A 55565-nucleotide genomic window follows, 5' to 3' on the forward strand; every position below is an offset into this window, starting at 1 on the left:
AGGTCGCCCGCCAGGCGGACGTCGTCCTGGTAGTCGGGGCAAGCCTCAACACCTTCCAGACCCGCTACGGAACGCTGTTCCCGGCAGACACCAGGATCATCCGCCTCGACAACGAACCCGACGCCGGGCAGAACGCCGGCGCCGAATACGTTCGGGCGGACATCCTGCCGTTCGCTGAGGGACTGTTGGAAAGGGTGCCGGCGGCAGGATCACCAACCTGGCGGGATGGTGTCCCCGAAGTGTCGGGAACGGATTTCCGTTCGTCCAGCCCGGTGGAGGACCCTGTCGAGTTCGGGCCGGACGGCCGACTCAACCCGCGTGCCGTCGTCGCCGCCCTGGACCGGATCCTGCCGGCCGAACGTTCCGTGGTCATGGACGGCGGGCACTTCATCGGCTGGGCGCCGATGTACCTTTCCGTCCCGGACCCGCACGCCATGGTCCTGGTGGGGACCGCCTTCCAGTCCATCGGGCTCGGGTTCGGTTCCGCCGCGGGCGTCTCCGTTGCCCGGCCGGAACGCACCACCGTCCTGGTCAGCGGCGACGGCGGCGGCCTGATGGGGCTGTCCGATTTCGAGACGTTCCTTCGGGCCACCCGCAAGGGTGTCGTCGTCGTGCTCAATGACTCGGCACGGGGCGGAACTGCACCAGTACGCCGCAAAGGGGCTGCACGACCAGGCCATGCTTATCGACGAAGTGGACTTTGCCGCCGTCGGACGCGCCCTGGGTGCCGAGGCAATCAAGGCCCGCACCCTTGCCGACCTGGGGCAGCTCGAGAGCTGGCTGGCCACGCACGACAACGGCGTGTTCGTTCTGGACGTGGCGATTTCCCAGAAGGTGATTGCCGAGTTCATGGCGGAGTCGTTGGCCGCCAAGGGCTGAGCCGGCAACATAAGCTGGCCACATGCCGCCTACTGAACAGAACGGAAGCAACCGCACGCTGGAGCGTGCCGCCGCAATCCTTGACGCGGTTGGCCGGTCCGCCGTATCAGCCAGTGAGCTGTCCCGGCGGACCGGCCTGTCGCTGTCCACAGCGCACCGGCTGGCCCTGCAGATGGTGGATTACGGTTTCCTGCGCCGCACCGAGGGCGGCACGTTCCGGCTCGGGCAGCGCTTCGTCCGTTCGGCCTTGGAGAACGCCGCCCTGCCCGTGCTCCACGAGCTCCGCGACAACACCGGCGAAACCGCGCAGCTCTGGGTCCGGCGAGGGGACGAAAGGGTCTGCCTCCTCAGCGCTGACAGCCGGCACGAACTGCGCGCCACCCTGCCGCCGGGTTCGAGGCTCCCCCTGCCCGCCGGTTCCAGCGGACGGCTCCTCGCCGCCGACGACGAGGTGCTGACGGAGCTGGCTTCGGCGGGCTGGATCGAATCGGTTGGCTCCCGCACGCCAGGCCTCGGGTCCATCAGCGCCCCCGTGCAGACAGAGGAAGGAATCATCGCCGCCGTCTGCCTCGCCATGCCCTTGGCCCGGGTCACCGGCTCGCCCGGCCAGGACCACGGTGCCGTTGTTGTGCAGGCAGCACGACGGATCGAGGACGCGGTACGGGAAGGGGGCTAGGTACCGAGGCTTGACAGAGTTCTGACCTCAAGGTCTAATTTTTCGCAGAGCACCGAACATGATGCACGCGGACCATACGCGTGGACAGGCTTACATCAGAGCCCGTGGGGGCGGTGCACCAGCGGCCTACAGGCCACACATATTGGCATCCGGTAGACGCTGCTTACGCAGACATCCGGAAGCGCCCTGCCGCCGACTCGCGAGCGGCCCAAAACTCTGAACAGCTCGAAACTTTCAACAGCCCAAAGGACACGCATGCCCGACACCACCAAGACCATCGACATCCAGGTAAACGAGCGCCATATCCTCGACGAGAGGCTGGATGCCGCCGTCAAGTGCCTTCAGGAGGCGGCCATGCTCACCGGAACACACGGGATCATGGTCACCCGCACCAGGCCCGGGAGCTACACCGCCACGCTCTCCGACCAGGTCCCATTCGGCATGACCCGCGAAAATATCCTCTAAACTTTGGGGACCTTAACCCGTCCCCGGTATTCGGGAATACCTGGCGGCGCCCACTCGTTGAGACCTGCGAATGCGCGCCGTCCGGCGCACAGTCGAAGGAGTAAAAACCATGGCAACTGACTACGACGCCCCTCGCGTGGCCCAAGAGGACCAGCCGGCCAACGAGTCCCTGGAGGCCATCCAGTCCCGCCAGGGCGGATCCCAAACTGCCCTGCTTGATGTTGAAGAAGCCGACACCGCCGAAGGCATCGACCTTCCCGGTGCTGACCTGTCGCACGAAGAGCTGCTGATCCAGGTTGTTCCGGTGCAGGAAGATGAGTTCACCTGTATGTCCTGCTTCCTGGTCCACCACCGCAGCCAGCTCGCGCGGGAAAAAGACGGCAAGAAGTACTGCTCGGAGTGTGAAGGCTAGCACCAGAGGGCTAGCTCTGAAGGGCCAGCACTGAGAAGATAGCGCTGTGCTGGCCCGGCTCCGATCGTCCTGGACCGCCGTCGTTCCCTTCGTCGGCCTGATCGTGCTGGCCGTCACCTGGGGAGTTTCTCCCGGCCCGGTGCTGGCCACCGTCATTGCGGTGGTCTTGGTAGGCGCGGTCCTGGCGGCCGTGCATCACGCGGAGGTGGTGGCGCAGCGCGTCGGCGAGCCCTTCGGATCGCTTGTGCTGGCGGTCGCCGTGACAATCATCGAGGTGGCCCTCATCGTGACGCTGATCGCGTCCGGCGGAGAGGGAAGCCACTCGCTGGCCCGCGACACCGTATTCGCCGCGGTTATGATCACGGCCAACGGCATCGTCGGTATTGCCCTGCTGGTGGGTGCCCGCAGGTATGGCATCCCACGGTTCAACCCGGAGGGAGCCGGTGCCGCCCTGGCGGTGGTCACCACACTGGCAACCCTGACGCTGGTCCTGCCGACGTTCACGTCATCGCGGCCCGGACCTGAATTTTCGCCCCTGCAGCTGGGCTTCGCGGCCGTGGCCTCGCTTGCCCTTTACGGTGTATTCGTGCTGACCCAAACGGTCCGCCACCGCCACTTTTTCCTTCCTGTTATATCCCCCGACGACGGCGGGGACGACGTGCACGGCCCCACCCCCACCAACAGGGTCACCTACACGAGCCTGGCGTTGCTGTGTGCGGCGCTGGTCGCCGTCGTCGGACTGGCCAAAACGGTATCCCCGGTGATCGAAGCTGGTGTCAGCCGCGCCGAGATCCCGGAGTCCTTCGTGGGCGTGATCATCGCCCTCCTGGTCCTGCTGCCGGAGGGCCTCGCCGCCTCCCGGGCCGCCTCCCGGAACAGGATCCAGATCAGCCTCAACCTGGCATACGGCTCGGCCATAGCCAGCATCGGCCTGACGATTCCCGCCATCGCCATAGCCAGCATCTGGCTGCCGGGACCGCTGACGCTGGGGCTCGGCGGCACGCAGATAGTCCTGTTCCTGCTGACTGTCATCGTGGGAACACTCACTGTTGTGCCCGGCCGTGCCACCCGCCTGCAGGGGGCCATCCACCTGGTGCTGTTCGCCGCATTCCTGTTCCTCGCCATGTTTCCGTAACTGGATTCACGCAGGAGGTCCGGGCGGCGGTCAAACGCCTCCAACTGCCACTTCGCTATCATGGCTTCATGACTTCCCCTCCAGGGAGCGACGCTGACCTCCTGCTCGAGCGGCAGCTCTGCTTCGCCCTCGCTGTCGCCTCGCGCACCGTCATCGGCGCCTACCGGCCCGTGCTGCAGGAGCTCAACCTGACCCACCCGCAGTACCTGGTGATGCTGGCGCTGTGGGAGAAGAGCCCGCGTTCCGTCAAGGAAATCAGCGACGCCCTCCTCCTGGTCCCGGCCACCCTGTCTCCCCTGCTCAAGCGGCTCGAAGCCCTGGGATATGTCACCCGCCGCCGCGTTCCCGGGGATGAACGCTCCCTTGCAGTCGGTCTGACCCCCGAAGGGACCGCGCTCCGCGATAAGGCGATGGGCGTGCCCGGCACCATGCTGGCCAAGCTCGGCCTCACCCGCGCCCAGGCGGAGGACATCCACGTTGCCATGACGCAGCTCATCGAATCCGCCCAGATCGATCACACCCTGCAGGCTGAGCCCAACGTGGACGACGAAGCCACGGCCTAGGCGGAGCAGTCCCCCGTCAGCGCGAACGGACAGTTGCGGGCGCGCGTTCGACCCTGATCAAGCCCGATCAAGCAGGCCCATATTGTTGCCGTGCGGGACGTTTCCTAAGAATCTGGCTTGAGGCGCCAAACCTCAAGCGTCCCCTTTCGGGGGCATGATTGGCGCCTCAACTCCCCTGCGGGCCGCTTCCTACGGCGCGGGCTCCCGCGTGCCCAGTATCAGGAAGTCGGCCTTGGGGGACAGGTCGATCAAAGGAGAACCATGCAAAGACGCAGAACCATTGGGCGGGCAGTCTGCCTTGCCACCGCCGCAGCGTTCCTGGCCGGAGCGGCCGCTTCCGGCATCGCGCCGGCCGTCGCCAAAGCCGCCGTCGCCCCGGCAACGGTGCAGGACACAAACACATATTCAGCCATCCCGAACGGGCAGCCGTACCTGGACACGGACGGCAATCCCATCCATGCGCACGGCGGGTTCACGCTCAAGCACGAAGGTGTCTTCTACTGGGTCGGGGAGGACAAATCGCACAACCGTGCAACGTTCAAGGGCGTCAGCATGTACAAGTCCACGGACCTGGAAAACTGGGAGTACGTGGGCGCCGCCTTGAGTCCGGAAACACTGGACGCCAACGGAAACAAAGTACTGGCGCACTGCAAGGTGGAACGGCCCAAGCTGCTATACAACGAGGCCACAAAGAAGTTCGTGCTCTGGGGCCACTACGAGATGTTCGACGGCTACGCGGCCTCGGAAGTGGTCGTCGCCACCGCGGACAAGATCGAGGGACCGTACACCGTTACCGCAAAGGGCCACTTCCGCCCAGGAGCTGGGAATGCTGAGGGCGTAGGCGCCGTGGTCGGCGAAACACAGCCCAACGGCCAGCCAGCCAAGGCCGATTACCCGGCGACAGTGGGCTCCGGAGCGGCGGTAAAGAACCTGTCCGAACTCACGTTCGACACCACACTGAAGGCTACTTCAGTGGTCATGAAGGACGGCTACCCCACGGAGCGGCAGTCGCCGGTGGCAACTGCCGAGTACAACATCGGAGCCAGCCCGGCAGCGGATCTAAAGGCTCCCGTGATGGGGCCCGCCCAGTCCAGCGGCACAGGCGCCGTCGTCGTAAATCCCAACGGCCTGGACAACGCCTTCATCACCTCCGCACCGGACTCCACCGTCTACTACACCACGGACGGCTCCGAACCGGACCCGGCAGCTTCGGCCACCTACACCTCCGGCACGCCGATCCGCCTGGACGCAGCCAAGACGGTGAAGGCCGTCGCTGTCCGCGACAGCCAGACGAGTCCCGTGACCACGGCGAGTTACCGCCTTGCCGCGCCGGGCGAGGAGGTTCCGGTTCATCCGCCCGTGATCTCCGTTCCTGGCGGCAGCTACCCGGACGCCATCAGCCAGGTCAGGCTCTACGCCACTAGCAGCGGCACCGCCATCCACTACACGCAAGATGGCAAGGACCCAGATCCGCTCCTGCAGGGCGAAAATATGGGTTTCGGGTCCCGTGACTACACGCTCTACCAGGACCCGGTGACTGGAAAGGCCTACCTCGTCACCGCGCAGGACCACATCTATCTTCGGGTCTGGCAGCTGAGCGATGACTACACTGACGTCGTACCGTCGACGCAGTACCCGATGTTCGTGGGCCAGGCGCGGGAGGCGCCGGCGCTGATCCGCGAGGGCGGCTACACGTACATGATCACGTCCAAGCAGTCAGGCTGGTATCCGAACCAGGCCATGTACACGCGCACGACGGACATCTCGGACCCCAGCAAGTGGGAGGAACAGAAGCCGGTGGGAGACAACACCACCTTCCACAGCCAGCCGACCCAGATCATCGACGTCGGAAAAAACGGCAAGCACGAGTACGTCTACCTGGGCGACCGCTGGTATCCGCACGCCCTGGTCCAGTCAAACTACGTGTGGCTCCCGCTGGAGATCGAGAACGGCCAGATGAGCCTGTCCTACGTGCCGGAACTGGACATCAACGTCAGGGCGGGCAAGGTTAAGGAGCCAAATACGCGGCTTCTCTCCCTTGGCAAGCCGGTAACCGCCAGCGGGGTGACAGCCGAGCCCCAGACCGCCACGCAGCGGTACGGCCCGGAGACGGCCAACGACGGCGTCTCGTACGACCTCGATCCCTGGGACAGCACCTCCGAGTTCTACAAGAGCGACAAGGTGCCGTTCTCGTGGACTGTGGACCTCGAGAAGCCGTACGAGCTGCACCGGATTGACATCTCCGCCCGGACTGTGGGCGGATCAGACGCGGCACACCGTTACTCCGTCTCTGTCAGCAACGACGGCGTGACGTGGACGGAGGCCGCGGACAACCGGCAGAACAACCTGGTCGGTTTCAAGAGCCATCCTCTGTCCGGCACCTACCGGTACGTCAAGGTGGACGTCCATGACGTCTGGGACGTGGTGCACAACCAGCGGGCCACGTGGGAACGCGGCCTGCATGAAGTCTCCGTCTACGGGTTGCCCGCGGACGGCTGAGTCTGCGCGCCGTTGAAAGCGCGAACGGACATTCGAGTCCCTGGAAACAGGGGCTTGAGTGTCCGTTCGTGCTTGGTGGGGGCCGGTTCAGCCGGCGATGCGCCAGATGGTCGCTACCGCCACCGACGTCCCGTCAGCGAATTCGAAGCGGCCGGAGTCCTCGCCCCCGCTTCCCGGCACGTAGCGGACACCGCTCATTGCCTCCGTTGTCCCCGCACCGCCCAGGCCGACGACGGCCGCATAGTCGCCGTCGTCGGCCGGGCCGGCGGTGCCCACCCACGGAATGCTGAACCGCTGCCCGAGCGGGTGCGGCTCGTCGCGCGCCAGAGTCCCTGCGTCGTGGAGCGCGCCTCCCCAGCCCGGCAGGGCGCGCACCCAGCTGACTAGGGAGGTCCCGGCGTCGACCGGCCAGCCGCCAATCCGCAGCCGCGCCGTGCCACCCGCCGCCGCGCCGCGCACACGGACCAGCCGGAGCTCCACCGGTCCGCGTGTCACGGAAACCACGGTGATCTCCGGCCCGGGCGCTGCGTCACCGCCCATCCCGCTGCCGTGGTCGGGGCCGGTGTCGGCACCCACTGTGATCCAGTGCGAGGCACCCTTGGAGGCGCCGATGAGCACTCCCCCGGCGTCGCTCTGCGCCAGGGTACGGAAACCGGTGCGGTGCGTGCGCCGGCCTTCCGCATCAACCAGAACGACGGCGTTGTCCAGGGATTCGGATTCAAGGTCCGGGAAGGTGTGGGTCGAGTAACCAAGCCGGGCATACAGCGGGGAGTCCGTGACCGTGGCCCCCTCGTTGGCGTGGTCGGTGCCGTGGTTGCGGATCCGGACCACGCCGTCGGCCACGGTGCCGTCCATCTGCCAACCCGGCACCGGAATCAGCTTCCTGGTATCGCCAACTTCAACAGGCAGGGGTTCCTCTGCGGCCGTCCAGACCCGATGGTCGGCGGGCAGGGCAAGCCCCAGCATTCCCTTCGAGGCCCAGTAGGGGGAACCGCCGCCGGAGTAGGACTGCTTCATGCCGGCGAATTCGCCGTGCCAGCCGATGGACAGGAGGCCGTCGTCGGTGATCGCGCCGTGGCCGGCAAAATGGTCAAGCATCCCCGAGGCTGCGCGGCGGCTGACCCCGGGGTTGAGCCTGGTGTGGCCGGACAGTTCCCCGACCCAGAACGGAGCTGCGGCGGCGAACCGGTAAATCAGGCTGCGCCCCTGGATGAGGGGTGATCCGTTGGCGCCCACCAGGTACACGGCATCGTCCAGATAGTCTGCAAGGCGTGCACCGTCGAGCGCCCGGCGGGCACGCACCCTCGGGTCCTCCGGTGCCATCAGCGCCCACAACTGCGGGTACACGTGGAAGGCCCAGCCCACGTAGTGGTCGTATGCCCGCTCGGGGCCGTCCGCGAACCATCCGTGCCCCCGGTACAGGGAATCGTGGATGGCCAGACCGGCGTCGATGTCCTCGTTGGAATAACGACCTCCCACGCTGGCCAGGAACGTTTCCACCACGATCTGGAACCAGACCCAGTTGATGGGCGGGTACTCCTCGCCGATCACGGTTTCGAACCAGGCCACCAGCTGTTCCTGGACCCGCTGCGGAAGCTTGTCCCATAAGATCTCCCGCGTGAGGGCAAGGCCCACCGCGAGCGAGGCGGCTTCCACCTTGGCCTGCCCCAGCTCTCCGGGAGTAGGCCACCGGTCCTGCGAGGCGGGATTGGTGCCGGCATCCAGCCCCCGGGCGTACCAGTCGGCGAGCCAACCCGTATTCTCCGGGTCGCCCGCCATCCGGAAGGAGGCCATCAGAAAGGTGCGGGCGAAGGCCTCCAACGAATCGCTGCGCGGCCCGTAAGCACTGCCGGCGCCGGGAAGATGAATGTTGGCATGGTTATCCGTGGCGTAGCGGTGGGCGGAGCGCAGCAGGAAATCGGCATAGCTGCACCAGTGGGCGCGGGTGAGCCCGGTATAGGGCGAGAGCTGCATGTCCGGGGCAGGCAGCAGCAAGGTGCTGGGAGGCATCATCGGGTCCTAACGGGTTGGAGGGGTCTGGGTTGGCCGGGCAGCCGTGTTGCGGTACTCCGCCACCTGCATTCCGGCGTCCGGGACAAGCCAGGCAATGGCGCGCCGCAGCATTTCCAGATGCTCGGGTGCTTCGAAGGACGCGGCGTCGTGGCCGAGGGCGTCGTAAAAACTTCGCGCCCCGCCGCGCGTGCGGGACCAGAGGAGGGGGTGGAGGGTTCCCTCGTGCCGGTGCATGGCGTGGACCTTGACATCCGGGCTGGTTCGCAGCCAGCTGTAGCGTTCGTCCTGCACCTCAAAGTCCGGGATTCCGCCGGCGAGCGGCCCGGAACAGCCCTGCACGAGAATCTTGGCTGGCCCGTATTCCGGATGCATGGAGGTGCCGCGGACCCAGCGGCCGCCGAGCGCCTCCTCCCAGGCCTGGGAGTCCACGAAGCTCGTGGAGCTCACATGGCAGGCCAGAAGGGGCAGTCCCGCCTCGATCCAACGCTCCAGCCCGCGCATTGCCCCCACCGTTCCGGGGGACGGCCTGCCATCCCGGGGCAGGCCCACGTTGACCGCGAGCAGATCCGGCCACAGATCAGCAGGGTCCAGCCGGGCCAGGGCTGCATCGACGTCGTTGGCCACCTCGACTGCGATGCCGGCATCGGCCAGGAGCCCTGCCAGGGCGGCCGTCGTTTCCGGAAAAGGGTGCCATGGGTCCGCGTAGCGCCCGACCCCCGTGAGCAGCAGTGCCGTGGGTCGGCCGCCGGATCGGGTCACAGCGAGTCCTCCATGGCGTAGTCGGCCGCCGCGCGGGGACCGCCCACGGAGGATTCGCGCACGATGAGGTCCGGGTTCAGTTCGATCCGGTGCACGGGCCGGTTCCGCCCCTCGGAGAGCCGCGCCGAGACAAGCTGCACGGCGACGCGCCCCACGTACCGCTTGGGCGGGCGAACGGCGGAGATCGCGGGCTCGGCGAGGTACGCCACTTCGTCGTCGTACCCGACCACGGCCATGCTCCCGGGCACGTCGATGCCCCGGTCCACGCAGTGCTGCACAAAGGCAACGGCCTGCGTGTCGGAGTGGACCAGCATCGCGGTGGTCTGGGTCTCGTGGCACAACTGCAGAATCCGGTCAAAGTGCTCACCCCGGTCGGCGCCCAGAATGCCCGCCGAATCCTCGCTGACGGAGGCGTTGACAGGAATTTTCAGGGCCGACATGGCCTGCTCCCAGCCACGCACCACATGCGAACTGGTGGGGCTGGCCGAATCCGTCATGCAGCCGATCTTCCGGTGGCCCTCCTGCCACAGGTGGCGGACGGCCATGCCCGCGCCGAACGCGTGGTCGGTTGCCACCCATTCGAGGCGGTGGGCGGGTATTTCCGCCGGCGAGCGCCGCTCAGCGAGAACCACGGGAATGGGCAGCGAATTGAGCCACCGCAGCAGCTCCTGGCCGGCCGGCCCGGTCATGTTCGGGGCGACGATCAGGCCGTCGATGTTTTGTGTGTCCAGCAGGGCCTGGACCTGCCGGCGGTTGTCGGCGGCGTCGTAGGTGGAGCCCCGCACCGCGATCCGGACCTGCTGTTCGTCCGCCGCCTCGCGGGCGCCGCTGATGACCTGCGGCCAGTAGTAGTCCAGGGAAGGCACCACCATGCCAATGCAGTGCCGGTTGGCATGCTGGCGCGTCCCGGCGGCTGTGCGGTCGAGCGGACTGGGCAGCGTGGCGCCGCCGTGGACCCGGGAGAGGAGCCCTTCGTCGGCGAGAATGTTCACGTCGCGGCGGATCGTAAGTTCGCTGACGCCCAGCCTGGCGGCAACGTCGCGGACGGTGATGGCGCCGTGCGCACGCAGTTCCTCCATGAGCCGTTCGCGCCGCTGAAGGGAGAAGAGTGACTTGCCGCTGGCTTCGGGGGTCTGCTCCGGGCTCATGGTGTTGCCTCCACGGTAAGGGTGAATGCGCCTGCGGCGCGGGATCCGGCCGGCATGCTGAACCGCAGCCGGGTGAGGCTGGCGCCCCAGACGTTGGACAGCAGGGGATCGTCCAGGTTCCATTCGTTCACTTCAAGTGCGGCCGACGCCGGGTCCCAGGTCAGCTTTGCGTCCCGCCCATTCCGGTCGTCCGGGATCCCCGGCGAAACGGTCGCCGTGCCCGGCGGCCCCAGGTTCACGGTTCCGGCCAGAAGGTAGTGGATGACGACGTCGGGCGTTCCCGCCCCGGGCGGCTCGGCGAGGGACCACCGGTCCCCGATCACCGCGCGCGATCCCTGCCGGTCCAGCTCGGCCGAACGGATCCAGTCCGTGGCAGGACCGATGCCGTACGCCTCCCCGAGGCCCAGCACGAATCGGGGCTCCGCGGCGGTGGGGCGCCGCAGGACGCTGGCACTGAATTCCGCCCCGGTCCCCTGCTCCAGGCCGAAGGGAGCGGGAACACTGTGCCATGAGCTTTGCATGGCCCGGATCGAGTAGCGGTTGGGGCCGAACGTTTCGGCAGTGTAGGTGGGCTGGCCGGCGTCGACCAGGAGGGGAACGCCGTCGAGGGCGACGACGACGGAACCGACGTCGCGGTGATTGTGGTGTTCGCCGTTGTGGCCGCCCTTCGCGGCAAGGGTCAGCCCGGAGGCGGTGCCCGGCGCTTCCCTGGCCACCATGATCTGCACGGAATCGAGGTAGCTGAATCCGCCCAGGGGCGGTGCCGCGGCGGCGCTTTTGGCAGTTGCCGCGCTTTCCGCAACAGCGGGGCCGGTGGCGAGGCGGAACAGGGAGTGAAGCACCCGGCCCAGTCCCGAGGCCGCGTCCGGCTGCCCCGTTTCAAAGGCACGGGCGTGGCTGGCCGCATCTGCATCGCCCAGCCGGTCTGCCCAGCAGCCGAGCATGTCCCAGGGGAGGTTGCGGGGAGCCTTAGCCGGGCCATCGGCAACGTTGAGGAACCAGTGGTGCCCCAAGTGCATGCGGTGCGGGAAGGCTACGAGCCCGCGGATGACGGGGATGTCAGCGTTCAGCGCGCCGCCAGTGGCTTCCTCGAGGAGTGCCAGCGCCTCCAGTGCCCGCCCGGCACCGTTCCACCAGTAGGCGAAGCCCTCGTCTATGGCTCCGTCCGCGGGCACGGACGCCAGGAAGCGGTCCAGGCCCTCGATGCAGCGCGCCACTGTGGATGCCTGCAGTTCCGGCTCCTGGATCAGGATGATGGCCGCGGTCAGGATGTTGGAGTGGATCCAGGGATTCCAGTTGTGCACGTCCCCGTCGAGGCCCAGCCAGTGCCAGTCCATCCTGTCCTGGAACGGCCTCGCCACCCGTTCCAGCACTTCCTCCCTGATGCGTTTGCGCAGGCCGGGGGCCCGCCCATCCAGGGCATCGCCCAGCACCAGGTCCAGCCAGGCGAGCTGGGCAGCCACTTCACCGGCGCCCAGGTCCAGGAAGGGCATTCCGCGGTCCGGCACCACGTGCCCGTTGCGGTCCCTGACGTCGTCGTGCGCCGCCCAGCTCCAGGAGCTCTGCTCGCACAGGAGGTAGGCGCCGTCGATGACTTCATCCAGCCACGCAACACGATCCCGTTCGGCCGGTACCCGTTGGGCCAGGGCAGCCATGACGACGGCCCTGGTCAGGCGCTGCTGCCGGGCTGCCACCAGCCCCTCATAGTCCGTCCGGTTGCCGTCGCGGAAGTACCGCGCGTAGTGGGAGACAAGGGGCTGCGGCCAGGGCATGCGGCGCTCCGCTGACGCCTGCTCCGCAAGAGCCGCCACCGCTTCGTCCGGGATGGCCCGCCACGTCGCGTGTTCTGAGGACGGCCGGATGGTCAGGCGGTCCCTGGCGCCGTCGAGTGTCTGAAACAGTGAATCGACGGCGGCCGCGGCACCCCATGCCTGGGCGAGCGGTGGGACGGGCAGCGCCCCGGGCGTGGCACTTGGCAGAGGCACGCCCGACGCCCCTTCGCCGGCAACTGACACCTCGTGTTCCGGCCCTGCTGACATGGCTGCTCCTCCGTGGGCGTTTCAACCTGGAATGTTCGAATCTGAATGTTTCGGATCAAGCTTGTTCTAGCTGATTGAATTCCTATTTTCACGAGTATCTAATGAATACCGAACGTGATGCAAGCCATAAAGAACGGCCCCGAAGCCGGCCTTTGGCAACGAGAAAAGGAAGGGAGAACCCCTGATGACGCGCAAGCCCAAGGCACTGCTGGTCATGAACAGCGGAACCATGGCGGACCAGTTCGATGCCTCGCGGCTGGAGCGCCTTGCCCGCCTGGTGGACTTCGACGGACAGCTCTGGACCGACAGCCTGGACGCGCCGGAACTCGACGCGCAGCTGTCCGAAGTGGAAATACTGCTCACCAGCTGGGGTGTGCCCCGGCTGAATGCCGAAAGGCTCCGGCGCATGCCGCGGCTCGGTGCCGTGTTTCACTGCGCCGGGACGGTGCGCAGCTTTGTCACTGACGAACTGTGGGACCGTGGGATCCTGGTGACCAACGGCGCCGACGCCAACGCCATCCCGGTCGCCGAGTTCACCTTCGCGTCCATTGTGCTGGCGGGAAAGAAGGCGCAGTTCCTCGCCAACGATGCCCGCGTCGCCCGCGAGGACTGGGCCTACTCAACTTCCCGCGGCGAACTCGGCAACATTGGCCGCACTGTCGGGGTCATCGGCTTTTCCCGCATCGGCCGGCGCGTGGTGCAGCTGGTGCAGCAGCTGCAGGATGTCACCTGCCTGGTATCCGACCCCCATGCGGACCCGTTTGAAGTGGCGGCCGCGGGCGGCCAGCTGGTGAGCCTGGATGAGCTGCTGCCGGTGTCCGACGTCGTCACGGTCCACGCGCCGGCCCTGCCGGCGACACGGAACATGATCAGCACCCGGGAGCTGGCGGCCATGCAGGACCACGCCACGCTGATCAATACCGCACGGGGCTCGCTGGTGGACACCGCCGCACTGGAGGCAGCATGCGCCACCGGGCGCCTGCACGCCATCCTCGATGTCACCGAACCCGAGCCCCTGCCCGCCGGATCGGTACTGTATGACCTGCCCAATGTTGTCCTCACCCCGCACATCGCGGGATCGTTGGGAACAGAGACCCGCAGGATGTCGGACGCCGCACTGGACGATCTCGAACGCTACCTCACCGGCCAGGCCCTGGTGGCGGAGGTAGTACCCGAAGACCTCGGACTGAGCGCCTGACTTTATCCACCCGAAAATCCTCGCCGCGGCAGCGGCGGACTTATCCCCTAACTAGGAGAACCGCAATGAAGCGCACTACCCTCGCGGCGATCGCCCTCGCCGTTACCGCCGGACTGGGACTGACAGGCTGCGCAGGCGCCGCCGGCCCCGCGGAAACAGGCAACCAGAACGGCAAGACCAAGCTCACGGTGTCCGTCTGGAACTATGAGGGAACTCCCGAGTTCAAGGCACTGTTTGACGGCTACGAAGCAGCCAACCCGAACGTCGACATCGAACCTGTGGATATTCTGGCCGACGATTACCCGCAGAAGGTCACCACCATGCTCGCCGGTGGCGACACCACCGATGTCCTCACCATGAAGAACGTCATCGACTACGCCCGGTACGCCAACAACGGCCAGCTGCAGGAGATCAACAGCGTGGTGGACTCGGTGGGCAAGGACAACCTGGCCAGCCTGGACGCCTTCGACATGAACGGCAAGTACTTTGCCGCACCATACCGGCAGGACTTCTGGCTGCTGTACTACAACAAGGACCTGTTCAAGGCGGCGGGAATCGACGATCCCAAGGACCTGACATGGGAGAAGTACTCGGAGATCGCTAAAAAGCTCACCAGCACGGCCGACGGCAAGAAGGTATACGGCACCTACCACCACATCTGGCGTTCCGTAGTCCAGGCCATCGCAGCTGCGCAGAACGGCGGCGACCAGATCAGCGGCGAGTACGGTTTCTTCGAGGACCAGTACAACACCGCCCTGGACCTGCAGAAGAGCGGCGCGACGCTGGACTTCGGTACGGCGAAAAGCCAGAAAACCAGTTACCGCACCATGTTCGAAACGGGCCAGGCCGCCATGATGCCCATGGGCACCTGGTACATCGCCGGCATCCTGCAGGCCAAGAAGGACGGCAAGACCAACGTCAACTGGGGTCTGGCACCGCTGCCGCAGAAGGACTCTAGCGGCAAGGTCAGCACGTTCGGCTCCCCCACCGCGTTCGCTGTCAACAAGAACGCGGCACACTCCGAGGAAGCCAAGAAGTTCATCGAGTGGGCAGCCGGCGAGGAGGGCGCCAAGACCATCTCGAAGATCGGTGTTGTTCCCGCCCTGCAGAATGATGCAGTCACGGCCGAGTACTTCAAGCTGGACGGACTGCCCACAGACGCTCTCTCCAAGAAGGCCTTCACCCCGGATGAGACAGCCCTCGAAATGCCGGTGAGCGACAAGTCGGCAGCCACGGACAAGATCCTCAACCAGGAGCACGACCTCGTCATGGTCGGCGAGCGCTCCGTGACTGACGGCATCGCCGAAATGGGCAAGCGCGTCAAGGACGAAGTCCTGAAGTAATCATGACGACACAAACAATCACCCAGGCTCCTGTCCCGGAACGGACTGCACCGCACAGCCGGGGCAACAGGAAGCAGGCCAGGCGCAACGCGCTGATCGGCTGGACGTTCATCCTGCCGAACTTCCTGGGCTTCCTGGCCTTCACCCTCATCCCCGTCCTCGCCGCCTTCGCACTTTCCTTCATGGAATGGACGTCCTTCAGCGCCCCCAAGTGGGTGGGGCTGAAGAACTTCGAGCGAATGATTGCCAGTGACTCGTTCTGGGTAGCCCTGCGCAACACCGTGGTCTACGCACTCGGCCACGTGCCCCTCACCATGGCCCTCGCCCTCGTCCTGGCGATGCTGCTGAACCGCAAGCTCAAGGGCATCGGCTTCTTCCGCGTAGCCATCTTCTTCCCGTACATCACGTCCCTGGTGGCGGTCGCCGTCGTCTGGAACATGCTCTTCAGCCCGGACAGCGGCCCCGTCAACCAGTTCCTGCACGGGATCGGCATCGCAGAAGCGCCCGGGTGGACGTCCAGCTCCGATTGGGCCCTTCCCGCCGTCATCATCACCAGCGTCTGGCGGGACATGGGGTACTACATGGTCCTGTACCTGGCCGGTCTGCAGGCCATTCCCACCGAACTCTATGAAGCGGCCGAAGTGGACGGTGCCAGCGCCTGGCAGCGCTTCTGGAACGTCACGCTGCCGTCGCTGCGGCCCACCACCTTCTTCGTGGTGGTCATGCTGACGGTCTCCAGTTTCAAGGTGTTCGACCTCATCGTCGTCATGACCAACGGCGGTCCCGGCCGGTCCACCACGGTCCTGTCCCAGCTCATCTACCAGGAGGGCATCGGCGAAGGGAAGTTCGGCTACTCGTCGGCGATCTCGCTGGTCCTGTTCCTCATCGTCCTGACGGTCACCGTCCTGCAGTTCAAGATCCAACAGCGGAGGGAACGCTGATGACCAACATGGCAGAAGACCTCAAAGCCGAGGCACGATCCGTGGGCACCAACCTGGAGGCCGCGCCGGAGGGCCGCCGCTTGCCGAACCGCCCGAGTCGCTCGAACCGCTCCACGCGGGAACAGAAGGCCAGGACCACCAACGTGCTTATCTACGGCGTCCTCGTCGTGCTGGTGGCGGCGCTGATGGTGCCGTTCATCTGGATGCTCTCCTCCTCACTGAAAGAGAACAACCAGGTACTCACGGTTCCCATTCAGTGGATCCCCACGGAATTCGTCTGGAGCAACTACACGGACATCTGGTCCCGGATCCCCATGCTGGGCTACCTGCAGAATTCGCTGTACCTGTCCGTGATCATCACAGTCCTGCAGGTCCTCACCGGGTCCCTGGCCGCATACGGCTTTTCCAAGGTCCGGTTCCCCGGCCGCGATGTGCTGTTCCTGGGCTACATCGGCACCATCGCCGTGCCGTGGCAGGCCTACATGGTGCCGCAGTACATCATGATGCAGCAGCTCGGCCTGACCAACAGCTTCAACGCCCTCATCCTGCTCCAGGCATTCGGTGCCTTCGGCGTGTTCCTGATGCGCCAGTACTACATGACCATCCCCGATGAGCTCTGCGAGGCGGCCCGGATCGACGGACTCAGTGAGTACGGCATCTGGGCGCGGATAATCCTGCCGCTGTCCAAGCCGGCCCTGGCCAGCCTGGCACTGCTGACCTTCGTCAACACGTGGAACGACTACATGGGCCCGTTCATCTACCTCACCAGCAACCGCCTCTGGACGGTCCAGCTGGGCCTGCGCTCCTTCGTCGGCCAGTTCGACGCCGAGTACGCCATGATCATGACCGGCTCCGTCATCTCGGTGGTGCCCATCCTCATCATCTTCCTCCTCGGCCAGCGCTACTTCATCCAGGGCATCGCGACGAGCGGAATGAAGGGATGACTTCGGTGCGGGAGCCGCTGCGGCGCAGGTGGACCGGACCGGGATTCGAGACCTTCGGGACCGTCTTCGGCTTCGTCTACACGTTCCTGGCAGGCAACTTCCTGCTGGCGGCGGCCAACGCCCCGCTGCTGGTGGTGCTGGCGCTGGTCGAGGACCCGCTCGCCGCCTGGCCGTTCTTCCTGGCACTGTCCCTCACCATCGTCCCGTCCCTCGCCGGAGCATTCAGCGCTTTTCAGGCTCTTGGTGCCGACGGCACGGCAGTGAAGCCGGTATCGGCGTTCCTCCGTGGCTATAAGCGTTCCTTCCGCCGCACGGCGCCGCTTGGGCTGGGCGCGACGGCGGTGCTCATGTTCCTCTTTCTGGACCTGACCATCGTGCAATTCATGCCTGCGGCAGCCGTCCTGGTGCCGCTCATCGTCATCGCGGCCGCCGCGGCGGTGTGCATCACGGTGACCGTCACGGCCGGTCTGGTGCTCCTGCCGGGGGCGCGGCTCAAGAGCCTTGCGAAAGCCGCCGTCTACATCTGCGTACGGAGCTGGTACCTCAGCCTGGCACTACTTGCCCTGACCGCAATCATTCTCGGGGCAGTACTCGTCCAGCCCGTGCTGGGTGTGGCCCTGGCGCCTGCACCCCTTCTCTTCATTATTTGGAGCAACACGTCCTGGGCATACTCCGCGGCGCTGAGGCATGAGGACCCGAACAACCCCCTCTAGCGGAGTTTTTGTCCAGATAATGGCCCCTGACACCCCTGCAGCGTGCATTATCTGGACAAAAACTCGGCAGCAACGCCTAGCCGGCGTTCAGGGACTCCGGCTCGCTGACGCCGTCGGCCTCCGTCACCGACGATGACCCAGTGCGCGCCAGTACCAGCTTCAAGACCAGCAGCGTTCCGGTGGCCACCAGCGCGGCCAGGGCAAAGATGCCGAAACCCCAACCCTGGTTGCCGGCAGCGAACAGCTGTCCGCCCATCCACGGGCCGAAGACCGCCCCGAAGCGCCCGATTCCCGTGGTCCAGCCGATGGCTGTGGCGCGGCTCGCTGTGGGGTAGACGTGGGCGACGGCTGCGTACACCATGGTCTGCGCGCTGAACAGGAACACCCCGGCCGCGAACACCAGGACATACGTGGCAATCAGGGGCAGATGCGCCCCGAGGGAGTAGACGGCGGCCGCGGTCAGGGCGAACCAGATGATCGCCACGCGCACCGGGCCGAACCTGTCGGCGATCCGACCGGCAATGAACATGCCCGCGATGCCGCCGCCGTTGATCACCAGCAGGAAGGCCAGCGCGGAGCCGAGGTTGTAACCTTCCGACCGCATCAGCGCAGGCAGCCACGTGCTCACGCCGTAGACCAGCAGCAGTCCGGCGAAGGAGGTCAACCAGAACAGCGTGTTGATCCGCCAGCGGTCGCGGCTGAAGAGCTGGGCCAGGGCAGCCTTCCGGTCGGAGGCGGCAGCGGCCTCCCCGGCAGCAGGAATCGCGAGTCCATACCGTTGCGAGAGGCGCTCGGCTGCTGCGGTGCGGCCCTTGGCCATCAGGAAGGCCATCGATTCGGGCATGAAGCGCGCCACGAGCGGGACCGCGACGAACAGCGGAACCACGCCGATGAGGAACACCGTCCGCCAGCCGAAGTCCTCGAGCAGCCAGATCCCGAGCGTTGAAGCAGCGATACCGCCGGCGTGGTGTGCGGTCATGAGGACACCAATCAGCAGGTTCCGGCGACCTTCTGGCGCGTACTCGGCGACGAGCGCGATCGCCGTCGGCAGCAGCCCGCCCAGCCCCAGTCCGGCAACCAGACGGGCCGCGCCGAACAGGGTCACATCCGGAGCGACGGCGCAAAGACCTGAGGCGACGGAGAAGAGCGCGCAGCAGAGCAGGAGAACCCTCTTGCGGCCGATCCGGTCCGTAGCCATGCCGGCGGAGAGCGCCCCGAGCAGCATCCCGAAGGTGGCGACACTGCCGACGTCGCCCGCTTTCGCCGCAGACAGACCGAAAGCCTTGTCGGCGAGCATGTCCGGCAGCGCGGCGCCGTAAACGAAGAGGTCCAGGCCGTCGAAGAAAACGAGCAGCCAGCAGAGGGCGACGACTGCTGCCGCCACCCTGGCCGATGACCGGGTCCGGTCAGTGAGAACTTCAGGAAGCATCATTGCTGCCCTTTCAAAAAAGTAGGGGAAAGCCTTGTGGCCGTCCCCACTGTAGGCGGTGACAACAATCACGTCAACTAAATTGTTAGCAATCGCAGCCAGCGGGCGCGCAGGCAAGAAAAAGGCCGCATCCGGCCGCGCGTGCGGTCGAAAGCGGCCTCAATGAGGGCAGCAGGGACTGGATGGTCAGGGGTTGGAGGACCGGATGACGTCGGCAACGCTCTCGAGATGCACCCGCATGGCCTCCGCAGCGGCGTCGGGATCATGCGCGCAGACGGCATCAATAATCGCGAGATGCTGCGGCAGGGACACCGCCGGGCGGCCGGGCTGGCGCGCGAGCCGGAACTGGAAGCGCACAGCCTGGCCGCGGAGCCGTTGGATCGTCGCAGCAGCCGTCTGCTGGGCGCTGATCTCGATAAGTCGCGCATGGAGCGTTTGGTTGCCCTCGGAGTAGGACTCCCTGTCGCCGCGCTCCACCGCGTCCTTCATGCTCTCCGCCAGCTGCTGAAGCTCGGCGGCCTGGTCGGCAGTGATCCGCTCGGCCGCCTTCCGGGCGCAGAGCGCCTCCAGCGCGGCACGCACCTCGGTGATTTCCACTGCCTCGTCAACAGATACCGCCCGCACCCTGGCACCGCGGTTCTGAACGCGCTCCACCAGGCCCTCGACACTCAGCTCCGATAGCGCCACCCGGACGTTCCCCCTGCTGGCCCCGTACTCGGCAGCAAGATCAGCCTCCACCAACCGCTGGTTTGGTACTAGCTCGCCATTCACGATGGCAGTGCGCAGCAGATCAGCCAGCTCGGCGGCCGTCATAGTCCGGCCCGGCGCTCCGTCAAGGGTCTCCACGTGTCGCCACCTCCCGGCGGCACTGACCGGCCGCAGCATTGTTAGCAATTTCTCTCTAGGTTAGTTCATTCCGGCAGCCAACGATTGTGTTCACTAAATTGTTGACAATCCCCTCGAGGAGCTGGTTCACTCGAAGCAACGGCGTCGTTCGGCGGACGCCCCTCCCCGACCTGACGAAGGAAAGCTAATGAACGACGCCTTTCATGATGTGGCGCACCTGGGCCACGTTGAACTGCTGACGCCCGAATTCGAGAAGAGCCTGTGGTTCTTCACCGATCTCCTCGCCATGGAGGAGGTGGCCCGCGACGGCGACTCCGTGTTCCTCCACGCCTGGGATGACTACGAGCACCACACCATCAAACTCACGGCGGCCCCGACGTCGGGCATTGGCAAGGTGGCGCTGCGCGCCTCCAGCGAGGCCGCGCTGCAGCGCCGCGTGGCGGCGATCGAGGCGAGCGGGCAGGGCATCGGATGGCACGACGGCGGGCCGAGCCTTGGCCCGACATACGCGTTCACTGACCCGGACGGGCATCCGATGGACATCTACTACGAAACCGAGTGGCACGTCCCCACCGAGGAAGCCCGCCCGGCCCTGAAGAACCAGGCCTCCCGGTTTCCCGGCGTCGGCGTCAATGCCCGCCGGCTGGACCACGTGAACTTCCTGGCCGCGGACGTCACGCTCAACGGCAACTTCGCCGCAGAAGCCCTCGGCGGCCGAGCCACGGAGCAGATCCGCCTCAACAGCGGCAAGCTCGGCGCCCAGTGGTTCACCTTCACGAACAAGTCCTACGACCTGGTCTACAGCGAAGACTGGACCGGCAGCAACGGCCGGCTCCACCACATCGCCTTCGCCACCGACACCCGCGAGGACATCCTCAAGGCAGCGGACATCTTCCTGGAGAACGGCATCCACATCGAGTCCGGCCCGCACAAGCACGCCATCCAGCAGACGTTCTTCCTGTATGTCTACGAACCCGGCGGAAACCGGATCGAGTTCTGCAACTCCGGAGCCCGGATGATCCTGGCCCCGGACTGGAAGACCGTCGAGTGGACCGAAGCCGACCGGGCCAAGGGCCAGGCATGGGGCATGAAGACCATCGAGACCTTCCACACCCACGGCACCCCGCCGGTCGCCGTTCCCGCGCACTGACCCGCCTAGCCGCCCACAGGAGAACAACGTGTCCCTTCACCCACTCACCGCACCCGCTCTGGCGGCGGGCCCACGACGGGCCGGCAGCCAACTCGCCATTCCGTGCTGGTACATGCGGGGAGGAACATCCAAGGGGCCGTTCTTCCGCGCCGAAGATCTGCCGCAGGATCCTGCCGCCCGCGACGCCATCCTCCTGGCCGCCATGGGCTCGCCGGATCCGCGGCAGATCGACGGCCTGGGCGGCGCGCATCCGCTCACCAGCAAGGCCGGGATCGTCGCCCGAAGCCAACGGCCCGGCGTCGACCTGGAATTTCTGTTCGCCCAGCTCCAGCCCCTCAGCGACACGGTGGACACCACCCCCAACTGCGGCAACATGCTTGCCGCGGTGGTGCCGTTCGCCATTGAGTCGGGCCTTTTGATCCCCGACGGCGACATCACCACCGCGCGCGTCCTCACCCTGAACACCAGCATGGTCGCCGAGATCAGCGTGCCCACACCGGTGGATGACTCGGGCCGGTACGTCGGTTACACCGGGGACGCGCGGATCGACGGCGTTCCCGGCCCCGCGGCCGCCGTCGAAATCAACTTCCTCGACACCGCCGGTTCGGTCTGCGATTCCCTGCTGCCGACGGGCAACGTCCGGGACACCGTGGACATCCCAGGGTTCGGGCCGGTGGACGTGACCTGCATCGACAACGGCATGCCCCTGGTCATCGTCAGCGCGGCCGACCTCTACCGCACCGGCCAGGAAACCACTGCCGAGCTGAACAGGGACCGGGAGCTCAAGGACCGGCTCGAGGCCCTCCGGATCAGCTGCGGCGAGATCATGGGCCTGGGCGACGTGGCCTCGAAAAACTATCCGAAAATGACCCTGGTTTCCCCGCCGGCACACGGCGGGGCGGTCAGCACCCGCAGCTTCATCCCGCACGTCTGCCACGAGTCGATCGGCGTGCTGGCGGCGGTCACCGCCGCCACTGCCTGCGTCCTCGACGGCAGTGTTGCGGCCGCCGTCGCCACTGTCTCCGGCGGCGCATCCCGCACCATTTCCGTGGAGCATCCGGGCGGGGAATTCACCGTGAGGCTGGAACTCGACCCCAATGACCCCACCCGCGTGGCCCAGTCTGCGCTGCTGCGCACCGCCCGCCTCATCATGGCCGGGGACGTCATGGTCCCGGCACACCTTTGGAACCCTACGGACCCCTCTTTCCCGGCATCAGCGCCCAAGGAGCAAGAACTGTGATTATCGATATCCACGGCCACTACACCACGGCCCCGCCGGCACTCACCGAATGGCGCGACCGGCAGATTGCCGGCCTCGAGGACCCGTCCCTGGCCCCCCGCCGCTCGGAACTGAAGATCTCCGACGACGAACTCCGGGAAAGCATCGAGCAGAACCAGTTGCGGCTCATGGATGAGCGCGGCATCGACCTCACAGTGTTCTCGCCGCGGGCTTCCTTCATGGCCCACCACGTGGGCGGCTTCGAGACGTCCGCCGAGTGGGCCGCCATCTGCAACGAACTCTGCTACCGGGTCAGCCAGCTCTACCCCGAACGCTTCGTCCCCGCCGCCATGCTCCCGCAGTCCCCCGGCGCCGACCCCGCCAGCTGCCTTCCCGAGCTCACCCGCTGCGTCGAGGAATACGGTGCCGTCGCGCTGAACCTGAACCCGGACCCGTCCGGCGGCCACTGGACGGCGCCGCCGCTGACGGACCACTCCTGGTACCCCGTCTACGAAAAGATGGTGGAATACGACATCCCGGGCATGGTCCACGTCAGCACCAGCATCAACCCGGCCTTCCACACCACCGGCGCGCACTACCTGAACGCCGACACCACCGCCTTCATGCAGCTGATCCAGGGCGACCTCTTCGCCGACTTTCCAGGCCTGAAGCTGGTCATCCCCCACGGCGGCGGCGCCGTGCCCTACCACTGGGGACGCTTCCGCGGCCTGGCCATGGCCCTGAAGAAGCCAGCCCTGGAGGAACACCTGCTGGGCAACGTCTTCTTCGACACCTGCGTCTACCACCAGCCCGGCATCGAGCTTCTCCTGGACGTCATCCCCACCCGGAACATCCTGTTCGCGTCCGAGATGATTGGCGCCGTCCGGGACATCGACCCCTGCACCGGCCACAACTTCGATGACACGGCACGCTACATCGAATCCGCCGGACTCAACGAGGCCGACCTCGCAGGCATCCAGGAACACAACACCCGTACCGTCTACCCCCGCCTCAACGCACTGCTCAAACAGCAGGGCCGCTAACCCACGGTTTTCGCCACCACCAATATTCAGGAGCACAGATCCATGCAGGAACTCGGAGTCGTCCACCGCACCATTACCCGGGCGGACAAGGCCGACGTCAAAGCCCTCTCAGCCTTCGGCGTCAGCACCATCCACGAGGCCATGGGCAGGCTCGGCCTCATGCGCCCCTACATCCGCCCTGTCTATCCCGAGGCGAAAGTCTGCGGCACCGCCGTTACCGTCCTCCTGCAGCCCGGCGACAACTGGATGTTGCACGTCGCCGCAGAGCAGGTACAGCCGGGCGATGTGGTGGTGGCCGCCTGCACCACCGAGTGTGAGGACGGCTTCTTCGGCGACCTGCTCGCCACGTCCCTCCGCGCCCAGGGCGCCGAAGGACTCATCATCGACGGCGGCTGCCGCGACGTGGAGACGCTGCAGGAAATGGACTTCCCCGTGTTCAGCCGCGCCATCAACTCCAAAGGCACCGTGAAGGCCACCGTAGGATCCGTCAACGTCCCCGTTGTCTGCGCCAATGCCCTCGTGAACCCCGGCGACGTGGTGATTGGCGACGTCGACGGCGTCGTCGTGGTACCTGCCGCCCGCGCGGCTGAAGTTGCCGCTGCCGCCCGCGCCCGGGAGGACAATGAAGTAGCCAAGCGCCAGCGGCTCGCCGCCGGCGAACTCGGCTTGGACATCTACTCCATGCGCGACCGTCTCACTGCCGCTGGCCTCCGGTACATCGACTGACATCCGGTTTCTCCTTGCTGTCCTCAGATGCCAGCACGGGGCCCCGGCAGAAAATTGCATGGGAAAGGTAGAATTTGCTGGCATGAGGACAGTCACAGACAACCTTGAAGATCCTGATGATGTCCGCACCCGTATTGTGGTCACCGCCTACGATTTGTTTTCCCACCGTGGAATCCGTGATGTCGGCGTCGACGAACTGATCCGCGCATCAGGCGTCGCCAAGGCGACGTTCTACCGGCATTTCCCGTCGAAGGACGACGTGGCGCTAGCCTTTTTAAAGCGCCGCGACGAGTTGTGGATGATGGGATCGGTGGTCCCGGAGGCCAAAAGCAGGGCTGAGAACCCCGAAGACCAGTTGCTGGCCATCTTCGATGTTTACGACCAGTGGTTCCAGGACGATGATTTCGAAGCGTGTTCCTTTGTGAAGGTGCTAATGGAAATGGGGGCAGGGCATCCACTGGGGCTGGCAAGCATCGAGTACCTGGGCAGGATCCGGCAACAGGTGCGGCTCCTGGCCGACGAAGCGGGCCTGGAGGACTCTGGGGAATTCGCACTCTCCTGGCACATCCTCATGAAGGGCTCGATCATTGCCGCTGCCGAAGGTGACAGGCTCGCGGCCCGCCGCGCCCGGCACATGGCCAGCGGACTCATTGCCGACCACCGGCCTAAAGCCTTGCCGGCATAGTCCTTCGACAGGGCCGGCTCGCCCACATTAGAGGCCGAATAGGGGCCGGCCACTTCCGCAGCCGGCCCCGGATGACTGGGTTCAGCGCAGGTCGAAGCGGTCGAGCTCCATGACCTTCACCCACGCCGCGACGAAGTCGTTGACGAACTTCTCCCTCGCGTCGTCGCTCGCGTAAACCTCGGCCAGCGCCCGGAGCTGGGAGTTGGAGCCGAAGACGAGGTCGACCGGCGTGGCGGTCCACTTCAGCTCGCCCGTAGTCACATCGCTGATCTCGTAGGTGTTCTCCTCCGCCTCCGAAGCCTTCCACCGGGTGCCCGGTGCGAGCAGGTTGACGAAGAAGTCGTTCGTGAGGACCTGGGGCCGGTCGGTGAGCACACCATGCGCGGAGCCGCCCACGTTGCCGCCGAGGGCACGCATGCCACCGATGAGGACTGTCATCTCCGGTGCGGAGAGATCCAGCAGGTAAGCCTTATCGAGCAGGAGGGTCTCGGGCGGAAGCTTCTCGCCCGGGCGCACGTAGTTGCGGAACCCGTCCGCCCGCGGATGCAGGTACTGGAATGACTCGACGTCGGTCTCGGCCTGGGAGGCGTCGGCCCGGCCTGGCCGGAACGGCACAGTTATGGTGAAGCCCGCGTCGCTCGAGGCTTTCTCCACAGCCGCGCAGCCGCCGAGGACGATCAGGTCCGCCAGCGAGACCTTCCTGCCACCGTTCTGGCCGCTGTTGAACTGCTGCTGCACCGCCCCGATCGCCTCCAGCGCAGCCCCCAGCCGTCCGGGCTGGTTGACTTCCCAGTCACGCTGGGGCTCCAAGCGGATGCGGGCGCCGTTGGCGCCGCCGCGCTTGTCAGTCTTGCGGAAGGTGGAAGCCGCGGCCCACGCCGTGGTGACGAGCTCGGAGACGGAGAGGCCCGAGTCCAAGAGCTGGGCCTTGAGGGACGCGATGTCCTGTTCGCCGATCAGCTCGTGGTCCACCGCCGGGATCGGGTCCTGCCAGAGCTGCGGCTCCGGGACCCAGGGGCCGAGCAGGTGCGGGCCCACCGGACCCATGTCCCGGTGCAGCAGCTTGTACCAGGCCTTGGCGAACGCCAGCGCGAACTCGTCGGGGTTTTCCAGGAAGCGCCGCCCGATTTCCCCGTAAGCCGGGTCGACGCGCAGTGACAGGTCCGTCGTCAGCATGGTCGGCCGGTGCTTCTTCTCGGGATTGTGCGCGTCCGGGATGATCTGCGGGGCGTCCTTGGCCACCCACTGGTTGGCACCCGCCGGGCTCTTGGTGAGCTCCCACTCGTATTCGAACAGAATCTCCAGGAAGCGGTTGCTCCACTCCGTCGGCCGGTCGGTCCAGGTGACCTCGAGCCCGGAGGTGATCGTGTCGCCTCCCTTGCCGCTGCCGTAGGTGCTGAGCCAGCCCAGACCCTGTTCCTCCAGGTTCGCGGCCTCCGGCTCGGGGCCCACGTGCGCATCGGCATCTCCGGCGCCGTGGGTCTTGCCGAACGTGTGACCGCCGGCGATCAGTGCAAAGGTTTCCTCGTCGTTCATCGCCATCCGTTTGAAGGTCTCGCGGATAAACGCCGCAGCGAGCTTGGGATCCGGATTGCCCATCGGCCCCTCGGGGTTGACGTAGATCAGGCCCATCTCGGTGGAACCCACCTCCTCCGCCATGGCACCTTCGCCGATGTAGCGCTCGTCGCCCAGCCAGGTGTCCTCGGGTCCCCAGAAAATCTGCTCGGGTTCCCACACGTCCTCGCGGCCGAAGGCGAACCCGAAGGTCTTGAAGCCCATTGACTCCAAGGCGACGTTGCCGGCAAGGACCAGCAGGTCGGCCCACGAGATCTTCTGGCCATACTTCTGCTTCACCGGCCACAGCAGCCGCCGGGCCTTGTCCAGGTTCGCGTTATCCGGCCAGCTGTTCAGCGGGGCGAAGCGCTGGCCGCCCTCACCCGCACCGCCGCGGCCATCGTGGACGCGGTAGGTGCCGGCAGCGTGCCAGCTCAGCCTTATCATCAGGCCGCCGTAGTGGCCGAAATCCGCCGGCCACCAGTCCTGCGAGGTGGTCAGGACCTGAATGATGTCCTGCTTCAGCGCCTCGACGTCGAGCTTCTGGAACTCCTCCCGGTAACTGAAGCCGGGGGCGAGCGGGTTTCCTGCCGGGTGGTTTGCATGGAGCACCGAGAGATCAAGTTGGTTCGGCCACCAGTCCGCGTTCGTCCGGGGCCGGTGCGCCTTCGGCTGCGGCGAGTCGATCGCCGGGTTCTCGCTCTCGCTGCCTTGCGAGGTCGCGCTGTCATGGGCAACAGGGCAGCCGCCCTCAACCTTGCGGTCCAGACCCTGGGCACTTCCCGGCGTGGGAACCGGCGGATGGTCCTGGCGATCGGTCATGTGCTTCCTTCCATATGGCCGAGGCCGCGGTCGGACTCGGGCAGCCGGTCTAACCCTCCTATTTGACCATGAGCGGGTGGCGCGGCGAGAGCCCCTTTTCGCGAGTTTTTGTCCAGATAATGGGCTTAGAACGGCCTCGAACGCCCATTATCTGGACAAAAACTCCTGTACGTCTCGGAGAAGAAAGGTCCTGAGTCTCTCGGGCACAATGGAAGGCATGACCCTCACGACTTTCGCCCTCATCCGCCATGGGCAGACAGACTGGAATGCGCAGCGCCGGCTGCAGGGATCCAGCGATATTCCGCTGAACGACGTCGGCCGCGGCCAGGCGCGCGACGCAGTCGCCGTTTTGTCCGGGCAGGAGTGGGACACGGTCGTGTCCTCGCCTCTGAGCCGTGCGGCGGAAACCGCAGACCTGATCGCCGCCGGCCTCGGACTCACCGTGGCCCGGCACATGCCGGAGCTCACCGAGCGCAGCTTCGGGCCTGCGGAGGGCCTGCAGGCAGGCCCGGAACTGGAGGCACTGCGCATCCCCGGCGGCTTCCGCGGGGCGGAAAGTGACGACGAAGCGGGCTCCCGGGGCCTGGCCGCCCTGGAAGCGCTGGCCGAGGATTTCCGCGGGCGCCGCGTTTTGGTCGTCGCCCACGGCACGCTCCTCCGCCTGGCCCTGAGCCGTGCCATCGGCACCACCCTCGCAAGCATCGACAACGCCGTGCTCAACCTTGCCCACCACCACGCCGTCGATGGCTGGGAGCTCGAATACTTTAACGGCGAACGGGTGGTGGAGGCCGCCCGCAGCTGACGAATGTTGATGCTGCCTCTGTCCCCGGCGGCCCGACAGGACTACCTTTCTCCTATGGACCGGGCAAGCAACAGGTGCACGGGACCGGCAAAGTGTTTCTACTCAACGAGGAGTGGGGCCGGATATGAAGCCACGAACCATTATTTTAGGAATCATCGTCCTGCTGTTGGTCGCTGGCGGGGCGGCATTTTTTTACTTCAATAATTTGAGAAGCAGGGCTGCCGACTACAATCCGCAGATCACCCCGGCGGATTTCACGACGAAAATCACCAACAAGTACTTCGCCCTTCCGGTCGGCAAGAAAATGACCTACGAGGCCGGCGGCGAAAGGATTCAAATTGAGATCCTGCCGGAGACCAGGGTCATTGAGGGCGTCGAAACGGTCATCTATCTGGACAAGGTATTCAAGAGCGGGCAACTTGTCGAGGAGACCCGGGACTACCTGGCACAGCATAAGAACGGCGATGTGTGGTACTTCGGCGAGGACGTGGACAACTACAAAGACGGCAAACTGCAGGATCACTCCGGCAGCTTTCTCCACGGGCGGGATGGGGCAAAGGCCGGCATCTGGATGAAGGCCGAACAGCGCGTGGGCGACACCTACCGGCAGGAGTACTACCTGGGGCACGCGGAAGACATGCGGGACACCATCGCCACAGGCCAGACCGTCACGACGAAAATGGGCACCTACAAAGACTGCGTCAAGGTGGACGACTGGACGCCGCTGGAGTTCAACTCGCGGGAGCACAAGTACTACTGCCCTGAGGTGAGCTCGCTGGTCCTGGTCGAGGAACCAAGCGGCAAACGCTCAGAACTCACGAACATCAGCCTGCCCTAGGGGGAAGCCAGGTGAAAGCCAGGGCCGGCATCCGACCCTGGCTTTCACGGTTTCCTGCTACCTGTTATCTGCTATCGCCGCACGTCGTCGATGCCGTCGGTTTCGATGCGTTCCTTACGGACTTCCTCGTCGACGGTCACCTCGTCCGTCACCGTTTCCTTGTCCAGACGGACCCGCTCGACCGGTACGGTTTCCTTCTCGATCACGGGGCGCTCCTCGTGGAGGGTCACCTCGTGTTCCTCCTCGCTGATGTCCGGGCCTGACAAGGCGGCACCGCGGTTGGTCTCAGTGATGGGTTCGCGCTCGATCCGGACCTCTTCGCGCTGGACCGGAACGGTCTTGGTGACGTTCTCCGTGGTCACGTACTTACGAAGCCTGGCCCGCCCGGCGGCCTGCGTTTCCGTGCCGACGTTCAGGCGCTCCTCGGAGCGGGTCATGGCGTCATCCGTGGTGGGCCCGGACGTGTCACGTCCAACCGTCCCGGTGGCGTCAGCCGTGCCGGTCCCGGTGCCGCTGTACGTGGCAGCGTCCGTATCGGCATAGTCTGCCTCTCCGCGGGTTCCCGTTTCCGTGTAGTTCTGGTGTCCGTCGAGGCCGTAGTGGCCGAAGAGCCGGTCCTCTTCCGACGGCTCAAGGTGGCCGTCCGTATCCACCCTGGGCGCGTCCTTGACCTGGTCCTTGGTGTAGGGAACAACAACATCGCCGCCTTCAAGACGTGCGCCTTGCAGCGGGACGAAGGATTCGGAGGTTCCGAACAGGCCGGTCTTGACCGTGACCCAGGTCGGCTGGCCATCGGCGTCGTCGGCGTAGACCTGGCCCACTGACCCGATCTTGTCCCCGTCTGCAGAAAGAACGTTTCCGTTGCGCTGCAGCAGGTCATCAATGTTTTCCGTGGTGAGCATGGTGTCTCCTTGGATCTCAGATGCTTTGGGGTTCGCAGCGCCTCCCTGCAGGACGCCGCACCCCAATACAATAAGCATGCTTAGCAACGCTTTGGCAAGCATGCTTATCAATTTCTCGATTATGGCGTGCTGTCCTTGCGGAGGAAATACCAAGTGTGCTTACTATTTCCGGGTAATCAGGATTGCTGCCGATCCGGCACGGCTGGTTCTTCATCCTCAAGGAAAGAGAGCAACGATGACCGAGAACGCATACGGCACCGGCGTGCCCGCTCCCGGCCTGGGCACCACCGGCGCGGGCACCATCGACTACACAGGCACCACCGACGACTACCGGGGCGACACCTCGAAGAAGGACGTGGCCAAGGATGACGCCGCGAATCTCGCTGGCCAGGCCGCCGGCGCTGCCCAGAACGTGGCCGGGACCGCGAAGGCCGAGGTCGCGAACGTCGCCTCTGAAGCGAAGAACAGCGCCCGGGATCTGCTGCATCAGGCGAAGTCGGACCTGACCAGCCAGGCAGGCACGCAACAGACCAAGGCCGCCGAAGGCATCCGCACCATCTCCTCGCAGCTGCGCTCCATGGCAGACGCGCCGGACCAGCAGGGCGTGGCCTCGGACCTGATCCGGCAGGCCGCAGAACGCTCCGAATCTGTGGCGTCCTGGCTGGACAACCGGGACCCGGGCTCGCTGCTGGACGAGGTGAAGTCCTTCGCCCGCCAGCGTCCCGGCACCTTCCTGCTGATGGCCGCAGGCGCAGGCCTCCTGGCCGGGCGCCTGGGCCGCAGCCTGCAGGCCGGTGCCCCCGAAACGGGAACTGGCGCCGGGTACACAGGCACCGTGCCGCAGTACCCCGCCCAGCCACCGGTCACGGAAAGCAGCCTCTCCGGAGCCTCCGGCGCCCCGTTGTACGACGCCCCGCAGGCAACCCCAACCACCTACGCAGAGACCGTGTACGGCGAGCCCGCCCGCCCCGGCTTCGATGCGCCGGGTTCGGCAGGCGTTCCGCTCCGCGATCCCGAGGACCCGTATACCGAGGGCGGAGGTCGTCCCCTGTGAGCAGCCAAATCCCTGATACCCCGCCGGCGGCCGCGCACGCCAAGGCCGACACCACCTCCCTCGGTGACCTCCTCGGCGAGGTCACCCGGGACCTATCCACCCTGATCCGGCAGGAAATCGAACTCGCCAAAGCCGAACTGAAACAGTCCGGCACCCGCGCCGGCAAAGGCGGCGGCATGCTCGCCGGCGCCGGCGTCGCCGGGCACTTCGTGCTCCTGTTCCTCTCCATCGCCCTCTGGTACGCCCTCGGCGAGCTCATGGGCCTGGGCTGGTCCGCCGTCGTCGTCGCCGTCATCTGGGGCATCATCGCCGCGATCCTCGCCTCCGTGGGGCGCAAGGAACTCAAAGCCATCAAAGGCATGCCCCAGACCATGGAGACAGCCAAGGAAATCCCGCCCACCCTCAAACCGAACGGAGACCACCGATGAGTGAGAACCCGGACGCCATCCGCGCCGACATCGAAGCCACCCGCGCCCGCCTCGGCACCAACGTGGACGCCGTCGCCGACAAGGTCACCCCGTCCAACATCGTCCACCGCCAGACGAACAAGGTGAAGGACGCCGTCTTCGGAGTAAAGGAGAAAGTCATGGGCACCGCAGAACACGCCACGCACAGCACCTCCGGCAGCCTCCACAACGCCGCCCACACCACCAGCGGCGGGGTCCACCAGGCCACCGACGCCGCCGGCAACGCCCTCCACGGCGCCGGCGAAGCGATCGCCGACGCACCCCACCAGGTCGCCGCGAAAACCCAGGGCAACCCGCTCGCGGCCGGGCTGATCGCGTTCGGCGCCGGGCTGCTCGTCTCCTCACTCATCCCGCCGAGCCAGAAGGAACGCGAAGCCGCCGACGCCCTCAAAACCGCCGCGGAACCGGTCACCACCCAGCTGACCGAGGCCGCCAAGGACATGGCCCAAGGCCTGAAGGAACCCGCCCAGGACGCCATGGAAAACGTCAAAGCAACAGCCACCGACGCCGCCCAACACGTCAAGGACGAAGGCCAAACCGCCGCCTCCGACGTCAAAGCCACCGCCACGGACGCCAAGGACCACGTCCAAAACACGTAGCGCCGATAACGCTCCAAACAGTCAAAGTACGACGCCGGCCGGCCCGCCTTACGCGGGCTGGCCGGCGTCGTTTCCGACTCGGCCGCGGTCTGGATCGGCCGCCACCTGAAGCGTATTCTGAAGACACGCTTTTTTGGGGTGTGAACCGCAGTGATGGTACGCAAAAGCCTGACATCGGGATCCCACACGACCCTGGCAAGGATGCTGGGGTTCGTGGTCCTCAGCTGCCTCTGTGGCGCCCTAGTTGCCGCCTACTTCGTTCCCCAGATTGCAGCTGCCGGCGCTGCCGTTAGCAGCTCGATGAACTTCTACAAAGGCCTCCCCTCTGAGCTCGCGGTGCGTCCGCCGGCGCAAACCACAAGGATCCTGACGTCCGACGGCAAACTGATCGCCTCGTTTTACGAGGAAAACCGGGTGCGGGTCCCGCTGAAGGAGATGTCGCCCTACGTCAAGGACGCCGTGGTCGCGATAGAGGACAGCCGTTTCTACGAACACAGCGGCGTCGACCCCGTGGGCGTTCTGCGGGCGCTGGTGAGCAACGTCGCTGGCGGGGACCGGCAAGGCGCATCCACCCTCACCCAGCAATACGTCACCAACGTGGCCAATGAAGCCAAGATCACCTCCGGCCGCGAGGATGAGGTGATCCTCAGCGGGGAGAAGACCTTCGGCGACAAGGTCCGGGAAATGAAGCTCGCCATCGAGCTTGAAAAGAAGTTCACCAAGGACCAGATCCTCGAGGGCTACCTCAACATCGTGTTCTTCAACCGCGGTGCTTACGGCATCGAGGCGGCGGCACAGCACTACTACAGCGTCCCGGCCAGCAAGCTGACCCTGCCCCAGGCGGCGCTGCTGGCAGGCCTGGTCAACAGCCCCAGCCTCTATGACCCCGTCAGCAACCCGGAGAACTCGCTCAAGCGGCGCAACCTGGTCCTGGACGCCATGCTGGCGCAAGTCAAGATCACCAAGAAGCAGCATGACACTGCCGCGGCCACCGGCGTGGGTTTGAAACTTCGTAGCTCGAAGCAAGGCTGCGCCGCAGCCGCCATGGCGCCCTATTTCTGCGATTACATATCCCACCTGATCCTCAACAACCGGGCTTACGGGGCAGACACGGAAGCCCGGGAGCAGAAGCTGTTCCGCGGCGGGCTGACGATCACCACAACGCTGGACAGCCGGCTTCAGGCGGCGGCCCAGTCTCAGGTGAATTCCACCGCCGGGGCCAACCCCGGCAAGTGGGGAGCTTCGCTGCTGACGATCCAGCCGGGCACCGGCAAGATCCTGGCGATGGCGCAGAACACGGTGTTTCTCCCGGAGCCGGGCCAGTTCGATACCCAGCTGAACTTCAACGTGGACGCCAAGGATGCCAGCGGCAACGACCTCAACGGTGCGGGCGGGTTCCAGCCGGGATCCACCATGAAGCCGTTCACGTTTGCCGAGTGGCTGCACCAGGGCCGGAAGATCACCGAGGAAGTGGACGCCACACGGCGGGAGTACCCACTGGGATTCGGCTGGCGGGATTCGTGCGCCAAGGTGGTGGGCGGTTACAGCAGCAAGCAGCGCGCCGCCGGCCTCGAAGCTGCGGACGATCTGCAGAACGCGTCGGAGGGCTACTACCGCAGGATGCCCGCCAACTACGGGCTATATAACTCCATCAACACGGCTACGTTTGCCGAGGTGGCACAGCTGGACATCTGCGGCATCGATAAAATGGTTGCTGCTGTGGGCCTGCGAAGCGGGCTGGACGGCTCAGAGATTAACATGCATCAGCTGGGCAATATTCTCGGCGGCACTGCGGTGTCACCGCTCAACCTGGCCACCGCGTTCGCCACCTTCGCTGCCGACGGCCGCTACTGCGCGCCGATTGCCATCCAGCGCGTTACTGACTTCACCGGACGGGCGCTGTCCAGCCAGCAGCCGGTATGCCGGGCCGCCGTCGAGCCGCAGATTGCCCGCGGAGTGAACTCAGTCCTGCAGGATGTGCTCAAGAAGGGTTCAGGCGTGTACATCAACCCGAAGGTCCAGAGCAAGGTCCCCGTGGCGGCCAAGACCGGCACGAACAACAGCAACGGCGCCACCTGGGTGCTGGGCTACACCACCGGCATGGCCACCGCATCCTTCTTCGGTGACGCACTGAACGGCCAGAAACGGCCGGGCAGGGACCTCACCATCAATGGCAAACACTACGACCGCATTGACGGCTACATGATCGCCGGACCGCAGTGGGCCAACTACATGCTCAAGGTCGCCAAGATGTATCCGGCCAAACCGTTTCCCAAGCCCCCGGCGTCCATGATCGGCAAAGGGGGGCAAGTAGCGCCGCAATGACGAGCCGAAGCTACGTCCGCCAAGCGGCTCCGGTCCTACTCGAAGTGCGTCTCCACACCTGATCCCGAGAGCCTTCCTACCAGTTCCACGGCCACGTCGCGCAGTTTTTGGTTCCGGTTGCTCGAGACCTTGGCAAGTATGTCCATGGCTTCCTGCTGGGAGCACCTGTTCTGCGCCATGATCACCCCGCAGGCGACGTCGATGGCGGTCCGGCTCTGCATGGCGGCCTCAAGGTTCTGCGCCCTGGCCTGGGCAGCCCCGATCCGGACCGACAGGTGCATCGTGCGGCTGGCCAGCTCGCCAAACCCGACCGCCCTGTCGAAGAGCTCGGGCGTGAAAAGGCCCGGTGCGGGGCCGAAGAAGTTCAGCGCCGCACTGGCGCCTTCCCCGATGTCCAGGGGAACGCCGAGGGTGCTGTACACGCCGTTCTCGGCCAGTCGCTTCTGGTATTCCGGCCAGCGGTCATCCGTTTGGACATCATTGAGCAATTCGGGGGCCATGGTGAACAGCGCCCGGATGCAGGGACCGTCGCCGACGCGCTGCTCGATGTGGTCCAGCTCTATTGCGCGTGGGCTGCTGCCCGCAACGGTTGAAGTGTGTCTGCGCCGCTTCAAGGTGATGGCGCATTCAATGGCCGTTCCCGCCAGGCCGCTGAGGGTGGCTGCAGCAAATCCGGCCAAGCCCTCAAGGAAACCGTCAACATTGTCGGCCCCAATGAGGATGTCCTGTAGCTGAAGTAGGGCTGCATCTTCGTTCGCTTCGGTCATTCCACAATGCTAGACGCCAAACGGCCAATACGTAGCTGCTCCCTCAGGCAGAAGCCTGCTGCCCGGCCTCTACCTGGACCAGCTGCACCTGCACGCCCGCCTGCCTGAAGAGCGCCACCTGGGCCGCGTCTGCGCCCGAGTCCGTCACCAGGGTCCATGGCAGGGCGAGCTTTGCCCAAGCGTGGAACGGGCGCTTTCCCAGCTTGCCGGAGTCGGCCAGGACATAGACCGCGTCGCCGCGCCGGGCCATGAGTTCCTTCAGCCTGGTCTGCGCGTGGTCCGCCTCGCACAGCCCGTCGTCGGCAGTGACGGCGTCGGCGCCCAGGAACACCCGGTCAAAGCTCATGCGCTCCAGGGCCGCCTCGGCAAGGGGACCCACGAACGTCTGGCTCACGCCGCGTAACCTGCCGCCGAGGCAGTCCACCTGGATCCCCGCCGAGTCGGCGAGCTCCTGCAGCGTGTTGATTCCCGGCGTCGTGACGGACAGGTTTTCCCTCCCGCGCAGTACGTGCGCCAGTGCACCGACGGTGGAGCCGCCGTCGAGCAGGATGTTCTCGCCGTCCTTCACCTCCGCGGCAGCCCAGGCCGCGATGGCGTGCTTCTGCTCGTACGCCTCGCCGGTCCGCTGCCGCAGGGACGGTTCAGGGTGCGCGCCCAGCGCCACGGCCCCGCCGTAGGTTCGCGTCAGCTTACCCTCCTCGTTCAGGTGGGCCAGGTCCCGCCGGATGGTGGAGGCGGTCACCCGGAAATGCCGCGACAGTTCCTCCACAGACGCCAGCCCGGTGGTGACGGCGAGGTGGTAGATCTCTTCGCGCCTGGCTTTGGCGGTGGTCATCTGTGGCTCTCCTTATACGCTGACCTTTATCGTAGGGCCCGGGGGTTTCCACAGGCTCAACCACCGGGATCTGACAAGCTGGATCACCACCTCACAGCGAAGCGCCGCCGCAGATGACGTAATTCTGGCCCGTGATGGACTTTCCATGCGGCCCGAGCAGGAAGCCGGCGAGCGCCGCGACGTCCTCCGGATCCACCAGCCGGCCGAGTGCCGGCACCTTCGGCGGCGTTGCCGCGCGGCCGGGATCGGCCAGCATGGGTGTATCCGTGGGCCCGGGCGACAACACGTTCACCGTAATGCCGCGCGGCGCAAGCTCCTGCGCCCACGTCCTGCCCATGCCCATCAGCGCAGCCTTCGTGGCGGCGTACTGGCTCTTGCCCGCCGCGCCCGTGGAGGTCCGGCTGCCGATCAGCAGCACCCGGCCGCCGTCGGGCATCCGCGGCACTACCTCGTTGGCCAGCGCACTGGCGGCGCCGACGTGCACGGCAAACATGCCGGCGAGGGCCTCCGGGTCCAGCTCGCCCAGCAGCGCGGTGCGCTGGTATCCGGCGGCGTGCACCAACGCGTCCGCGGGGTCAATCCGAACCGCAGTTTCCGCCACCGACGCCGGATCGGACAGGTCTGCGTGCAGCCATCGGAACCCGTGCCCCAGCGAGGTCTCGCTGCGGCTCAGCCCGGTGACAGCCCAGCCGTCGGCCAGCAGCCGTTCGGCGATCGCCCTGCCGATGCCGGAGCTGCAGCCCGTGACAATCGCGTGGCGGGCGCCGGTCACCGCTCGTCGCCAGCTTCGTTGTCCCCACCGGGAGTGGTGCTGCCCTCATACGCCCACTGCGGGTCCACCCGGACGTACTTGATGGCCTGCCGGAAGTAGGTGTACGCGATGTTCAGCGCACCGTCCGGGCCCTGGTGGATGGACGGGTAGGAGTATTCGCGGTTCAGACCGTCGCGGGAGTTGTTGGAAAGGCAGTAGCCGTCCCCCACGTCGAGGTTCCGCCGGATCGGCCACGAACGCCCGAAATCCTCGGAGATCGCCAGCGTCATGGGCGAGCGCGGCGTCCCCCAGAACGCGCGACGCTCGTCCCCGCCCGAAGACGCAGCAGCGGGCACCGGTTCGGTGACCTGGCCCTGTTCGGCGGCCAGACCGTCGTCGTCGATCTCGTCGTAGAGCGAGAGGCGCCGCTCGGTGTTTTCCTCCGCGCGGCTGTGGTTGTAGACCAGGGCCAGGCGGCCGTCGGCGAGCGCCGCGAACTGGATGGAGGAGTTGTTGTTGGGCAGTTCGGTGGCGACGGGCTCGCTCCAGGTAGTGCCGTCGTCGGTGGAGCGGGATTCGTAGATCGAGTCGGCCCAGCGGCTGCGGAACAGCGCCAGCAGCGAGCCATCGGCCACGGGCTGGATGTTCATGTGGACGCAGCCCAGGCTGCCCGGCAGGATGTGCTCGCTCCAGGTGGCTCCGCCGTCGTCGGAAAGCATCACGGCACTGTCATCGCTGTTGCCCACCCACTTCTCCCCCGGCGTGGTGATGCAGCGGAAGATCGGGATGATCAGGCGGCCGGACGGCAGCAGCACCGGCAACTGGCGGACAAACACGCCGCCCGTTTCGTTGGCCGGGAACAGCGTCTCCACCGGCCCCCACGTGAGGCCGCTGTCCAGGGAAGTACGACGGCGGACCTCCGCCGTGTCCTGGTTGCCCGCCTTCTGCGCGGTGTACAGGAGCCAGAGAGCGCCGTCGCGGCCGGCAGGGCCAGGTGCGGTGAACAGGATCGGGTTCTGCTCCGAGCGGGTGGAGTCGTCCGACAGCTGCCGGGCCGGTGACCACTGAGTGCTGCCCGGCTCCAGGGTGGAGAACCAGATGGAGATGTCCGGCACGCCCTCCTGGGTGCCGCCGAACCACACACAGCCGAGGCGCCCGTCGGGCAGGGTCAGGAGGTTGGCGGCGTGGCTCTGCACGGTGGGTGCCGGCAGGTACGCAAAGTCTGCGCCGTCCGCGCGCTTCACGGCACCGTCGGGCGTGATGGTGCTGTAGCCGGTGTTTGTGGTCTGCATGCCTCAGCCCTCCGACCTGGCGGCAGCCAGGTGCGCCTTGGCAGCCAGTTCCAGGTGGGTCAGGTCCGACGCGACGGTGGTGAACGTGTAGCCCTGGCGCAGCCGCTGGGCGGCAATCTCCCCGGCCGCGGTGTGGATACCGGCCGCGATGCCTGCGGAAGCGGCAGCCTCAGCGACGGTTTCCAGCGCAGCATTGAACTCGGCCTCGATGGCGGGGTCGCCCGGGAAGGCGCCGCCGACGGCGATGGCCAGGTCCGAGGGGCCCACGTAGATGCCGTCCAAGCCGGGCGTCGCGCAGATTTCCTTCACGTTGGCCAGCCCCTCGGGCGTCTCGATCATGGCGAAGACCAGGGTGGCGGCGTTGGAGTCAGCCGGGACCGGGCCGATGCGCAGCGCCGAGCGCATCGGCCCGTAGGAACGGCCGCCCATGGGCGGGTACTTCGCTGCGGCGACAGCGGCGGCTGCGTCCGCCGCGTTGTTGACGAGCGGGACGATCACGCCGACGGCGCCCGCGTCCAGCGCCTTGCCGATCGCGGTGAAGTCGTTGGCCTCTACGCGCACCATGCCGACGGCGGTGTGCCCGGCGTCGATGGCCATGAGGCCGTGCAACACGCCCGAGTAGCCCAGCAGCCCGTGCTGTGCGTCCAAGGCAACGTAGTCATACCCGAGCCGGCCGATGCGTTCCGTTGCCACGGGCGCGTCCAGCACCGCCCAGTAGCCGACGGCCTGCTCACGGGCGCGGATCTTGCGGGCGAATTCAATGGCCAGGTCCGATGTCATCTGTATCTTCTACCTTCAGTTCGTGGGTGGTGACGGCTAGCAGTTGTATATGCGTCAGCGGTTATATGCCGGCATGGGACCACGCAGCCCGGAGCCGATGGCATCGCAGGCGCTGCTGACGTCCTCTGGCAGTGGCCCCTTGGCCACGGCAGCGATGTTGGTGCGCAGCTGCTCCACCTTGGAGCCGCCCAGCAGCATTGAGCCGACGCCCTTCCGGTAAGCGAGCCAGCGCAGGGACAGCTCGGCGAGGGTGATGCCTGCCCCTTCGGCGATGCCGGCCAGGGCGCTGACGGCGTCGAACAGCTGCTTGTCCCAGTAGCGCTGGGTGTACATGGCAGCCAGCTTGGAATCACCGAAGCGGCCCTCTGAGGGCTTGGCCTCGAAGCTGTGCTTGCCGGTGAGCAGGCCGCCGCCCAGCGGGTTGTAGACCATGGTGTGGACGTTGTGGGTGGCGGCGAACTCGAGGTATTCCTCCTCCACCCGCCGGGCCACCAGGTTGTAGAGCTGCTGCGCCACTACGGGGGCGGGCGCACCCACCTCGCGGGCAACGTGGATCACGTCGGCCATCTGCCAGGCCGCGAAGTTGGAGACGCCCAGCGCCCCGATCTTTCCTTCGGCCGCCAGCTCCGCCACGGTGCGCAGGGTGTCCTGCAGCGGCGTGGCGCGGTCCGGCTGGTGGAGGTAGAACAGGTCGATGCTGTCCACGCCGAGCCGGCGCAGGCTGCCCTCGACGCTGTTGCGGAGCCCTTGCGGGGACAGCGGCGTGTGCTGGCCGTGGTCTGCATGCGGCATGCCGGCCTTGGAGGCGAGGATGACCTCATCGCGACGCCCCTTGAGGAGGCGGCCGAGCATTTCCTCCGTCACGCCGCCCACGTAGGCGTTGGCGGTGTCGATGGTGGTGATGCCGGCGTCGAGTGCCTCGTCCACCATGCGTCCGGCGGTGGCTTCATCGGCGGTGTCGCCGAACGTCATGGTGCCCAGGACCAGCCGTGAGATTGGAAGCTTCAGTCCTTCCACCGGGGTGCCTTCTGGCTGCTTGCTCATGCGTTGATTCTCCGTGGTTGCAGTAACGGTTCGGTTGGGTTCGTGGCGGGTAAACGGCGGGAAGAGAGCAGGTCAGCCTTTCAGCGCCAGCGAACGGACCACGTGCCGCGGCTTGAGGCCGCGCATGGTGGACGGGTCCAGGGCGGCCCGGCGGAGCTTGCGGGTGTAGTCCTCCTTGGGCGCGGTCAGCACCTGCGCCGTTGTTCCGTGCTCCACGAGCTTGCCGCGCTGCATGACCATGACGCTATCGCTGATCTCCTGCACCACGCCAAGGTTGTGCGAGATGAACACGTAGGTGATGCCGGTTTCGTCCTGGATGGACTTCAGCAGCCGCAGCACCTGGGCCTGGACGGACACGTCCAGCGCACTCGTGGCTTCGTCGCAGACCAGCAGTTCCGGCTTGGACGCGAGCGCCCGGGCAATGCCGATACGCTGCCGCTGCCCGCCGGAGAACTCCGCCGGGTGGCGGTCCAGGGACTTGGCCGGCAGGCCCACCTGGTCGATCAGCCTCGCGGCTTCCTTGTGCCGTTCGGCTTTGGACCGGACGCCCTGCAGCTTCAGCGGTTCGGCCACGATCTCCTGCGCGGTGAGGTGCGGGTCCAGGGAGCCGTACGGATCCTGGAAGACCATCTGGAACTTGGAACGGAGCGGCCGCAGCTTGGCTTCGCTCATAGCTGCGATGTCCGTTCCGTCCAGCTCGATCCGGCCGCTGGCCGGCGTCACCAGCCGCATGAGCGCCTTGGCGATCGTGGACTTTCCGCAGCCGGATTCACCGACGACTGCGATCGTCTTGCCTTTGTCCACTGAGAAGGAGACGTCATCCACGGCACGGAACGTTCCGCCCGGCACGTGGTAGTCGACCACGAGGTTCTCGACGGAGAGGAACGGCTTAGTCATTCTGGGCTCCGGTGCTGGTCAGGGCTGCGGGGTCGCCGGCCGCGGTGGTTTTGGATGCGGACTGTGAGGTGTTGCCGGCAGGGGTTTCGTCCCACGGCCCCAGGACCGGAACCGCGGCCAACAGGTTGCGGGTGTACTCGGTGGCCGGGTGCTCCACCACCTGCTGGACGTGGCCGGACTCCACGAAGGAGCCGTCCTTCATCACATGGATGCGGTCCGAGATGAGCCGGGCCACTCCGAGGTCGTGAGTGATCATCAGGATGCCGATGCCGCGCTGCTCCTGCAGTTCCAGCAGGAGGTCCAAGATGCCGGCCTGCACCGTGACGTCCAGCGCCGAGGTGGGTTCATCCGCCACCAGGAGCTGCGGTTCACTGGCCAGGGCGATGGCGATCAGCACGCGCTGGAGCATGCCGCCGGAGAGCTGGTGCGGATACTTCTTCAGCTGCACCTCCGGCGTCGGAATGTGCACCTGTTCCAGCAGCCGGATGGCGCGGGCCCGGACGGCGCCCTTGTCCTTGGAGGCGGCGCCGGCAATCCGGATCGCCTCCGACAGCTGGCTGCCGATGGAATGCACGGGGCTCAGCGCGGTCATCGGGTCCTGCGGAATGAGCGCGACTGTCCGGCCGCGGACTTTGTCAATGGCCTTGGGTACGGCCACCACGTCCACGCCGTCGATGAGCACGGTGCCGGAAAGCACCGCCAGATCGTCCGGCAGCAGGCGGAGGATGCCCATCGCAGTCGTCGATTTGCCGGAGCCGGACTCACCGATGATGGTGACCGTTTCACCGCGGTGGATGCTGAAGGTCACGGAATCCACGGCCCGGATGATGCCGGCGTCGGTGATCAGCTCCACCTGGAAGTCGCGGACCTCGAGCAGGGCCGGCTCGGTGTGGCCGGCGTCAGCATGGGCTGTGTTGGTTCGGCCTGGGCCGGGTCGTGCGTTCATGTCAGGCACCCTTCTTCTTGCGGCGGGGACGGTCACGGAGGCCGTCGCCCAGCAGGTTCACGCCCACCACCATCAGCACGATCACCAGGCCGGGCAGGGTGACCATCCACCAGGACGTGGTGATGTAGTCCTGGCCGTCGGAGATGATGCGTCCCCAGGTGGCGAACGGACGCTGGGGGCCGGCGCCGAGGAAGCTGAGCGCGCTCTCGAGCAGGACGGCTTGGGCCAGGAGCAGCAGCACCACGAGGGTTGCCTGCTTGATGACGTTCGGGATGATGTGCTGGATGAGGATCTGGATGCGGTGCAGGCCCAGGATGCGCGCCGCAGAGACGTACGGCTTTTCGCGTTCCACGAGCACCATGGATCGGGTCAGCCTGGCCACTTCCGGCCATTGCGCAATCGCAATAACGAAGGTGATCACCGGGATGGACGGGCCGAAGAGAGCCACCACCAACAGCAGCATCATGAGGAGCGGCAGGGACATCTGGGCCTCGAGGACCCGCGAAACCACGGTGTCCACCCAGCCGCCGAAGTAGCCTGCGGCTGCACCGAGGATGATGCCGATGGCGCCGGAGACCACCACGGCCAGGATGCCGATGGTCAGGGACACCTGGCCTCCGTGCAGGACGCGGGAGAGCAGGTCGCGGCCCAGCTGGTCGGTGCCGAACAGGTGGCCGTCCACCAGCGGAGCAAGCCGTCGCGCCGAGAGGTCCTGGTGGTTGGCATCCGGCAGCGGCAGCACTTGGGCCAGCAGGATGGGAATGATGACGATCAGCGTGCAGACGGCGCCGATGAGCAGCTTCCACTTCGCGGCGTTGCGGCGGCGGGTGGCACCGGCTTTCGCGACGAGCTCCTTCGTGACGGCGCTGGGCGACGGTGTCCGGGGCGGTTGTGCGGCGGAAGCCGCCGGAGTTGCGGTGTCGCTGAGGCTCATGCTGCTGCCGCCTTTCCAAGACGAACGCGGGGATCAAGAAGCGGGTAGGCGAGGTCGATGACGAGCTGGACGGCTACGGCCAGCAGGGACGTCAGCAGGACGGTTGCCTGGATGAGGGGATAATCGCGGGTTTCGAGGGCGCGGACAATGAGGGAGCCGACGCCGGGCCAGGCGAACACCACTTCCACCACCACGACGCCGTTCAGCATGGCGGCGAAGCGGGTGCCGAGGGCGGTGAAGACCGGAATGGCGGAGTTGCCCATGGCATAGCGCCAGGTCAGCGCCGGACTGCCCACTCCCCTGGACCGCGCCACGGTCAGGTACGGGGCCGCGAAGTTGGAGGTCATCTCACGCCGCACCATCCGTGAGATCAGCGCGATCTGCAGGATGGCGATGGTAACGGTGGGGAGGACCAGTCCGCCCCAGGTGGCGAAGCCGGAGGCCGGGAACAGCGGGATCAGGACGGCGAAGCCGGTAAGGAGCATGATGCCCGTCCAGAAGTCCGGCATGGACTGCCCGGCGATGGTGAGGACGTTGACGCCGAGTTCCCGGTTGGTGTCCGGTCGGCGGGCCATCCACACCCCCAGCGGGATGGCGATCACGGCGGTGAGGAGGATGGCCGCGGTGGCGAGGGTCAGCGTGTACGGCATCCGCTCGGCCACCACCTGCATGGCCGGCGCCTGGAAGGAGTAGGAGGTGCCGAGGTTGCCGGTGAACAGCTGCTGCAGGAAGATCCAGTACTGCTCCAGTACGGGACGGTCCAGGCCGAACTGTTCGCGCACCTTCGCCAGCTGCTCGGTGGTGGCCAGCGGTCCGGCGTAGGACACGGCCGGATCACCGGGGGCGAGGCGGATCAGGACGAAGACCGTGGAGACCGTCAGGAAAACGGTCAGCAGGCCCTGGCCCAGCCGCTTGAGGATGTACGTGGTCATGACTCAGGCCTCCAGCCGGACGTCAACGAGGGGGTAGGAGTTGGTGGGCGCGAGCGCCAGGCCGTCCACCCGCTTCTGGTGGGCCAGCACCGACTTGGGAACGAAGGCCCAGGCGCACGGCCACGTGTCCCAGATTGCCTTCTGCGCGGTGGCGAGCCGCTGCTCGCGGCGCGCCGGATCCACCTCGGAGGACGCGGCCTGGATCTTGGCCTGCACGTCCGGGACCACGTAGCCCTGGTAGGTGTCGCGGGTCTTTTCCTTTTCCGCGGTTCCGGCGTACATGCCCTGCATCATGGTGATGGCCAGGCCGGTGGGGCTGCTGAAGCCGTTGCCCAGCAGGTCCCAGTCGCCCTGCTTGCCCTGGCGCCAGGCCAGGATGTTGCCGCCGGGCTCGAACTGCTGCAGCTGGGTCTTCACGCCGATGTTGCCGAACATCTCCACCAGCGCCTCCATCACGGAGGTGTCCGAGGCGAACTCGCCGGTTTCCCAGATGATCTTCAGGTTCAGGTCCGTGACGCCGAGGTTCTTCAGCGTTGCCTTGGCCTTCTCGGGATCATAGGTGTAGTTGCCGGTCTTGGCGAAGCCGGTGAGGCTGGACGGGACCACGCCTTCGGCTTCGCTGACCGAATCGACCAGGACGTCCTTGACCAGGGCCTCGCCGTCGACCGCCCAGCTGAGTGCCTCACGGACGCGGACATCGGACAGCGGGTGGCTGGAGGGCTTGCGGAAGTTGTAGAAGATCTGGTTCAGCCGGAGGCTTGATGCCTCCGCAAGGACGACGCCGGGAAGTCCGGCCAGCTGCTCGCGCGAGTCGGGCGTGATGGAGTCGATGACGTCCACCTCGCCGCTGCGCAGCGCAATGACGCGGCTGGATTCCTCGGGCAGGAAGCGGACCTCGACGTTGTCCACCTTGGGGGCAGGGCCCCAGTAGTTCTCGTTGCGCTTGAGGCTGTAGGTGCCGGCGCCGCGGTTGAACCTGGTCACCACGTACGGGCCGGTGCCCACGCCCTCCTGCAGCTCCTCCGGCTTGTTCTTGGCTGCCGGGCTGATCAGGATCATGCTCATGAGGGAATCGAGGATGGGGATGGGGTTCTTGGACTCCATCCGGAACGTCCTGTCATCCACCGGAACCACCGTGGGGAATTCGGGGAAGAACCCGGCGACGAAGGAACCCTGCACCTGCTGGTACATCTTCAGCGCCGTGGCGATGTCCTCGATGGCCACCGGGGTGCCGTCCGAGTAGCGGAGGCCTTCGCGCAGCCGCACCGTCCACGCGGTGGGTGAGGTCATCTCGAAGCGGTCCGCCAGGACGAGGATCGGCTTGGTTTCGGGGCCGATGGCTGTCAGTCCCTGCCGCACGGCGCGCTGGACGGTGACGGCGGCGTCGAACTGGTTGAGCTTGTTGTCCAGGCTGACGAGGGACCTGTTGAGGGCCAGCGTCAGGGTGCTGGGTCCCGGGAGGCCCGTGGGGCCGGCGCACCCGGCCAGGGAGCCTGTGCCCAGGAGAAATCCGGCGGCTGCGCCGAACTGCAGGAGGCGGCGCCGTGAGATCTCACTTCCTTGAGGAAGAACGGTCATCGTTGACCTCTCGGTTGAACGGGACGGCTGGGGGCCGGATGGCCTGCGCCGTGTTACATGCATCACTCTGCCACCTCTGCGCGAAATGCGCAACCGCTCTAGCGCAATCCGCGCAGTCATGCCATCATGGTGCTACCGACAACCGGAAGAAGGGAGGACTACGTGGCTGCAGTACTCATCCAGGCCGATGACTTTTCCGGCGCAGCAGAAGTGGGGCAATGCTTTGCAACCCAGGGGCTGGACACGCGTCTCCTCCTGTCCGCCGCGGATGCGGGCACAGTTGCCGATGGCACAGCCACGGAAGACCCAGCCACCGGCAGCCGCCCGGACGTTTTGGTGGTCGACACCCACTCGCGGGCCGTGGCCCCGGACCTCGCCGCCGCGGCCTCGGCCGCGGTCTTCGGCAGCCCCGCTGCGGACGGCGCCCGCATCCTGTTCAAAAAGATCGATTCCCTGTGGCGGGGCAATGTTGGCCCCGAACTCGCGGCACTGTCGGCCTTGGGCCACCACGTGGTGGTGGCCGGCGCGCTCCCGCAGCTGAACCGGACAGTCGTGGGCGGCCGGCCCTTTGCCGACGGCGTCCGGCTGGACGGCACGGACCTGTGGCGGGCAGAGGCAGCGGTCCCGCCGGCGGAAATCGCGCAGCTGCTGGGCACTGGTTCTTCGGTGCAGCTTGCGGATCTGTCCATGGTGCGGTCCGGCGGCCTGCCCGGCTTCCTGTCCGGTCGCCTTTCCCGCGCCGCTCCCGCCACCGTGATCGTCGACGGCGAGACTCCGGCCGATCTGGAGGCTGTGGCGGACGCGCTGCTGGACCTGGGCTTCAGGGCCGGCGGACGTCGCATCGTGCTGGCCGGGACCGGCGGCATGGCCCTGCTGCTGGCGGCGAAACTGGGCAGCAGTTCTGCGCGGAACGCGCAAAAGCGGGAGTCGTACGGATGGACGGCCGCGGACGGACCCCAGACTGTACTGGCCGCCGTCGGCTCCGCCTCGGCGAAGGCCGCGGCGCAGCTGCGGAACCTTGAAGCCGGCGGCTTCACCACCCTCCGGATCGCTCCCGGCGAGCTGCAGCATCCGGAGGATTTCCGCTCAAGCCTCGCGAAAGCGCAGCAACTCCTGGCGGCAGGCGAGCCGGCAGCGCTGACGGTCAGCGCCGACGTCGTCAATCCGCAGGAGTCCGGCAGGATCGTGCGGAACCTCGCACAGCTGGTGGCCAATGCGGCAACAGGTCCCGCAGCAGCGGACCTGATCCTCACCGGCGGCGAAACGGCCCGCGAGGTGCTCGACGCCCTCGGCGTCCGTTCGCTGACCCCGCTGGCGTCCGTACAGCACGGCGCCGTCGTCAGCCTTTCCGACGACGGGCGGCTGGTGGGCACCAAGCCCGGCAGCTTCGGCGACAACGACGCCCTCGTCCAGCTCTACTCCGCCATCAAAGACCTCCGGTCTTCCAACAGCACTTCCCATCCCTCCCTCAAACCTGGAGCTCCAATGACATCAGCAGTGAACGCAACCGAACAGGACGCCCGGCCCTTCATCGCCGTGACCATGGGTGACGGCGCGGGCGTGGGCCCCGAGGTGACCGTGGGCGCCCTTCTCGACCAGAACGCCTACCGGGACTGCCGCCCTGTGGTCATCGGCGACGTCCACCGGCTGCAGCTGGGCGCCAAGGCGCTCGGCGTGGAAGCGAACATCGTCGAGGTGGAGACGGTGGATGAGGCGGTCTTCGAGGCCGGCCGGATCAATGTGATCGACCCGAAGCTGCTTTCTGCCGACCTGCCGTGGGGCCAGGAGTCCGCCGAGGCCGGCAACGCTGCCTACCACTACATCCGAATCGCCTGCGAGCTGGGCATGGGCGGCCAGGTCCAAGGCATCTGCACGGCACCCCTGAACAAGGCAGCGCTGCACAAGGCGGGGCACATCTACCCGGGCCACACCGAACTGCTGGCGCACTTCATGGGCGTCGAGGAAGTGTCCATGATGCTGTCCACGCCCAAGGTCAAGGTCATCCACGTCACCACGCACATCGGCCTCATCGATGCCATCAACAAGATCGAGCCCGGCCTGGTGGAGCGGACCGTGCGCCGCGGCCACGGCGCCATGCAGCGGGCCGGCATCGCCAATCCGAAGATCGGCGTCTGCGCCATCAACCCGCACGCCGGCGAAAACGGCCTCTTCGGCTACGGCGAGGAGGCCGAGAAAATCACCCCGGCCATCGAAAAGCTCCAGGCCGACGGCATCGACGCCCGCGGCCCGCTCCCGGCCGACACGGCGTTCTTCCTGGCCGGCCGCGGCGACTATGACCTCATCGTGGCGATGTACCACGACCAGGGGCACGGACCCATCAAGGTCCTCGGCATCGAAGCCGGCGTCAACATCACCGTGGGATTGCCCGTCATCCGCACGTCTGTGGACCACGGCACCGCCTTCGACATCGCCGGCAAGGGCATCGTGGACGTGCGCAGCATGATCGAGGCGCTGCGCCAGGCGGCCGAGATGTCGCCCAGCCCCGCAGCGGCCTGAGCACTACCGCGGCAGGGCTGACAGTCAGGAAATCTGCAGGCCGCCGTTGATGTCGTACGTCGAGGCGGTGATGTAACCGGCGTCCTCCCCCATCAGGAACACCATCAGGGCGGCAATGTCGCGGACAGTTCCCACCCGGCCCACGAGGATGTCCCTGGCCATGTCCGCCTTGCGTTCGTCGGTCAGGGTGCCGCCCATGATGTCGGTATCAACTGGGCCGGGGGCGATGCAGTTGACGGTGATGTTGTACTGGCCCATCTCCCTGGCCAGGGCCCGGGTGAAGCCGATGATAGCTGCCTTCGACGCGCTGTACGCCACCTTGGAATAGGTGCCGCCGCCACGCTGCGCGGAGATGGAGGAGACGCTGACCACCCGGCCGAGTTTGCGCTCGATCATCCCGCGCAGCACGCGCTGGGTGACCAGGAACGTGCCGGTCATGTTGATCTTGAAGACCCGCTCCCACGCTTCGAGCGTCTCGTCCATGAACTCCGTGGGTGAGCTGATACCGGCGAGGTTCGCCAGCGCCACGATGGGCGGCATGTTGGCCTCCACGTCGTCGATGGCAGCGTTCACAGCGGCCTGGTCGGAAACGTCGGCGCCCACGCCACGGGCCAGCACGCCGTATACCGAGGAGATGTCCTCCGCAGCGCGCCGTGCCGCGTCGCCGTCGACATCGAGGATGGCCACGGACCAGCCCTCGCTGGCGAGCATTTCCGCCGTCGCCCGCCCAATGCCCCGTGCGGAAGCGGCCCCGGTCAGCACCGCGGTGCGTTCGGCCGGGAACGTGTCGTGGTGCGTCATGTCCGTGATCCCCTCTAGTGCCTGATGTCTATTAGCCGGTCTCGTCTAGTAGGTGGTGTCGTCGAACTCGTCGGCCGCCACCGCTTCCTCCCCCACGGCCGCGTGCGTGCCGGGCCTCACATGCCCCTCCGGGCGCCGTCGGGCGTACAGATAGGTGGCGACGGCGGTGACGGCGAGGCAGGCAGAGAGGAACATCAGGCCGGAACGGTTGTCGCCGGTGGCATCGTTGAGCAGGCCCACAATGTACGGCGCCACGAAACCGCCCAGGTTGCCGAGTGAGTTGACCATGGCAAGCCCAGCGGCGGCTGCTGCTCCCACCAGCGCCGTGGACGGCATGGCCAGGAACGGGGCGATGGCGGAGTAGATGCCCATGGCCGCGAGGGTCAACGCGATCAGCGCCAGGACGGCGTTGACCTGCACCAGGCTGCCGGCAGCGACCAGGCCGACGGCGGCCATTACCATGCTGATGCTGGCGTGCAGAACGCGGTTGCCGGTGCGGTCGGACCGGCGGCCCCAGAAGTAAACGAACACCGCGGCGATCGTGTACGGGATGGCGACGATGAAGCCCACCTGGGTGGTGCTGAACTTGCCAAGGGCCGCGACGATCGTGGGCATCCACAGGCCCAGGCCATAGATGCCGCAGACCAGGCCGAAGTACAGCGCCGAGTAGGCGATGGTGCGCGGATCCTTCAGGCCGGCCAGGAAGTGGTGCGGCTGGCCCTTTTGCTTGTGCGCGAGTTCCTCGTCCATGGTCCGGGTGAGCCACTCCCGCTCATCGGCGGCGAGCCAGTGCGCGTGGCTTGGCCGGTCCGTCATGAGGACGGGGGTGAGCAGGCCGAGGAGGATGGCCGGGATGCCTTCGATGATGTACAGCCACTGCCACCCGTGCAGGCCGGCGATGCCTTCCATCTGGAGCAGGAGGCCGGACACCGGGGCACCGAGCGCGTTGGAGACGGGCTGGGCGAGGATGAAGATGCCCAGCACCAGCACGCGCTGCGGGGCGGGGAACCACAGGGTCAGGTAGAAGAGGATCGCAGGGAAGAAGCCGGCCTCGGCCGCGCCGAGCAGGAAGCGGATGATGTAGAAGGTGGTCTCACCGTTTACCAATGCCATGGCTGTGGCAAAGATGCCCCACGAGATCAGAATGCGGGCGATCCACTTCCGGGCGCCGAACCTGTACATGCCGGCGTTGCTGGGGATTTCCAGCAGTGCGTAGCCGATGAAGAACATGCCGGCGCCGAGGCCGTAGGCCGCCGCGCTGAGGCCGATGTCCTCACTCATGGTCAGCTTGGCGAAGCCGACGTTATTCCGGTCCAGGTACGCCACGAAATAGAGCAGCACAATGAGCGGCATGAGGCGGCCGCGCACTTTTCTAAGGGTCCGGTGGCCCAGTTCGTCCAGATGGTTCGCCGGATTCATAGCGGTCATGGTGCACCTCACAGGGAGAGACGGGCCCGCCGGTTCCTTCGGCGGAACAATTAAGGTGTACCACTCCGTCCGCAGATAGTCATTATGCTTACTAAATTCTTGGGCGAAGCGTGCCTTCTCGAATGACCGCCGCTAGTTCCTGCTGCCCAGCCACTCCAGCAGTTGGTCCAGCGGCCACGTGGTGATGATGCGTTCCGCCGGAACCCCGTTGCGTTCGGCCCGCTCGGCGCCGTACTGCAGGAAGTCGAGCTGCCCCGGCGCGTGGGCGTCACTGTCGATGCTGAAAAAGCAGCCGGCCTCGAGCGCCAGCTGCATCAGCTTGTCCGGCGGGTCCTGCCGTTCCGGCCGGGAGTTAATTTCGACGGCGACATTGGCTTCCGCGCAGGCCGCAAAGACCCGCGCGGCATCGAATTCTGACTCGGGACGGGTTCCGCGGGACCCCTGCAGCAGGCGGCCGGTGCAGTGGCCCAGCACGTTGGTGTGCGGATCGCGGATGCCGCCGAGCATCCGCTCCGTCATGGTGCGCCGGTCCGAGCGGAGCTTGGAGTGCACGCTGGCCACCACCACGTCCAGCCGGTCCAGCATCTCGGGCGTCTGGTCCAGCTCGCCGCTTTCCAGGATGTCCACCTCGATCCCGGACAGCAGCCGGAAGCCGCCGTCGGCGTCGCCGTTCAGCCCGGCCACCACGTCCAGCTGCTCGGTGAGCCGCTCGGCAGTCAGGCCGTTGGCGATCTTGAGGTTCGGCGAGTGGTCCGTCAGGGCAAGGTATTCCCGGCCCAGGTGCCGGGCTGCGGCGGCCATCAGCTCCGGCGGAGAACCGCCGTCGGACCAGTCACTGTGGCTGTGCAGGTCGCCGCGGAGCTGCTTGCGGAGCCCGTCTCCCCCGGCCGCGAGCGGCTTGGCGCCGCCCTGCCGCAGCTTTTCCAGATAGTCGGGCACCCCGCCGTCCACAGCCTGCCGGATGACGTTAAAGGTGGTGTCCCCGATCCCCTTCGTCCGCTTGAGCCTGCCGTCGCGGGCGCGCTCCGCCACCTCTTCCGACGCCAGTCCGCTGATGGCGCCGGCCGCCTTCCGGAATGCCTGGACCTTGAACGTCGGCGCGGCGGAGCGCTCGAGCCAGAAGGCGATCTCGTTGAGGGCGTCAGCGGCGTCCATTCAGTGCTAGTCCTGGTGCAGCTGGATGTAGTTCCCGCAGCCGTCATCGAAGACTGCGGAGATCCCGGACGGATCCTCGGCGGGCTCGCCCCGGAACTGGACGCCGGCGGCGGACAGCCGCTCATACTCAGCCTGGACGTCCGGTGCGCCAAAGACGATGGCAGGGATCCCGGCGTCGTACAGTCCCTTGCTGTAGGCGGAGGCGATGGGGTTGTCGCTGGGCTCCAGCAGCAGTCCCGCACCGGAGGCCGCTCCGGGGTCCTTGATGATGAAGAGGTTGTGCTCGGGCATGGCCATGAGCGTGTCGAAGCCGAGGGTCTCCGTGTAGAAGGAGTGCGCCGCGGCAGGGTCCTGGACGTGGATGCTGCACATTTTGAGTCGCATGGCGCCTACGCTACGCCGCACGGCCGCCGCTGCAAACCGCCCCATTGACCGGCGCTTCCGTATCCGCTGCAATTTAAGTGCGGCCCGAATTGCCGGGCAGCGCCCGTCCTTGGGAGGTGCAGTGGTGCCCGCAGTTTCCGAAGCCGCCCCCTGGGGGCTGCTGCAACTGGTCCTCTGGAGCGCAGTGCTGGCGGCCGCAGTCGCCTGCACGGTTTTCATCGTGCGCCATCACTTAAAGACGTCCGACGGCGACAGTCCAGACCTGCTGTTCTGGGACCTGTTCGGCGGCGCGGTGGTGATCGCCCCGGCCCTGCTCATCCCCGCGGTTGCCTCGCCGTCTGCGGGCCTGGCCCTGGTCGCCGTGGCAGGGGTGAGCGGCCTGGCCGCCTACCGCAGCAGCCCTGCGGTGCTCACCTGGTACGAAACCCGGCGGCGCCGGCGGGTGGACGGCCCGCTGTGCCGGGCGGCCGCCGTCGTGCATGAAGAGATCGTTGGACGCTGGGCGCGCTACGAACTCGACCCCGCGCTGGCCATCAGCTATCCGGACCTTGCGGACGTCGCACGGCCTGAGACCGCTGATTTTGTGAAGGCCCTGCGGGAAGCGGAGTCGCTGAAAGCTGCCTGGGATTCCGGCTACCCGCATGCCGTGGACCGCCTCGGCCAGGCGCTGGACCGCGCGGAAACCGCAGCGGGAGTCCCGGCGAGCCTGCGGCCAGCCCCAATCTCACAGCCCGCGAGGTTCACAGGCACAGCACAGCGGCGGTGAAGCCGCATCACACACCCGAATCGGACTATTTTCCCAGGCCGCACCAGCGGCCGGCCCGGTCTTTCGCCGGGCCCGGAGAATAGGAGATTCACAATGGCCACAATCAACAAGATGACGGCAGGGATAGTCCTTGCCGCCGCCGTCGGAGGCGGGGCAATCGGCGCCGCGGCCCTGCCCGCCATGGCGGACAGCAGCACGGCATCCTCGACGGCGACGTACGCGCAGGGCGGCTACGGCGACGCCGGTGGCAGCGGCGGCGGTAACAGCGGCGGATCCCGGGGCCAGCACCAGGCGAACGGGAAGACCGAGGAAATCCTGACCGGCGATACCGCGGCCAAGGTCGAGGCCGCCGTCAAGGCCGCCCAGCCCGGCGCCACCATCGAACGGATGGAAACCGACGCCGATGGCGCCACCTACGAAGCCCACATCACCAAGGCGGACGGCACCCGTGCCACCGTGTTGCTGGATGCGAACTTCGCAGTTACCGGCACCGAGGAGGGCATCGGCGGGCGCAGCGGTCCGCGGGGCTCCGGCGACGCCACCGCCAACGGCTAGCGGCGGCTGCAACAGCGGCCCGCTGCATCCCATCGGGTTGCAGCGGGCCGGTTGAGAGGACCGGCCGTAGGATGAGGCCATGTCAACGTACTCAGTCTCTCGCAGCACAGTCATCCCCGCCCCGGCCAAGGACGTGTTTCCGCTGGTCAACAGCTTCCGCGAGTGGACCAAATGGTCGCCTTGGGAGTCCGTGGACCCGGACATGAAGCGCACCTACTCCGGCGCAGAATCCGGCGTCGGCGCCAAGTATGCCTGGAGCGGCAACCGCAAGGCCGGTGCCGGCACCATGGAGATCGTCGAGTCGAAGGAGGCTGACGTCGTCCGGATTCGGCTCGAGTTCACCAAGCCGTTCGCCGCAGTCAACCCCACTGCCTTTACGTTCGTTCCGGAGGGTGGAGGAACCCGTGTCACCTGGACCATGGTCGGCGAGCACAAGGGCATCGGCAAGGTATTTGCGCTGTTCATGAACATGGACAAGATGGTGGGCGGCGACTTCGAGAAGGGCCTGGCATCCCTGGCTTCTGCAGTCGGGCACAGGCAGGCTTAGTCTGCGGTTCCTCGGTCACGGGTTCTTGCCCGGCACTTGTTCGAAGGGCCTTTTTCCGGAAAGGTAGTAAGCACCCTTAGCAGTTCCGGAAATCGCAGAGGAGAACACCATGCAGATCGACAAGTCCCAGATCCTCGAATTTCTCAAGTCCCGGGGCGACAACGACAAGGCCGCACAGGCCGAAAATGAGCTGCCGGACCAAGTGGACACCGACCAGCACGCCGGGCTGCTCTCCAAGCTCGGCATCAATCCTGCCGACCTGCTGGGCAAGCTTCCCGGCGGGCTGGGGGACAAGCTTGGGGGCCTCGGGCTGTAGCCGTATCGAGATATGGCTCGGACCGGCTCCGGCCGGGCCGCAGTACCGAAAAGACGGGTTTCCCGCGATTAAGCGGGGAGCCCGTCTTTTCTGGGTGCGCTGACGCTCGACTATCGTCTAAACAGAGCACTGATCGACGTCAACGAGGGAGGGGCAGGACGCATGAAGCCAGAAGCTGCGCCGCGGCAGCGCCGCCTCCGGCAGGATTCGATCCGCAACCAGCAGGAACTCGTGGTGGCTGTCGGCGAGCTTCTCCGCGAGGACCCGGGCTCGGCAACCATGCCTGCCGTGGCAGAACGCGCTGGCCTCTCCCTGGCAACGGCCTACCGGTACTTTCCGACGCTCGATGAGCTTCACCGCAAGTTCATGCTGAGCGTCATTGACGAGCTTTACGAGTCGACGAAGGGCCTGAAAAGCACCGGAATGGACCTCTTCCAGGACACCATGGCGCAATGGCTCAAGGTCGTGGCCGAGTACGGCCCCGCCATGGTCCTTGTCCGTTCCCGCGAAGGGTTCCTAACCAGGCTAAAGGCCGGCGAACCCCACGCCCATGCCCTAGAACGGGTATGGGGGCCACCCGTCCGGCAGTTGCTCGAGGAAGCCAACATTGGCTGGGACCAGCTTCCTTACGCACTTTCCCTGTTCAACGCCATGTTCAACTCCAGGGAGATCATGGATTTCCGGGCGGTGGCAAGCATGCCGGACGAGCAACTCGTGCAGCGGTGCAGCCGCCTCTACTGGAGCGCCATTCAGGGATTGCGCAGCACAGAAGACTGACCGGCCGCCCCTGGCCGCCAAGCCTTCCGGACGCCGTCCAGCGCTAAATAACACTGTAGTCTTAGATAAGCCCCGACCGCCGGCGTCGTAAGGGGGAACCGGACGATTGAGGACAGCGGCTTGGATGGAGTCTTAAAGGGATTCTTTGTGGTGGGCATGGTCCTGCTCGTCGGCTACATTCTGGCCAGGACAAACGCCCTCGGGCCGCACGGGACGAAGGTACTGTCCACCCTGACCTTCATGGTCGGGCTGCCGAGCCTGATGTTCTCCACGATCGCTTCGCGGCACATCTCCGAAGTCCTCAGCCAGACAGGCCTCATCTCCGTCGTCACGGCACTTTGCTGCATGGCGCTGTTCGCGCTCAGCGGGGCAATCGGCAGGTGGGGCGTCCGGCGCACCACGGTCGGTGCGCTGGCCACAGGAATCGTCAACTCCACGAACCTCGGCGTTCCGTTGTCCCTGTATATTCTCGGCAGTGCCACGTTCGTCACGCCGATCATGCTGTTCCAACTGGCGCTCGTGACCCCCGTGGCGCTGACCATCCTGGACCTGACCGATCCTGACGGGAAAAGAACGTCTGTGTGGAGCATCCTGTCCACTCCCCTGCGCAACCCCGTCACGGTGGCAGCCATCCTCGGCGTCATTGTCAGCGCGGCCGGGATTGAACTTCCGGCCCTGGCGCTGGATCCTCTGAAGCTGGTGGCCCAGCTGACGGTTCCGCTGATGCTGATCATCTTCGGCATGTCGCTCCACGGCCTGTCACCGCGCCAAGGTTCGGAGGACCGCGTCCCCACGCTGTTCGCGGTGGTTCTCAAGTCGGCCGTCCAGCCGGCTCTAGCGTGGCTGCTGGCCGTGTTTGTGTTCCACCTCGATACCTTCAGCACCTTCGTTGTCACGGCCTGCGCCATCCTTCCCACCGGGCAGAACGTGGTCCTTTACGCAGTCCGGTACGGCGTGGGCCAGAACCTTGCGCAATCCACGGCCGTCATTACATCGGCTTTGGCCATCCCCCTGCTTCTGGGGGCGGCCTGGCTGTTTGGCTGACTCCTGCCCAGCTACAGACGGCGGCCGCACTCCCGGAATAAACTCTGCCATGGACTTCGTGAACAGTGATGGGCCTTCGTTGGATCCCTTCCCGCAGTACGAAAAGATGCGGGAGCGCGCACCCGTATTCCAGGACGAGGCATCCGGAAGCTGGCATGTCTTCAGGTACGACGACGTCCAGCGGGTTTTGTCCGAACACGGGACGTTCTCTTCAAGGATGGGAGGCGATGATCCATCCGAGACGGGCCAGCTGTTCGCGGCGAGCCTGATCACCGCCGACCCGCCCCGGCACCGGCAGTTGCGCTCCCTCGTGACCCAGGCGTTCACCCCG

At 66.3% G+C, this 55565-nt stretch carries 54 protein-coding genes and 1 pseudogene (2 of these 55 cut by a window edge); 32 read left to right on the top strand and 23 right to left on the bottom strand.

The window, feature by feature from the left end; genetic code table 11:
• The 8 genes and pseudogenes from CXZ05_RS04440 to CXZ05_RS04470 all read left to right on the top strand — a co-directional run.
• Positions 1–578 (top strand): annotated as a pseudogene (locus tag CXZ05_RS04440) (thiamine pyrophosphate-binding protein); its annotated part reaches 691 nt to the left of the window's first position; the annotation flags it as partial.
• A gap of 100 nt (positions 579–678) precedes the next feature.
• The gene (locus CXZ05_RS23320) at positions 679–879 is read left to right on the top strand and encodes a hypothetical protein (protein WP_258006438.1); all 201 of its coding nucleotides are present in this window, start codon (positions 679–681) and stop codon (positions 877–879) included.
• 22 nt (positions 880–901) lie between these two features.
• A complete protein-coding gene (locus CXZ05_RS04445) occupies positions 902–1555 on the top strand; it encodes an IclR family transcriptional regulator (protein ID WP_102971409.1) in 654 nt (217 codons plus the stop codon).
• A gap of 255 nt (positions 1556–1810) precedes the next feature.
• Complete coding sequence (locus tag CXZ05_RS04450) at positions 1811–2020, top strand: hypothetical protein (RefSeq protein ID WP_102971410.1); 210 nt, start codon at positions 1811–1813, stop codon at positions 2018–2020.
• A 109-nt stretch (positions 2021–2129) separates the two neighbouring features.
• A complete protein-coding gene (locus CXZ05_RS04455; protein WP_003802821.1) occupies positions 2130–2432 on the top strand; it encodes a DUF4193 domain-containing protein in 303 nt (100 codons plus the stop codon).
• 46 nt (positions 2433–2478) lie between these two features.
• Positions 2479–3567, top strand: coding sequence for a calcium:proton antiporter (locus tag CXZ05_RS04460; protein WP_102971411.1), 1089 nt, complete (start codon positions 2479–2481; stop codon positions 3565–3567).
• Positions 3568–3635: 68 nt separating this feature from the next.
• Complete coding sequence (locus CXZ05_RS04465; RefSeq protein ID WP_102971412.1) at positions 3636–4130, top strand: MarR family winged helix-turn-helix transcriptional regulator; 495 nt, start codon at positions 3636–3638, stop codon at positions 4128–4130.
• Positions 4131–4391: 261 nt separating this feature from the next.
• Entirely contained in the window at positions 4392–6629 is a 2238-nt protein-coding gene (locus CXZ05_RS04470; protein ID WP_102971413.1) for a family 43 glycosylhydrolase, read from the top strand.
• A gap of 87 nt (positions 6630–6716) precedes the next feature.
• On the opposite strand, the gene CXZ05_RS04475 is transcribed toward CXZ05_RS04470, so the two are convergent.
• The 4 genes from CXZ05_RS04475 to CXZ05_RS04490 are packed head-to-tail and all read right to left on the bottom strand — an operon-like array spanning position 6717 to position 12588.
• Positions 6717–8639 (bottom strand): DUF2264 domain-containing protein, encoded by a 1923-nt coding sequence (locus tag CXZ05_RS04475; protein ID WP_102971414.1) that lies wholly within the window; start codon positions 8637–8639, stop codon positions 6717–6719.
• Positions 8640–8648: 9 nt separating this feature from the next.
• Complete coding sequence (locus CXZ05_RS04480) at positions 8649–9401, bottom strand: ThuA domain-containing protein (protein WP_102971415.1); 753 nt, start codon at positions 9399–9401, stop codon at positions 8649–8651.
• Positions 9398–10549 (bottom strand): substrate-binding domain-containing protein, encoded by a 1152-nt coding sequence (locus CXZ05_RS04485; protein WP_102971416.1) that lies wholly within the window; start codon positions 10547–10549, stop codon positions 9398–9400. The genes CXZ05_RS04480 and CXZ05_RS04485 overlap by 4 nt, the downstream gene beginning before the upstream one ends.
• Positions 10546–12588 (bottom strand): heparinase II/III-family protein, encoded by a 2043-nt coding sequence (locus CXZ05_RS04490; RefSeq protein ID WP_258006439.1) that lies wholly within the window; start codon positions 12586–12588, stop codon positions 10546–10548. Before CXZ05_RS04490 ends, CXZ05_RS04485 begins: the two co-directional genes overlap by 4 nt.
• Before the next feature lie 184 nt (positions 12589–12772).
• Here CXZ05_RS04490 and CXZ05_RS04495 point away from each other — a divergent pair, with 184 nt between their 5' ends.
• The 5 genes from CXZ05_RS04495 to CXZ05_RS04515 all read left to right on the top strand — a co-directional run bounded on the left by CXZ05_RS04495 (position 12773) and on the right by CXZ05_RS04515 (position 17727).
• The gene (locus CXZ05_RS04495) at positions 12773–13786 is read left to right on the top strand and encodes a hydroxyacid dehydrogenase (protein ID WP_102971417.1); all 1014 of its coding nucleotides are present in this window, start codon (positions 12773–12775) and stop codon (positions 13784–13786) included.
• Positions 13787–13851: 65 nt separating this feature from the next.
• On the top strand, positions 13852–15129 hold the full coding sequence (locus tag CXZ05_RS04500) for an ABC transporter substrate-binding protein (protein WP_102971418.1): 1278 nt from the start codon (positions 13852–13854) through the stop codon (positions 15127–15129).
• 2 nt (positions 15130–15131) lie between these two features.
• Positions 15132–16070, top strand: a complete 939-nt coding sequence (locus CXZ05_RS04505) for a carbohydrate ABC transporter permease (protein WP_102971419.1) — start codon at positions 15132–15134, stop codon at positions 16068–16070.
• Positions 16070–17014 (top strand): carbohydrate ABC transporter permease, encoded by a 945-nt coding sequence (locus CXZ05_RS04510; protein ID WP_219726529.1) that lies wholly within the window; start codon positions 16070–16072, stop codon positions 17012–17014. The genes CXZ05_RS04505 and CXZ05_RS04510 overlap by 1 nt, the downstream gene beginning before the upstream one ends.
• A complete protein-coding gene (locus CXZ05_RS04515; protein ID WP_102971420.1) occupies positions 17011–17727 on the top strand; it encodes a DUF624 domain-containing protein in 717 nt (238 codons plus the stop codon). Before CXZ05_RS04510 ends, CXZ05_RS04515 begins: the two co-directional genes overlap by 4 nt.
• Before the next feature lie 76 nt (positions 17728–17803).
• Here CXZ05_RS04515 and CXZ05_RS04520 read toward each other — a convergent pair whose 3' ends face one another.
• Together CXZ05_RS04520 and CXZ05_RS04525 are read right to left on the bottom strand one after the other, a co-directional pair.
• A complete protein-coding gene (locus CXZ05_RS04520; protein WP_258006440.1) occupies positions 17804–19159 on the bottom strand; it encodes an aromatic acid/H+ symport family MFS transporter in 1356 nt (451 codons plus the stop codon).
• A gap of 183 nt (positions 19160–19342) precedes the next feature.
• Positions 19343–20002, bottom strand: coding sequence for a GntR family transcriptional regulator (locus tag CXZ05_RS04525; protein WP_219726530.1), 660 nt, complete (start codon positions 20000–20002; stop codon positions 19343–19345).
• A 187-nt stretch (positions 20003–20189) separates the two neighbouring features.
• On the opposite strand from CXZ05_RS04525, the gene CXZ05_RS04530 reads away from it, so the two are divergent.
• The 5 genes from CXZ05_RS04530 to CXZ05_RS04550 all read left to right on the top strand — a co-directional run bounded on the left by CXZ05_RS04530 (position 20190) and on the right by CXZ05_RS04550 (position 24825).
• On the top strand, positions 20190–21152 hold the full coding sequence (locus CXZ05_RS04530) for a catechol 2,3-dioxygenase (RefSeq protein ID WP_102971421.1): 963 nt from the start codon (positions 20190–20192) through the stop codon (positions 21150–21152).
• A 28-nt stretch (positions 21153–21180) separates the two neighbouring features.
• A complete protein-coding gene (locus CXZ05_RS04535; RefSeq protein ID WP_102971422.1) occupies positions 21181–22392 on the top strand; it encodes a 4-oxalomesaconate tautomerase in 1212 nt (403 codons plus the stop codon).
• Positions 22389–23414 (top strand): amidohydrolase family protein, encoded by a 1026-nt coding sequence (locus CXZ05_RS04540; protein WP_102971423.1) that lies wholly within the window; start codon positions 22389–22391, stop codon positions 23412–23414. The genes CXZ05_RS04535 and CXZ05_RS04540 overlap by 4 nt, the downstream gene beginning before the upstream one ends.
• Before the next feature lie 42 nt (positions 23415–23456).
• The gene (gene ligK, locus CXZ05_RS04545; protein ID WP_102971424.1) at positions 23457–24140 is read left to right on the top strand and encodes a 4-carboxy-4-hydroxy-2-oxoadipate aldolase/oxaloacetate decarboxylase; all 684 of its coding nucleotides are present in this window, start codon (positions 23457–23459) and stop codon (positions 24138–24140) included.
• 82 nt (positions 24141–24222) lie between these two features.
• Positions 24223–24825, top strand: a complete 603-nt coding sequence (locus CXZ05_RS04550; protein ID WP_102971580.1) for a TetR/AcrR family transcriptional regulator — start codon at positions 24223–24225, stop codon at positions 24823–24825.
• An 81-nt stretch (positions 24826–24906) separates the two neighbouring features.
• Here the strand turns inward: CXZ05_RS04550 and katG are convergent, their stop codons facing one another.
• A complete protein-coding gene (katG, locus tag CXZ05_RS04555; RefSeq protein WP_102971425.1) occupies positions 24907–27201 on the bottom strand; it encodes a catalase/peroxidase HPI in 2295 nt (764 codons plus the stop codon).
• Between the two features lie 217 nt (positions 27202–27418).
• Between katG and CXZ05_RS04560 the strand changes: the two genes are divergently transcribed.
• Both CXZ05_RS04560 and CXZ05_RS04565 read left to right on the top strand, forming a co-directional pair.
• Positions 27419–28003, top strand: coding sequence for a histidine phosphatase family protein (locus tag CXZ05_RS04560; protein WP_102971581.1), 585 nt, complete (start codon positions 27419–27421; stop codon positions 28001–28003).
• Between the two features lie 124 nt (positions 28004–28127).
• Complete coding sequence (locus CXZ05_RS04565) at positions 28128–28841, top strand: hypothetical protein (protein WP_102971426.1); 714 nt, start codon at positions 28128–28130, stop codon at positions 28839–28841.
• A 71-nt stretch (positions 28842–28912) separates the two neighbouring features.
• Here CXZ05_RS04565 and CXZ05_RS04570 read toward each other — a convergent pair whose 3' ends face one another.
• Positions 28913–29743, bottom strand: a complete 831-nt coding sequence (locus CXZ05_RS04570) for a DUF2382 domain-containing protein (protein WP_102971427.1) — start codon at positions 29741–29743, stop codon at positions 28913–28915.
• A gap of 235 nt (positions 29744–29978) precedes the next feature.
• Here CXZ05_RS04570 and CXZ05_RS23325 point away from each other — a divergent pair, with 235 nt between their 5' ends.
• The 4 genes from CXZ05_RS23325 to CXZ05_RS04590 all read left to right on the top strand — a co-directional run bounded on the left by CXZ05_RS23325 (position 29979) and on the right by CXZ05_RS04590 (position 34188).
• Positions 29979–30797 (top strand): hypothetical protein, encoded by an 819-nt coding sequence (locus CXZ05_RS23325; RefSeq protein WP_258006441.1) that lies wholly within the window; start codon positions 29979–29981, stop codon positions 30795–30797.
• Entirely contained in the window at positions 30794–31225 is a 432-nt protein-coding gene (locus CXZ05_RS04580; RefSeq protein WP_102971428.1) for a phage holin family protein, read from the top strand. Before CXZ05_RS23325 ends, CXZ05_RS04580 begins: the two co-directional genes overlap by 4 nt.
• A complete protein-coding gene (locus CXZ05_RS04585) occupies positions 31222–31863 on the top strand; it encodes a DUF3618 domain-containing protein (RefSeq protein WP_102971429.1) in 642 nt (213 codons plus the stop codon). Before CXZ05_RS04580 ends, CXZ05_RS04585 begins: the two co-directional genes overlap by 4 nt.
• A 153-nt stretch (positions 31864–32016) precedes the next feature.
• Complete coding sequence (locus CXZ05_RS04590) at positions 32017–34188, top strand: transglycosylase domain-containing protein (protein ID WP_102971430.1); 2172 nt, start codon at positions 32017–32019, stop codon at positions 34186–34188.
• A gap of 35 nt (positions 34189–34223) precedes the next feature.
• On the opposite strand, the gene CXZ05_RS04595 is transcribed toward CXZ05_RS04590, so the two are convergent.
• The 11 genes from CXZ05_RS04595 to CXZ05_RS04645 form a co-directional block, all read right to left on the bottom strand.
• The gene (locus CXZ05_RS04595) at positions 34224–34955 is read right to left on the bottom strand and encodes a GAF and ANTAR domain-containing protein (protein ID WP_102971431.1); all 732 of its coding nucleotides are present in this window, start codon (positions 34953–34955) and stop codon (positions 34224–34226) included.
• Between the two features lie 43 nt (positions 34956–34998).
• Positions 34999–35790: a DeoR/GlpR family DNA-binding transcription regulator gene (locus CXZ05_RS04600; RefSeq protein ID WP_102971432.1), complete on the bottom strand. Its 792-nt coding sequence runs from the start codon at positions 35788–35790 to the stop codon at positions 34999–35001.
• Positions 35791–35881: 91 nt separating this feature from the next.
• Positions 35882–36562: an SDR family NAD(P)-dependent oxidoreductase gene (locus tag CXZ05_RS04605; RefSeq protein WP_102971433.1), complete on the bottom strand. Its 681-nt coding sequence runs from the start codon at positions 36560–36562 to the stop codon at positions 35882–35884.
• Positions 36559–37833 (bottom strand): exo-alpha-sialidase, encoded by a 1275-nt coding sequence (locus CXZ05_RS04610; protein ID WP_102971434.1) that lies wholly within the window; start codon positions 37831–37833, stop codon positions 36559–36561. The genes CXZ05_RS04605 and CXZ05_RS04610 overlap by 4 nt, the downstream gene beginning before the upstream one ends.
• Before the next feature lie 3 nt (positions 37834–37836).
• Positions 37837–38613, bottom strand: a complete 777-nt coding sequence (locus CXZ05_RS04615) for an HpcH/HpaI aldolase/citrate lyase family protein (RefSeq protein ID WP_102971435.1) — start codon at positions 38611–38613, stop codon at positions 37837–37839.
• Between the two features lie 54 nt (positions 38614–38667).
• A complete protein-coding gene (locus CXZ05_RS04620; protein ID WP_102971436.1) occupies positions 38668–39657 on the bottom strand; it encodes an aldo/keto reductase in 990 nt (329 codons plus the stop codon).
• A gap of 72 nt (positions 39658–39729) precedes the next feature.
• Positions 39730–40554, bottom strand: a complete 825-nt coding sequence (locus tag CXZ05_RS04625) for an ATP-binding cassette domain-containing protein (RefSeq protein ID WP_102971437.1) — start codon at positions 40552–40554, stop codon at positions 39730–39732.
• On the bottom strand, positions 40547–41500 hold the full coding sequence (locus tag CXZ05_RS04630; RefSeq protein ID WP_258006442.1) for an ABC transporter ATP-binding protein: 954 nt from the start codon (positions 41498–41500) through the stop codon (positions 40547–40549). The genes CXZ05_RS04625 and CXZ05_RS04630 overlap by 8 nt, the downstream gene beginning before the upstream one ends.
• A gap of 1 nt (position 41501) precedes the next feature.
• A complete protein-coding gene (locus tag CXZ05_RS04635) occupies positions 41502–42434 on the bottom strand; it encodes an ABC transporter permease (protein ID WP_102971438.1) in 933 nt (310 codons plus the stop codon).
• Positions 42431–43366: an ABC transporter permease gene (locus CXZ05_RS04640; RefSeq protein WP_102971439.1), complete on the bottom strand. Its 936-nt coding sequence runs from the start codon at positions 43364–43366 to the stop codon at positions 42431–42433. The genes CXZ05_RS04635 and CXZ05_RS04640 overlap by 4 nt, the downstream gene beginning before the upstream one ends.
• Positions 43367–43369: 3 nt before the next feature.
• Positions 43370–44944: an ABC transporter substrate-binding protein gene (locus CXZ05_RS04645; protein WP_102971440.1), complete on the bottom strand. Its 1575-nt coding sequence runs from the start codon at positions 44942–44944 to the stop codon at positions 43370–43372.
• 162 nt (positions 44945–45106) lie between these two features.
• On the opposite strand from CXZ05_RS04645, the gene pdxA reads away from it, so the two are divergent.
• The gene (gene pdxA / locus CXZ05_RS04650; RefSeq protein WP_102971441.1) at positions 45107–47461 is read left to right on the top strand and encodes a 4-hydroxythreonine-4-phosphate dehydrogenase PdxA; all 2355 of its coding nucleotides are present in this window, start codon (positions 45107–45109) and stop codon (positions 47459–47461) included.
• A 24-nt stretch (positions 47462–47485) separates the two neighbouring features.
• Here the strand turns inward: pdxA and CXZ05_RS04655 are convergent, their stop codons facing one another.
• From CXZ05_RS04655 to CXZ05_RS04670, 4 genes are all read right to left on the bottom strand, one after another.
• Complete coding sequence (locus CXZ05_RS04655) at positions 47486–48262, bottom strand: SDR family NAD(P)-dependent oxidoreductase (protein ID WP_102971442.1); 777 nt, start codon at positions 48260–48262, stop codon at positions 47486–47488.
• Positions 48263–48307: 45 nt separating this feature from the next.
• The gene (locus tag CXZ05_RS04660; protein ID WP_102971443.1) at positions 48308–49690 is read right to left on the bottom strand and encodes an MFS transporter; all 1383 of its coding nucleotides are present in this window, start codon (positions 49688–49690) and stop codon (positions 48308–48310) included.
• Positions 49691–49822: 132 nt separating this feature from the next.
• Positions 49823–50845: a PHP domain-containing protein gene (locus CXZ05_RS04665; RefSeq protein WP_102971444.1), complete on the bottom strand. Its 1023-nt coding sequence runs from the start codon at positions 50843–50845 to the stop codon at positions 49823–49825.
• A 6-nt stretch (positions 50846–50851) separates the two neighbouring features.
• Positions 50852–51229 (bottom strand): VOC family protein, encoded by a 378-nt coding sequence (locus CXZ05_RS04670; RefSeq protein WP_102971583.1) that lies wholly within the window; start codon positions 51227–51229, stop codon positions 50852–50854.
• Between the two features lie 124 nt (positions 51230–51353).
• Here CXZ05_RS04670 and CXZ05_RS04675 point away from each other — a divergent pair, with 124 nt between their 5' ends.
• The 7 genes from CXZ05_RS04675 to CXZ05_RS04705 form a co-directional block, all read left to right on the top strand.
• On the top strand, positions 51354–51995 hold the full coding sequence (locus CXZ05_RS04675) for a hypothetical protein (RefSeq protein WP_102971584.1): 642 nt from the start codon (positions 51354–51356) through the stop codon (positions 51993–51995).
• A 93-nt stretch (positions 51996–52088) separates the two neighbouring features.
• Positions 52089–52550: a hypothetical protein gene (locus CXZ05_RS04680; protein ID WP_102971445.1), complete on the top strand. Its 462-nt coding sequence runs from the start codon at positions 52089–52091 to the stop codon at positions 52548–52550.
• 79 nt (positions 52551–52629) lie between these two features.
• Positions 52630–53097, top strand: a complete 468-nt coding sequence (locus CXZ05_RS04685; protein ID WP_102971446.1) for an SRPBCC family protein — start codon at positions 52630–52632, stop codon at positions 53095–53097.
• A gap of 109 nt (positions 53098–53206) precedes the next feature.
• Positions 53207–53413 carry a hypothetical protein gene (locus CXZ05_RS04690; protein WP_102971447.1) on the top strand — a complete coding sequence of 69 codons (207 nt, stop codon included), beginning with the start codon at positions 53207–53209 and terminating at the stop codon, positions 53411–53413.
• A 162-nt stretch (positions 53414–53575) separates the two neighbouring features.
• Complete coding sequence (locus CXZ05_RS04695) at positions 53576–54190, top strand: TetR/AcrR family transcriptional regulator (protein WP_258006443.1); 615 nt, start codon at positions 53576–53578, stop codon at positions 54188–54190.
• Positions 54191–54310: 120 nt separating this feature from the next.
• The gene (locus tag CXZ05_RS04700; RefSeq protein WP_102971448.1) at positions 54311–55234 is read left to right on the top strand and encodes an AEC family transporter; all 924 of its coding nucleotides are present in this window, start codon (positions 54311–54313) and stop codon (positions 55232–55234) included.
• 49 nt (positions 55235–55283) lie between these two features.
• Positions 55284–55565, top strand: the 5' end (the start) of a protein-coding gene (locus CXZ05_RS04705) for a cytochrome P450 (RefSeq protein ID WP_102971449.1). 885 nt of this gene lie beyond the right edge of the window; 282 of the gene's 1167 nt are visible here — the first part of the coding sequence; its start codon is at positions 55284–55286; the stop codon falls past the right edge of the window.

Source organism: Arthrobacter sp. AFG20, assembly GCF_002892795.1.
Classification (GTDB): domain Bacteria; phylum Actinomycetota; class Actinomycetes; order Actinomycetales; family Micrococcaceae; genus Arthrobacter.

Excerpts from the sequence above, each read along its gene's own strand:
- CXZ05_RS04475 (WP_102971414.1), bottom strand. The coding sequence starts at position 8,639 with ATGCCTCCCAGCACCTTGCTGCTGCCTGCCCCGGACATGCAGCTCTCG.
- CXZ05_RS04665 (WP_102971444.1), bottom strand. The coding sequence starts at position 50,845 with ATGGACGCCGCTGACGCCCTCAACGAGATCGCCTTCTGGCTCGAGCGC.
- CXZ05_RS04530 (WP_102971421.1), top strand. The coding sequence starts at position 20,190 with ATGAACGACGCCTTTCATGATGTGGCGCACCTGGGCCACGTTGAACTG.
- CXZ05_RS04660 (WP_102971443.1), bottom strand. The coding sequence starts at position 49,690 with ATGACCGCTATGAATCCGGCGAACCATCTGGACGAACTGGGCCACCGG.
- CXZ05_RS04500 (WP_102971418.1), top strand. The coding sequence starts at position 13,852 with ATGAAGCGCACTACCCTCGCGGCGATCGCCCTCGCCGTTACCGCCGGA.
- CXZ05_RS23325 (WP_258006441.1), top strand. The coding sequence starts at position 29,979 with ATGACCGAGAACGCATACGGCACCGGCGTGCCCGCTCCCGGCCTGGGC.
- CXZ05_RS04585 (WP_102971429.1), top strand. The coding sequence starts at position 31,222 with ATGAGTGAGAACCCGGACGCCATCCGCGCCGACATCGAAGCCACCCGC.
- CXZ05_RS04645 (WP_102971440.1), bottom strand. The coding sequence starts at position 44,944 with ATGACCGTTCTTCCTCAAGGAAGTGAGATCTCACGGCGCCGCCTCCTG.
- CXZ05_RS04445 (WP_102971409.1), top strand. The coding sequence starts at position 902 with ATGCCGCCTACTGAACAGAACGGAAGCAACCGCACGCTGGAGCGTGCC.
- CXZ05_RS04565 (WP_102971426.1), top strand. The coding sequence starts at position 28,128 with ATGAAGCCACGAACCATTATTTTAGGAATCATCGTCCTGCTGTTGGTC.
- CXZ05_RS04685 (WP_102971446.1), top strand. The coding sequence starts at position 52,630 with ATGTCAACGTACTCAGTCTCTCGCAGCACAGTCATCCCCGCCCCGGCC.
- CXZ05_RS04630 (WP_258006442.1), bottom strand. The coding sequence starts at position 41,500 with ATGAACGCACGACCCGGCCCAGGCCGAACCAACACAGCCCATGCTGAC.
- CXZ05_RS04690 (WP_102971447.1), top strand. The coding sequence starts at position 53,207 with ATGCAGATCGACAAGTCCCAGATCCTCGAATTTCTCAAGTCCCGGGGC.
- CXZ05_RS04485 (WP_102971416.1), bottom strand. The coding sequence starts at position 10,549 with ATGAGCCCGGAGCAGACCCCCGAAGCCAGCGGCAAGTCACTCTTCTCC.
- CXZ05_RS04450 (WP_102971410.1), top strand. The coding sequence starts at position 1,811 with ATGCCCGACACCACCAAGACCATCGACATCCAGGTAAACGAGCGCCAT.
- CXZ05_RS04635 (WP_102971438.1), bottom strand. The coding sequence starts at position 42,434 with ATGAGCCTCAGCGACACCGCAACTCCGGCGGCTTCCGCCGCACAACCG.
- katG (WP_102971425.1), bottom strand. The coding sequence starts at position 27,201 with ATGACCGATCGCCAGGACCATCCGCCGGTTCCCACGCCGGGAAGTGCC.
- CXZ05_RS04560 (WP_102971581.1), top strand. The coding sequence starts at position 27,419 with ATGACCCTCACGACTTTCGCCCTCATCCGCCATGGGCAGACAGACTGG.
- CXZ05_RS04570 (WP_102971427.1), bottom strand. The coding sequence starts at position 29,743 with ATGCTCACCACGGAAAACATTGATGACCTGCTGCAGCGCAACGGAAAC.
- CXZ05_RS04625 (WP_102971437.1), bottom strand. The coding sequence starts at position 40,554 with ATGACTAAGCCGTTCCTCTCCGTCGAGAACCTCGTGGTCGACTACCAC.
- CXZ05_RS04670 (WP_102971583.1), bottom strand. The coding sequence starts at position 51,229 with ATGCGACTCAAAATGTGCAGCATCCACGTCCAGGACCCTGCCGCGGCG.
- CXZ05_RS04505 (WP_102971419.1), top strand. The coding sequence starts at position 15,132 with ATGACGACACAAACAATCACCCAGGCTCCTGTCCCGGAACGGACTGCA.
- CXZ05_RS04620 (WP_102971436.1), bottom strand. The coding sequence starts at position 39,657 with ATGAGCAAGCAGCCAGAAGGCACCCCGGTGGAAGGACTGAAGCTTCCA.
- CXZ05_RS04550 (WP_102971580.1), top strand. The coding sequence starts at position 24,223 with ATGAGGACAGTCACAGACAACCTTGAAGATCCTGATGATGTCCGCACC.
- CXZ05_RS04520 (WP_258006440.1), bottom strand. The coding sequence starts at position 19,159 with ATGATGCTTCCTGAAGTTCTCACTGACCGGACCCGGTCATCGGCCAGG.
- CXZ05_RS23320 (WP_258006438.1), top strand. The coding sequence starts at position 679 with ATGCTTATCGACGAAGTGGACTTTGCCGCCGTCGGACGCGCCCTGGGT.
- CXZ05_RS04515 (WP_102971420.1), top strand. The coding sequence starts at position 17,011 with ATGACTTCGGTGCGGGAGCCGCTGCGGCGCAGGTGGACCGGACCGGGA.
- CXZ05_RS04655 (WP_102971442.1), bottom strand. The coding sequence starts at position 48,262 with ATGACGCACCACGACACGTTCCCGGCCGAACGCACCGCGGTGCTGACC.
- CXZ05_RS04590 (WP_102971430.1), top strand. The coding sequence starts at position 32,017 with ATGGTACGCAAAAGCCTGACATCGGGATCCCACACGACCCTGGCAAGG.
- CXZ05_RS04470 (WP_102971413.1), top strand. The coding sequence starts at position 4,392 with ATGCAAAGACGCAGAACCATTGGGCGGGCAGTCTGCCTTGCCACCGCC.
- CXZ05_RS04600 (WP_102971432.1), bottom strand. The coding sequence starts at position 35,790 with ATGACCACCGCCAAAGCCAGGCGCGAAGAGATCTACCACCTCGCCGTC.
- CXZ05_RS04510 (WP_219726529.1), top strand. The coding sequence starts at position 16,070 with ATGACCAACATGGCAGAAGACCTCAAAGCCGAGGCACGATCCGTGGGC.
- CXZ05_RS04490 (WP_258006439.1), bottom strand. The coding sequence starts at position 12,588 with ATGTCAGCAGGGCCGGAACACGAGGTGTCAGTTGCCGGCGAAGGGGCG.
- CXZ05_RS04680 (WP_102971445.1), top strand. The coding sequence starts at position 52,089 with ATGGCCACAATCAACAAGATGACGGCAGGGATAGTCCTTGCCGCCGCC.
- CXZ05_RS04455 (WP_003802821.1), top strand. The coding sequence starts at position 2,130 with ATGGCAACTGACTACGACGCCCCTCGCGTGGCCCAAGAGGACCAGCCG.
- CXZ05_RS04595 (WP_102971431.1), bottom strand. The coding sequence starts at position 34,955 with ATGACCGAAGCGAACGAAGATGCAGCCCTACTTCAGCTACAGGACATC.
- ligK (WP_102971424.1), top strand. The coding sequence starts at position 23,457 with ATGCAGGAACTCGGAGTCGTCCACCGCACCATTACCCGGGCGGACAAG.
- CXZ05_RS04615 (WP_102971435.1), bottom strand. The coding sequence starts at position 38,613 with ATGACATCGGACCTGGCCATTGAATTCGCCCGCAAGATCCGCGCCCGT.
- CXZ05_RS04695 (WP_258006443.1), top strand. The coding sequence starts at position 53,576 with ATGAAGCCAGAAGCTGCGCCGCGGCAGCGCCGCCTCCGGCAGGATTCG.
- CXZ05_RS04610 (WP_102971434.1), bottom strand. The coding sequence starts at position 37,833 with ATGCAGACCACAAACACCGGCTACAGCACCATCACGCCCGACGGTGCC.
- CXZ05_RS04495 (WP_102971417.1), top strand. The coding sequence starts at position 12,773 with ATGACGCGCAAGCCCAAGGCACTGCTGGTCATGAACAGCGGAACCATG.
- CXZ05_RS04465 (WP_102971412.1), top strand. The coding sequence starts at position 3,636 with ATGACTTCCCCTCCAGGGAGCGACGCTGACCTCCTGCTCGAGCGGCAG.
- CXZ05_RS04640 (WP_102971439.1), bottom strand. The coding sequence starts at position 43,366 with ATGACCACGTACATCCTCAAGCGGCTGGGCCAGGGCCTGCTGACCGTT.